The organism is Sunxiuqinia sp. A32 (assembly GCF_052690465.1).
Genome location: NZ_JBQYLI010000016.1, coordinates 57,672 through 115,342, shown reverse-complemented (window position 1 = coordinate 115,342; position 57,671 = coordinate 57,672). Strand labels below are relative to the sequence as shown.

The 57,671-nt window shown below is 36.6% G+C and carries 49 protein-coding genes (2 of these 49 cut by a window edge); 25 read left to right on the top strand and 24 right to left on the bottom strand.

Translation table 11 applies throughout. The annotated features are described in order from the left end of the window. A protein-coding gene (locus tag ACUNWD_RS15895; protein ID WP_445588824.1) for a PD-(D/E)XK nuclease family protein crosses the window boundary here: on the bottom strand, positions 1-863 show its start. 1,972 nt of this gene lie to the left of the window's left edge; 863 of the gene's 2,835 nt are visible here — the first part of the coding sequence; the start codon lies at positions 861-863; the stop codon falls past the left edge of the window. Positions 864-1,147: 284 nt separating this feature from the next. On the opposite strand from ACUNWD_RS15895, the gene ACUNWD_RS15890 reads away from it, so the two are divergent. Both ACUNWD_RS15890 and ACUNWD_RS15885 read left to right on the top strand, forming a co-directional pair. Then, positions 1,148-1,855, top strand: coding sequence for an SIMPL domain-containing protein (locus ACUNWD_RS15890; RefSeq protein WP_445588823.1), 708 nt, complete (start codon positions 1,148-1,150; stop codon positions 1,853-1,855). A gap of 167 nt (positions 1,856-2,022) precedes the next feature. After that, positions 2,023-4,341 carry a PAS domain S-box protein gene (locus tag ACUNWD_RS15885; protein ID WP_445588822.1) on the top strand — a complete coding sequence of 773 codons (2,319 nt, stop codon included), beginning with the start codon at positions 2,023-2,025 and terminating at the stop codon, positions 4,339-4,341. A 40-nt stretch (positions 4,342-4,381) separates the two neighbouring features. On the opposite strand, the gene ACUNWD_RS15880 is transcribed toward ACUNWD_RS15885, so the two are convergent. Together ACUNWD_RS15880 and ACUNWD_RS15875 are read right to left on the bottom strand one after the other, a co-directional pair. Continuing rightward, the gene (locus tag ACUNWD_RS15880; RefSeq protein ID WP_445588821.1) at positions 4,382-5,707 is read right to left on the bottom strand and encodes an MFS transporter; all 1,326 of its coding nucleotides are present in this window, start codon (positions 5,705-5,707) and stop codon (positions 4,382-4,384) included. Between the two features lie 14 nt (positions 5,708-5,721). Continuing rightward, a complete protein-coding gene (locus ACUNWD_RS15875) occupies positions 5,722-6,507 on the bottom strand; it encodes a ThuA domain-containing protein (RefSeq protein ID WP_445588820.1) in 786 nt (261 codons plus the stop codon). Positions 6,508-6,838: 331 nt separating this feature from the next. Here ACUNWD_RS15875 and ACUNWD_RS15870 point away from each other — a divergent pair, with 331 nt between their 5' ends. Both ACUNWD_RS15870 and ACUNWD_RS15865 read left to right on the top strand, forming a co-directional pair. Further along, a complete protein-coding gene (locus ACUNWD_RS15870; RefSeq protein WP_445588819.1) occupies positions 6,839-11,086 on the top strand; it encodes a hypothetical protein in 4,248 nt (1,415 codons plus the stop codon). Between the two features lie 116 nt (positions 11,087-11,202). Next, positions 11,203-13,455, top strand: a complete 2,253-nt coding sequence (locus ACUNWD_RS15865) for an ATP-binding protein (protein WP_445588818.1) — start codon at positions 11,203-11,205, stop codon at positions 13,453-13,455. Here ACUNWD_RS15865 and ACUNWD_RS15860 read toward each other — a convergent pair. From ACUNWD_RS15860 to ACUNWD_RS15835, 6 genes are all read right to left on the bottom strand, one after another. Continuing rightward, positions 13,452-14,399, bottom strand: a complete 948-nt coding sequence (locus ACUNWD_RS15860; protein WP_445588817.1) for a glycosyltransferase family 2 protein — start codon at positions 14,397-14,399, stop codon at positions 13,452-13,454. The genes ACUNWD_RS15865 and ACUNWD_RS15860 overlap by 4 nt on opposite strands. A 123-nt stretch (positions 14,400-14,522) precedes the next feature. Beyond that, positions 14,523-15,215, bottom strand: coding sequence for a phosphatase PAP2 family protein (locus tag ACUNWD_RS15855; RefSeq protein WP_445588837.1), 693 nt, complete (start codon positions 15,213-15,215; stop codon positions 14,523-14,525). Continuing rightward, positions 15,206-16,096, bottom strand: coding sequence for a hypothetical protein (locus ACUNWD_RS15850; RefSeq protein WP_445588816.1), 891 nt, complete (start codon positions 16,094-16,096; stop codon positions 15,206-15,208). The genes ACUNWD_RS15855 and ACUNWD_RS15850 overlap by 10 nt, the downstream gene beginning before the upstream one ends. 162 nt (positions 16,097-16,258) lie before the next feature. Beyond that, entirely contained in the window at positions 16,259-17,602 is a 1,344-nt protein-coding gene (locus ACUNWD_RS15845) for a Gfo/Idh/MocA family protein (RefSeq protein WP_445588815.1), read from the bottom strand. 19 nt (positions 17,603-17,621) lie between these two features. Further along, positions 17,622-18,437 carry a sugar phosphate isomerase/epimerase family protein gene (locus tag ACUNWD_RS15840; protein ID WP_445588814.1) on the bottom strand — a complete coding sequence of 272 codons (816 nt, stop codon included), beginning with the start codon at positions 18,435-18,437 and terminating at the stop codon, positions 17,622-17,624. After that, the gene (locus ACUNWD_RS15835) at positions 18,437-19,843 is read right to left on the bottom strand and encodes a 3-keto-disaccharide hydrolase (protein ID WP_445588813.1); all 1,407 of its coding nucleotides are present in this window, start codon (positions 19,841-19,843) and stop codon (positions 18,437-18,439) included. Before ACUNWD_RS15835 ends, ACUNWD_RS15840 begins: the two co-directional genes overlap by 1 nt. Before the next feature lie 138 nt (positions 19,844-19,981). Here ACUNWD_RS15835 and ACUNWD_RS15830 point away from each other — a divergent pair, with 138 nt between their 5' ends. Next, positions 19,982-21,151, top strand: a complete 1,170-nt coding sequence (locus ACUNWD_RS15830) for a helix-turn-helix domain-containing protein (protein WP_445588812.1) — start codon at positions 19,982-19,984, stop codon at positions 21,149-21,151. Between the two features lie 67 nt (positions 21,152-21,218). On the opposite strand, the gene ACUNWD_RS15825 is transcribed toward ACUNWD_RS15830, so the two are convergent. Further along, positions 21,219-23,237 (bottom strand): TonB-dependent receptor plug domain-containing protein, encoded by a 2,019-nt coding sequence (locus ACUNWD_RS15825; protein ID WP_445588811.1) that lies wholly within the window; start codon positions 23,235-23,237, stop codon positions 21,219-21,221. A 371-nt stretch (positions 23,238-23,608) separates the two neighbouring features. On the opposite strand from ACUNWD_RS15825, the gene ACUNWD_RS15820 reads away from it, so the two are divergent. Continuing rightward, on the top strand, positions 23,609-24,115 hold the full coding sequence (locus tag ACUNWD_RS15820; protein WP_445588810.1) for an RNA polymerase sigma factor: 507 nt from the start codon (positions 23,609-23,611) through the stop codon (positions 24,113-24,115). Positions 24,116-24,215: 100 nt separating this feature from the next. Next, positions 24,216-24,767: a DJ-1 family glyoxalase III gene (locus tag ACUNWD_RS15815; RefSeq protein WP_445588809.1), complete on the top strand. Its 552-nt coding sequence runs from the start codon at positions 24,216-24,218 to the stop codon at positions 24,765-24,767. Between the two features lie 7 nt (positions 24,768-24,774). Here ACUNWD_RS15815 and ACUNWD_RS15810 read toward each other — a convergent pair whose 3' ends face one another. From ACUNWD_RS15810 to purL, 3 genes are all read right to left on the bottom strand, one after another. Next, a complete protein-coding gene (locus ACUNWD_RS15810; protein WP_445588808.1) occupies positions 24,775-26,814 on the bottom strand; it encodes a tetratricopeptide repeat-containing sensor histidine kinase in 2,040 nt (679 codons plus the stop codon). Between the two features lie 87 nt (positions 26,815-26,901). Then, positions 26,902-28,518, bottom strand: a complete 1,617-nt coding sequence (locus ACUNWD_RS15805; RefSeq protein ID WP_445588807.1) for a PAS domain-containing sensor histidine kinase — start codon at positions 28,516-28,518, stop codon at positions 26,902-26,904. A 95-nt stretch (positions 28,519-28,613) separates the two neighbouring features. Beyond that, a complete protein-coding gene (gene purL / locus ACUNWD_RS15800; protein WP_445588806.1) occupies positions 28,614-32,300 on the bottom strand; it encodes a phosphoribosylformylglycinamidine synthase in 3,687 nt (1,228 codons plus the stop codon). 222 nt (positions 32,301-32,522) lie between these two features. Between purL and ACUNWD_RS15795 the strand changes: the two genes are divergently transcribed. Next, positions 32,523-33,020: a YkgJ family cysteine cluster protein gene (locus ACUNWD_RS15795; RefSeq protein WP_445588805.1), complete on the top strand. Its 498-nt coding sequence runs from the start codon at positions 32,523-32,525 to the stop codon at positions 33,018-33,020. A 3-nt stretch (positions 33,021-33,023) separates the two neighbouring features. Here ACUNWD_RS15795 and ACUNWD_RS15790 read toward each other — a convergent pair whose 3' ends face one another. Beyond that, positions 33,024-34,172 carry a hypothetical protein gene (locus ACUNWD_RS15790; protein WP_445588804.1) on the bottom strand — a complete coding sequence of 383 codons (1,149 nt, stop codon included), beginning with the start codon at positions 34,170-34,172 and terminating at the stop codon, positions 33,024-33,026. A gap of 176 nt (positions 34,173-34,348) precedes the next feature. Here ACUNWD_RS15790 and ACUNWD_RS15785 point away from each other — a divergent pair, with 176 nt between their 5' ends. The 7 genes from ACUNWD_RS15785 to ACUNWD_RS15755 all read left to right on the top strand — a co-directional run bounded on the left by ACUNWD_RS15785 (position 34,349) and on the right by ACUNWD_RS15755 (position 42,732). Then, positions 34,349-37,102: a glycoside hydrolase family 2 TIM barrel-domain containing protein gene (locus tag ACUNWD_RS15785; protein WP_445588803.1), complete on the top strand. Its 2,754-nt coding sequence runs from the start codon at positions 34,349-34,351 to the stop codon at positions 37,100-37,102. A gap of 128 nt (positions 37,103-37,230) precedes the next feature. After that, positions 37,231-37,653: a DsrE family protein gene (locus ACUNWD_RS15780; RefSeq protein WP_445588802.1), complete on the top strand. Its 423-nt coding sequence runs from the start codon at positions 37,231-37,233 to the stop codon at positions 37,651-37,653. 128 nt (positions 37,654-37,781) lie between these two features. Then, positions 37,782-38,540 carry a triose-phosphate isomerase gene (tpiA, locus tag ACUNWD_RS15775; protein WP_445588801.1) on the top strand — a complete coding sequence of 253 codons (759 nt, stop codon included), beginning with the start codon at positions 37,782-37,784 and terminating at the stop codon, positions 38,538-38,540. A 144-nt stretch (positions 38,541-38,684) separates the two neighbouring features. Continuing rightward, positions 38,685-39,149: a hypothetical protein gene (locus tag ACUNWD_RS15770; protein WP_445588800.1), complete on the top strand. Its 465-nt coding sequence runs from the start codon at positions 38,685-38,687 to the stop codon at positions 39,147-39,149. A gap of 273 nt (positions 39,150-39,422) precedes the next feature. After that, positions 39,423-40,502 carry a serine hydrolase domain-containing protein gene (locus tag ACUNWD_RS15765; RefSeq protein WP_445588799.1) on the top strand — a complete coding sequence of 360 codons (1,080 nt, stop codon included), beginning with the start codon at positions 39,423-39,425 and terminating at the stop codon, positions 40,500-40,502. Positions 40,503-40,577: 75 nt separating this feature from the next. Continuing rightward, positions 40,578-40,997, top strand: coding sequence for a hypothetical protein (locus ACUNWD_RS15760; RefSeq protein ID WP_445588798.1), 420 nt, complete (start codon positions 40,578-40,580; stop codon positions 40,995-40,997). Positions 40,998-41,187: 190 nt separating this feature from the next. Further along, on the top strand, positions 41,188-42,732 hold the full coding sequence (locus tag ACUNWD_RS15755; protein ID WP_445588797.1) for a hypothetical protein: 1,545 nt from the start codon (positions 41,188-41,190) through the stop codon (positions 42,730-42,732). Between the two features lie 116 nt (positions 42,733-42,848). Here the strand turns inward: ACUNWD_RS15755 and ACUNWD_RS15750 are convergent, their stop codons facing one another. Continuing rightward, entirely contained in the window at positions 42,849-43,238 is a 390-nt protein-coding gene (locus ACUNWD_RS15750) for a hypothetical protein (protein WP_445588796.1), read from the bottom strand. 184 nt (positions 43,239-43,422) lie between these two features. On the opposite strand from ACUNWD_RS15750, the gene ACUNWD_RS15745 reads away from it, so the two are divergent. Next, entirely contained in the window at positions 43,423-43,857 is a 435-nt protein-coding gene (locus ACUNWD_RS15745) for a hypothetical protein (RefSeq protein ID WP_445588795.1), read from the top strand. A gap of 160 nt (positions 43,858-44,017) precedes the next feature. Then, the gene (locus ACUNWD_RS15740; protein WP_445588794.1) at positions 44,018-44,584 is read left to right on the top strand and encodes a dihydrofolate reductase family protein; all 567 of its coding nucleotides are present in this window, start codon (positions 44,018-44,020) and stop codon (positions 44,582-44,584) included. Between the two features lie 121 nt (positions 44,585-44,705). Here ACUNWD_RS15740 and ACUNWD_RS15735 read toward each other — a convergent pair whose 3' ends face one another. Both ACUNWD_RS15735 and ACUNWD_RS15730 read right to left on the bottom strand, forming a co-directional pair. Further along, the gene (locus ACUNWD_RS15735; protein ID WP_445588793.1) at positions 44,706-45,260 is read right to left on the bottom strand and encodes an OsmC family protein; all 555 of its coding nucleotides are present in this window, start codon (positions 45,258-45,260) and stop codon (positions 44,706-44,708) included. Positions 45,261-45,418: 158 nt separating this feature from the next. Then, complete coding sequence (locus ACUNWD_RS15730) at positions 45,419-46,282, bottom strand: helix-turn-helix domain-containing protein (RefSeq protein WP_445588792.1); 864 nt, start codon at positions 46,280-46,282, stop codon at positions 45,419-45,421. Positions 46,283-46,631: 349 nt separating this feature from the next. Here ACUNWD_RS15730 and ACUNWD_RS15725 point away from each other — a divergent pair, with 349 nt between their 5' ends. The 5 genes from ACUNWD_RS15725 to ACUNWD_RS15705 all read left to right on the top strand — a co-directional run bounded on the left by ACUNWD_RS15725 (position 46,632) and on the right by ACUNWD_RS15705 (position 48,982). Further along, complete coding sequence (locus ACUNWD_RS15725; protein ID WP_445588791.1) at positions 46,632-46,823, top strand: DUF1059 domain-containing protein; 192 nt, start codon at positions 46,632-46,634, stop codon at positions 46,821-46,823. 24 nt (positions 46,824-46,847) lie between these two features. After that, positions 46,848-47,015 (top strand): hypothetical protein, encoded by a 168-nt coding sequence (locus tag ACUNWD_RS15720; RefSeq protein WP_445588790.1) that lies wholly within the window; start codon positions 46,848-46,850, stop codon positions 47,013-47,015. Between the two features lie 2 nt (positions 47,016-47,017). Further along, positions 47,018-47,290, top strand: coding sequence for an antibiotic biosynthesis monooxygenase (locus tag ACUNWD_RS15715; RefSeq protein ID WP_445588789.1), 273 nt, complete (start codon positions 47,018-47,020; stop codon positions 47,288-47,290). 192 nt (positions 47,291-47,482) lie between these two features. Further along, on the top strand, positions 47,483-48,313 hold the full coding sequence (gene prmA, locus ACUNWD_RS15710; RefSeq protein ID WP_445588788.1) for a 50S ribosomal protein L11 methyltransferase: 831 nt from the start codon (positions 47,483-47,485) through the stop codon (positions 48,311-48,313). Between the two features lie 3 nt (positions 48,314-48,316). Further along, entirely contained in the window at positions 48,317-48,982 is a 666-nt protein-coding gene (locus ACUNWD_RS15705; RefSeq protein ID WP_445588787.1) for a phospholipase D-like domain-containing protein, read from the top strand. Positions 48,983-49,149: 167 nt separating this feature from the next. Here the strand turns inward: ACUNWD_RS15705 and ACUNWD_RS15700 are convergent, their stop codons facing one another. Then, positions 49,150-49,707, bottom strand: a complete 558-nt coding sequence (locus tag ACUNWD_RS15700; RefSeq protein WP_445588786.1) for a ClpP family protease — start codon at positions 49,705-49,707, stop codon at positions 49,150-49,152. 265 nt (positions 49,708-49,972) lie between these two features. Between ACUNWD_RS15700 and ACUNWD_RS15695 the strand changes: the two genes are divergently transcribed. Next, positions 49,973-50,581 carry an acyloxyacyl hydrolase gene (locus ACUNWD_RS15695; RefSeq protein ID WP_445588785.1) on the top strand — a complete coding sequence of 203 codons (609 nt, stop codon included), beginning with the start codon at positions 49,973-49,975 and terminating at the stop codon, positions 50,579-50,581. A 3-nt stretch (positions 50,582-50,584) separates the two neighbouring features. Here the strand turns inward: ACUNWD_RS15695 and ACUNWD_RS15690 are convergent, their stop codons facing one another. From ACUNWD_RS15690 to ACUNWD_RS15665, 6 genes are all read right to left on the bottom strand, one after another. Continuing rightward, positions 50,585-51,130: a dihydrofolate reductase family protein gene (locus ACUNWD_RS15690; RefSeq protein ID WP_445588784.1), complete on the bottom strand. Its 546-nt coding sequence runs from the start codon at positions 51,128-51,130 to the stop codon at positions 50,585-50,587. Between the two features lie 32 nt (positions 51,131-51,162). After that, positions 51,163-51,636, bottom strand: coding sequence for a heme-binding domain-containing protein (locus tag ACUNWD_RS15685; protein ID WP_445588783.1), 474 nt, complete (start codon positions 51,634-51,636; stop codon positions 51,163-51,165). 69 nt (positions 51,637-51,705) lie between these two features. Continuing rightward, positions 51,706-52,098, bottom strand: a complete 393-nt coding sequence (locus tag ACUNWD_RS15680; protein ID WP_445588782.1) for a heme-binding domain-containing protein — start codon at positions 52,096-52,098, stop codon at positions 51,706-51,708. A 197-nt stretch (positions 52,099-52,295) separates the two neighbouring features. After that, the gene (gene ftcD, locus ACUNWD_RS15675) at positions 52,296-53,975 is read right to left on the bottom strand and encodes a glutamate formimidoyltransferase (RefSeq protein ID WP_445588781.1); all 1,680 of its coding nucleotides are present in this window, start codon (positions 53,973-53,975) and stop codon (positions 52,296-52,298) included. Between the two features lie 12 nt (positions 53,976-53,987). Continuing rightward, the gene (gene hutI, locus ACUNWD_RS15670; protein WP_445588780.1) at positions 53,988-55,235 is read right to left on the bottom strand and encodes an imidazolonepropionase; all 1,248 of its coding nucleotides are present in this window, start codon (positions 55,233-55,235) and stop codon (positions 53,988-53,990) included. Between the two features lie 155 nt (positions 55,236-55,390). Continuing rightward, a complete protein-coding gene (locus tag ACUNWD_RS15665; RefSeq protein ID WP_445588779.1) occupies positions 55,391-55,732 on the bottom strand; it encodes a T9SS type A sorting domain-containing protein in 342 nt (113 codons plus the stop codon). 393 nt (positions 55,733-56,125) lie between these two features. On the opposite strand from ACUNWD_RS15665, the gene ACUNWD_RS15660 reads away from it, so the two are divergent. Further along, positions 56,126-57,337: an outer membrane protein assembly factor BamB family protein gene (locus tag ACUNWD_RS15660; RefSeq protein WP_445588778.1), complete on the top strand. Its 1,212-nt coding sequence runs from the start codon at positions 56,126-56,128 to the stop codon at positions 57,335-57,337. Between the two features lie 40 nt (positions 57,338-57,377). After that, a protein-coding gene (locus ACUNWD_RS15655) for an outer membrane protein assembly factor BamB family protein (protein WP_445588777.1) crosses the window boundary here: on the top strand, positions 57,378-57,671 show its start. The gene runs 957 nt beyond the window's last position; the window shows 294 of its 1,251 coding nt (coding positions 1-294); it begins with the start codon at positions 57,378-57,380; its stop codon lies off the right edge, out of view.

Genomic DNA, 57,671 nt, shown 5'->3' with positions numbered 1-57,671 from the left:
GAAATCATTTTTATTTTTCGATTCTGATTTTCACCACTGACTAGATCAAAATCAGCAGGAGGCGGAAATTGAACCAGGTTTTCTCGAATAAACAAACTTGCCTCATGATCCTGATCGTTTAAAAACCATGGATCATAATCCCAATAAAAACCAACTTCTGATATAGAATTTACACTTTTTAATATTCTCTTCTCACAAGCATTTAGAGCATTAAAACCAATAAAGGCATATGATTTCTTCTTTAGCTCGTCTGCTAATTTGGGCAGTTTATTCACTACATCACGATAAATCAACCCGTTGTAAACAGCGCCATCCTGTTCTAACTCCTCTTTAAATACCTGATAAATATGAGGAAGCTTGTTCCAAATCTCCATGAATTTTTCTCTATTCACAGAATCGGCTGCTTTTCCTAAATTTCCCCAAAATGACTCAATTGCCTTTTTCTGTTCGGGAGTTAAATAATCAAAACGACTTTCAATTTCCTTTAGGTCTGCAATGTTTTGAAATAAATCCGCCGCATCCAGCAGATAATTATCAATATCATTGAAGTCATTCAATAAAATCTCGCCCCAAAAATAAAATTCATCCAATTCTTCCAAATGACCAGTTTCTCGTTTGTAGATTTCGTGCAACCGCATAATTAAAGCAATCTGATCTGATAATTGCAGGCCCGATAAACGTTTAATAAAATCATTTATCGTAATTACTTCAGGCCCCAATACAGGCTGATCAAGCAACTCATTTAGATATGCATTAAAAAAAACACATGAACGACGATTTGGAAATATAATTGAAACCTTATATAAATCCTGATTATATTTTCGATATAAATGTCTGGCAACTTGTTTTAGGAATGGATCCATGAACAATAAAGTTTGTGGGATATTAAATTTATTGAAGTTTCTTTTCAGGAAACTAAATTAAATAATTTATTGATGTGTTTACCACATTCATTAGTTGCAAATAAATAGAAACACAACAAGCTCCTGACTGGTTGCTGATTATACACTAAGCAATTTCAATGTATTATTAAAATTTTATGAGATATAATTCTAACTTAAAACAAATTTGATTGTTGCTTATTATACAAAGTAGCTATTTGAAAAATTCGATAAATAAAATTAAAGACCCATTAAAGGATTATATAATGAAAACGATTAAAACATTTGCCCTCATTTTGTTTCTCCCGATCATGGCATTTGCGCAACCGAACTCCAATTCACTTGATGCGATCCCATATATAGAAGTTACAGGAGAAGGAGAACTGGAAATTGTTCCTGATGAAATTTTTCTACAACTGACTTTAAAAGAAAAATATGATGGAAATAAAAAAACCAGCATCGATGTTCTTGAAAGAAATTTAAAGCAACAACTACAGGAAAAAGGTATAGATTTAACAAAACTCACATTGGCAGATGCTGATGCTGCATACGTAAAAATCAAAAGAAAGAATAAAGATGTATTGGCATCAAAAGACTATCTGCTTGAAGTTAATAACACCACAGCACTTGCTTTAGTATGGGAAATTCTCGATGAAATTGAAGTGCAGAATGCCTATATAAAAAGGGTTGATCACAGCAATATGAAACAACTGGAGAAAGATGTTAAAATTAATGCCATATTACATGCAAAAGAAAAAGCCAATTACTTATTGTCTGCAGTCAATAAAAAAGTCGGAAAAGTTCTGTTAATTCAGGAGCGAGAAAATTACAACCAAATTCCTCTCACCCGGGTAAAACTTGAAATGGCAACCCTTGATGAAAGAAACGACTCTCCGCCGGTAAAAGAATCTGAAATCACCTTTCAAAAAATTAAGATGAATTACAAGGTATTTGCCAGATTTGCCATTGAATAACAATGCCATATTCATCATCCTCAACAACAAACACATCAATTCAATATCTCAAAATCAGCTGTAAAACAGGTAAATATTAATTGTAAAAGATATTATTCGTTTGCTTTTGATCTGCTAAAATTTAATATTTACATGCTTATAGATTTAGTTGATACAAAATACCACTCGTGAACGGTACTATGAAAGATGATCAATTGCATGATGTTTCTCAATTGCAAAAGGAGAACCAGCAATTAAGGGAAGAGCTAGAAAGTATGAGGGAGAAGTTTGCTATTCGTAGTCACCTTCTTGAAAATTCGCCAGTTTTAGCCTGGATGGTTGACACGGATTTTAAGTTCATTTATCTCAGCAATTCTTTTTTAAAAGGCTACGGTGCACTGGCCAATGTTGAACTAAAAATCGGTCAAAACATTTTAGAAGTCATTAAGCCTAAATACGTGGCCGACTGGGAAATTCGTTTAAAAAAAGCTATTGGAGGTGAACACATAACATTTGAAGAAATAATTTCAAATGACAACACTACGAAGCATTTCCAAATGACCATTTCACCAATCATCATTGAAGGAAAAATTAGCGGCGTTCAAGTATTCATTAATGAAATAACCAGGCTTGTAGAGGCTGAAAAGAAAGAAGATTCAAGTCTTAAAAAGCTTCAACAAATATTTAATCAACTGCAAGATCTCTACTACGAAGTAGAACTAGATGGTACAATTACTGAATTAAGTCCAGCCGTAAAAAATATATCCGGTTACACCCGTGAAGAATTAATTGGGAAAGATGTTAGTAATCTATATTCCAATGCAGAAGAAAGAGAACGTTTCCTGGATAAAATCAGGCAGGACGGCAAAGTTCAAAACTACGTAATCAATTTTAATGACAAGGATAAACGAAGCAGGCGAATGGCGCTGAGTGCAACCTTAATATTATCAGATAACAAAGAGCCTCAAAAGATTGTTGGTATGATGAGGGACGTGACAGAACTTGAAGTTATCAATAAAAGTCTTAGCTGGTTTCGTCGTGCAATAGAACATAGCCCCATATCAATTATTATCACAGACAGAAACGGGAAAATTGAGTATACAAATCCATTTTTCAGTAAAACAACGGGCTACAAATACAGTGAAGTGGTTGGGAAAAATCCATCCATTTTTAAGACAAGTTTGCACCCAAGAAGTTATTATAAAGAACTTTGGAAAACGATATCCAACGGTGAAATTTGGCAAGGCGAATTTCGGAATAAGCAAAAAGATGGAGGTTTCTTTTGGGAAAAAGCGACAATAGCTCCCGTAAAAAACAGCAACGGAGATATCTCCAATTACATTGCAATTAAAGAAAACTTTACCGAAAAGAAACAAGCAACTGCCGAAATCAAAAGACTTAAATCCTTTAATGATCGTATCATTAATACCATGCAGGAAGGTATTTTAGTAGAAGATGGAAATGGAACCGTCTTATTTACAAACCCTGCATTCACTACTATAACGGGTTATAACACAGATGAATTAATCGGCAAAGAATGGAATTTTCTGATTAAGCCATCTCATCAAAAACTAGTAGACGAAGCCAATCAACGAAAGAAAAAAAACAAGAGTGATTCTATTGAAATTGAATTGATTACCAAAGAAGGGGAGAGTGTACCTGTTATCTTTGGAGGGTCTCCTATTTTTGAGGAAAACAAATACTCCGGACTTGTCGCTGTATTCACGGATATCAGCAAACAGAAAGAAAATCAGAAAAACTTAAAAAAAGCACTCAAACAAGCGCAACTATCGGATAAACTTAAGTCTTCTTTTCTGGCAAACATGTCTCATGAAATTAGAACACCGATGAATGCGATACTTGGCTTTGCAGGAATTCTTCGAGAAGAAAGAGAACTCGATGAAGATCTGCGTGAAGAGTATTTTAGCATTATTGAAGACAAGGGGAATGATCTATTGCAAATCATCTCTGACGTCATTGACATTTCAAAGATTGAGTCAAAAATAATCGACATTAAAAATGAAGAAATACAGCTCAACCAATTTTTGAAAGAACTCTTCTCCAATTTCGAAAAAGAAGCATCCATAAACAACTCCAAGGTAAAGCTGACGCTCAATACTCCTTTAAAGATCAGAACCGTAAAAGCCTACGCCGACAAACATCGATTAACACAGGTAATTAATAATTTACTTAATAATGCCATGAAATTCACCGATGAAGGTGAAATTGAATTAGGATATGAAATCACCAACAAAGACTACTTGTTTCATGTCCGCGATACTGGAATCGGTATTTCGTCAAAGAATACAAAAATTATTTTTGAACGTTTCAGGCAAGCTGATGACAATTACACCCGAAGCTTTGGTGGAACAGGGCTAGGTTTAAATATCTGTAAAAAACTACTTAAATTAATGGGAGGGAAAATATGGGTTGAATCTGTAGTCGGTAAAGGGTCGACATTTTACTTTACCCTCCCCATCACTCATAAAGATATCACCTCAACATAAATTGAGGTGATATCTTTATTATTTGACAGGTGACAAACTGCTATGCATTTACTTTTCTTCTTTTTACAATCAAGTGAAGTGCAATAAATGCAAACACCAATATAACCGGCAATACAGACATATTACGCAAAGTTATTTGTGCACCCGCTGTTTCTATTGATTTCCCCATAATTGGCAATACCATCGAAGTGGCTACGAATCCGGCTCCGCCAAGAATTGACATGCCCAGTGCTCCACTTTTGGGAATGTACTCAGAAGCAACACCAATCATTGTCGGCCAGAAATAACAAACCCCTACTGCAAATACTGCAGCAGACAATACAGTCATTAGCGGTCCACTGGCAATGCTCAACAACAATAACCCTGCAACAGAAAACGCTGCCGAACCAATTAACACTCCTGGTGGATTTAATCGATGTATTAAACCACCCGCAAAATAACGTCCCACTGCCATAATACCAGTCACAACCGCTAATATAACCATCGGATGAATTCCATTTTTAGCGAGCAATGCATTAATCCACTGGGTTGTACCAAGCTCAGTCGAAGCAGTTAAAAGCATGCAGAAAAATACAAATGGGAACAATAAACTAATCTTATTCACAGCTTTCCCTTCAACAACAATTAAGATTGCCACAGCCGCAACAATAACAAGCAACAGTGAATTATTCGATGTGATCGCTTCTGAAATAGCAGGAATAGTTGCCACTAAAATCATAAAAATAACGGCCAGCGTAATTGTATAAGGAGCTCCAATATTCCTCATCATTTCTTTATAGCTAACACCAGTAGATACTCGTTCAGTTTCTGGAATTTTCTGGCCAAAGAAAAGAAATCCATAAATAGCCAGCGGAATGAATAACATGCTAACCAATACTTGCCAAGGCAAATTTAGTTGGTCCATTATTAATGCCGCTAAAAGGCTACCAATTACAATTCCCCCAGGGAACCAAACATGGAACCGATTAAGCATCTTTGTTTTTCTATCTGGAAAAAGAGTAGCAACCAATGGATTACAAGCCGCTTCAACACTACCATTTCCCAATCCAATAAATACATTAGAAATAAATAATGATGTGTAATCTTTTGCAATTAACAACAGAATAATGCCAATAAAGTGCATGCAAAAAGCCATCCAAATAATTGTTTTAGTTTTTACAATGTCAATAAAATACCCCCCAGCAAACATCGCCACAGCAAAGCCCCAAAATGCTGGTCCGAAAGCTCTGCCAACCTGTTCTTTGGTGAGGCCATAATCATCAGTAAAAACTCCTTCAATTTTAGCTCGGATTGCAAAAGTGATTGCAGTTACCAGTAAAGCAAGGCAACTTGCAATAAAAAGTTTTTTTTGGTTTACATTCTCCATAATTCCGGTTTTAGTTAATTAGTATAGTTTGTGGTATTTAAATACATAATCGATTGCTTTAGGAGCTGCCTGTAATTGCTGTCCTGGTAAGTGTCCTTTGCATGGCCAGGCTGAAGATAAATAATGCTTGAATTCCCATATTTATTTTCCCATCCAATGTATTTTTTACTATCCCGATGATCCGTTTCAAGTAAGAGATGGACATTTGATAAAACCTCTGTATTTCCATAAACCTCATCATAAAGTTCGAATTCTGACAAGCTTTTTGTAACCGGATGTTTTTCATCAAGCAGTTTTATCGAAACATTTACATCATGCTTATAACTTGAGTATCCCGAATCAGGAATTCCTTTAAATAGCTGCTCTTCGTAATACTTTCCACCAACAACGTTCTTAAACTCTGGCCAATTCTGATAGGATACAATTGCATGATGTAAAAAAAGCATTGGCTTTCCTTTTTTTAGCAAATTAACAAATGCCTTCTTTTGCGTCTCAGTAATTGTTTGGTACATATCGTAAAACACCAAAACATCATACTGATCAGTCTCTCCTGCTTCAATCAACTGATTCGCAGCGGGCTGAACTGATTCATCCCAAGCAATTCCCAATGAATTAAACATCGCCTCAAAGGGTTGTCGATCAAACTCATGGCCACCAGTTACTACAAGCACATGGACATCCTGAGCAGTTATATTATTTGTAAACGCCAGAAAAAACATCAAAAATCCAGCAAGTACAACTGGCAACTTTGTGAATATACATAGTGAATTGTACCCAATTATTTTTAATTGAAAAAACACAGAAATAAATTTAGAAATAGGATTCATCATGACTTTTATAAAAAATAAGATATAAATAGATAATCAAACGCGAACCGAACAGAACATCCCAGAACACTTTGCAAGTGAGAGATTAACACTGAAATTGCTTGACAGAAGTTCATTAAGTTTGGTTTAGTTTTCTGTAAAAATAGAAAAAAATAGAAATATGCAATTCTTATTAGCTGATTATAAAGCCATTTGAAATGCTATTTTACAACACACCGATCTCATGAATCTTTTTCCTTTGAATAGGCAACTTTTTTCGCAAAATTGTGATCTTTATTGACAGTTACCTTAATAAAGTTGCACCATGCCCTTGTCAAAACAGACTATATGGAAATCTATCCGCTGGCTTTTTGCTGTCATTGCAATTGTATTGACTGCAATTATATTGTCGGTTTATTTCTGGGGTAATAGCTTTTCAAGGCAACAACTGGCTGATATATTGAAGAAAAAAACAAACGGTCAGTATACCGTATCATTTTCTGAGATATCTGTTAATCCAATAAAAAGAAACCTTTCGATTACAGATTTATCGATTCGTTCAACCAGCAAAGACACTACTGATCACAAGTTTGAATTTTCAACGAAAACTATCAATTTTGAATCCATAAGCTTACTTGATTATTTCAATAAAAATGAACTTCACATTAAAAGAATTAAAATCGAAGATCCATTTTTTCAAATAAGTAATAATCCAAATCAGAATATTAGTGATGAAAACATCGATGAATTAGTACAAGCCTTACGGCCTTTTATCAATCAATATTTCACTTCCATTTCAGTAAATGAAATTGTTTTACTCCATGCCGGATTATTAAGCAAAAAACCATCTCGCAATCTAATATCAACGAAAAGTGCTATCAACTTCAATATTGGAGTTATTGATTTTTATACTGATTCAACGATCCTTGCGACGCAAGACTATTTTAAAGCAAAGGATATTTTTCTGGGAATTGCAAACTATCAAAAACTTTTGAGCGACAGCATCCATTTGTTGCAAGTAGAAAAACTTAACTTCTCTATTAAAAACAAAGGCATCAACGCCGTGAATGTTAATTTACACCCTTCAGACTCTTCATCAAATGACAGAACATTATATTGGGTCGACTTTCCGGAACTCTATATAAAATCAAGAAACATTAACGAAATATTTCAGGAAGATACCATTCAAATAGATACGCTTGAGCTTAAGAGCGCGCAAATACGAGTCAGGCCGCCAACTAATGCACCAGGTGTGAATTTCAAGGAGATGAAAGAGTTTGATTTGTACCAATTAGTTAAAAATGAATTTACCCAGTTAAATATTGGATTGCTAAAACTCAATGCCGACAAGTTACAAATAGAACGAAAAAAGGATAAAACATCCAACAAACAAATTTTTGAAGAACTAGTCGTTGAGCTAAATCAGTTTCAACTAGACTCTCTTTCTTATTCCAATAGTGAAAAAATCCTGTATTCTGATCAAATTAATATTAATGTCGATCAATATTCCATTGAGTTAAATGATCATGTCCATAAATTTTCAGCCAATCAAATTATAGCTAATAGCAAAACTAATACGCTAAGTGCCGATCATTTAAAAATGTGGGCGAATGATTCCCAAAGTAAAATCACTAAGGTTTCCTTAAACTGCGACAGTATTCGCATGCACAATGTTGATATGACGAGATTGTATCATCACAGAGAAATGCCTTTGCAGGAAATAGCAGCCTATAAGCCGATCATAGATATTGACCGGGGTAAAAACAAAAGAAAAACGCGTTCAAACGAATCAAACAGCTTGCTGTACAATTTCATCAGTAACTATATTAAAGGAATATATTCCAACCTGATTACCATTGAGAATGGACAATTTAAAGTAGCGACACTCGAGAACAAACAAGACAGCTCTGTTATTGAAGCTAACTTCTCGTTTCGCTTAACAGACTTTTCATTGGATTCTATCAGCGCAAACAAAACGGACAAACTTTTTTTTGCCACCAATATTGAATTGGAGTTTGATGACTATCACATGAAGTTGCAAGATCAGCTGCACATATTAAACATGGATCGAATAGAAGTTTCCAGCATCCAAAAAAGAGCGAGCATTAAAAACCTACACTTGTTCCCCATCGCTAATGAAGATGGCCTGCAGCTTTTAAAAGAGCGCGACAGAACTGGATTATACGACATCCAAATTCCACTACTGCAACTTCGCAATACAAATATCCACCATGCTTTTTTCAATAAAAGACTAAATATCAACTACTTTTCAATTATAGAACCCAAAATACAATTTGAACTTAGAGCAAGAAATAAGAAAAACAGAGAAGAATTTGACTTAAATGATTTTTACAATTTGATAAAAACTTACATTCGTGACATTCAGATTGGACAACTGAAAATCCCGAATGGCCAGTTCCAGCTAGTCAATCATGATCGAAAAGGAAGAACTATTTCATTTGATAACAAATTCAATCTTGAATTGGAAGGATTCCGGTTTAATGACGATGAATTGGATAACAACAGGCTCCTTTTTTCGGATCAGTTTGAATTAACTTTAAAAGACCACCTGTTCAAGCTATCCGATAATGTGCACTACCTACAATTGAAAGAGATTGGATTTTCAACTAAAAGAAATGAAGTGCGGGTTAAAAATGCTATTCTTTATCCGGATATTACCAGTCGCACCTACGCCAAATCACCCCGTCACCTGCAAATCAACATCCCTGACTTTACTCTGGAAGGCGTTGATATTAAAAATGCCTATTTCAGCAAAGAACTGGTTGTTAAAAAACTAAATATCAATAGTCCTAACATAAAAATATATCAAACCGGAAATACAAAATCGAAATTATACCTTAAAGATTTCACCATTCCACTGCCGGAAGAAATAAAACTGCTGTCACTCGACGAACTTAATCTGAATAACGGACATCTATCCCTACTGAAAACGAACAACAAGCTGAATAGAGAAATTTCAAGTCTGGATATTGATCTTACCGGAACGCATGTTAGTTTAAAAAGTAATGGGAAAAATCAACCCGCTAAACTGACATCATCAACTATTAATAGTACGCTGCGAAATTTGACACTCATCCCGGACTTAGGAAATTACAATTTCAATATCGGACAGGTTAAATTTTCGCAAAACAAAAGTCAAATACAGGTGCAAGATTTCATGGTTTCTTTAAAAGATGGAATCCCGCAAAATGGTTTTACCGGAACAACTATAAAAAGGATGGATATTGAAGGATTGGAAATCAATGAAAATAACAGGAGGGATATCATTCATTCTAATAGTATTGTGGCAGAAGGGGCTGTTTTCAATTTCACGAAAAGAGAGCAAACAAAAAATTCGGCAAATCTATATGAGCTTAAACTCAATGATGACCTACTAACTTTAATGGATGAATTTTCCTCAAACTCGATTCATCTTAAAGACGCTGTTTTAAATATAAACGATGAAGCCCTAAACCGAAATATTAAAAACATCAATCTCGATTTAACCCAATTCAAAATAAATGCGCTCCCATCTGGAAAGTTACTGGGAGCGGAAAAGCTTGAATTATCACTCTCCAAACTTAATGGAACAGATAAAAACGATTGGTACGATTTATCATGCAACGAGTTTAAATACACCAGCTCTCCATCGACAATTTCATTTATGGGGATTAAAGTCAAGCCCAAATACTCCAAACATGAATTCCAACAAATAATTCCGTTTCAAACAGATCATTACAATGGGGAAATAGGATTGATTCAATTCACCGATTTTGATCTACAACGATATCTGGATAAGAAAGAACTAGCAGGTAACCAAATTCGTTTTGAAAATGCCCGATTTGATATTTATCGTGACATGCGAAAACCGTTTAATGAAAAACAGCGCCCACCAATGCCACAGGATATCATTGGCGATTACAAACTTCCATTTTATTTTGATTCGGTAAAAATTGTTTCTTCCGCCATCAGCTATTCTGAGCAGCTCGATGAAATACCAGATCCGGGAACGATTCATTTTCAAAACTTAAATGCATGCTTATACCCTTTTACAAATATATCTAGTCGACTTAATCAAAATCCAATTGTTAACCTTCGTGCAAGCACCGAATTGTTTGGAAAAATAAAGCTTAATTCTGAAATCCAATTTGACCAACTTTCTCCTGAAAACTATTTTATTGTTAAAGGGCAATTATCCCCTTTCGACATGAGCGTTCTAAATCCAATGACTCGAAATGCTGCATTGATAACGATTCGATCGGGGCAGCTAAATCGATTTGAATTCGATTTTCACGCAAATAATACTCACTCCAATGGGAAACTGAAATTTGCCTATGACGATTTAAAAGTAAATATTCTATCGATAAAAGATGGCGATACTAAAGAATCAAAATTTGCTAGCTTTTTGGCCAATAGCTTAATGATTAAATCAAAAAATCCACGATCCAAAATACTTTTGCCTGATCAAATCTATTATGAACGTGATGAAAAACGTTCTATTTTAAATTATTGGTGGAAATCTGTTTTCAGCGGAGTAAAGAATACTTTCGGCATCAAAGAAGAAGATAAATAAACTACCTTACACCTCACCAATTCAAATCTCCTTCCTCTTTACATAATTTCATCATTTGCCTTATTTCCATTTGAAAATAAATTGCTTTCTTTAATATCTTAAATAAATCTAACACTTTGGATAACCGAAAACATTCAAATTATATCCTGAGAATATCTGTAATTTGGGTATTCCTGCTCTTATCAATAAATCTGCTTGCAAACCAGCAGCAAAAGAAAATTCTTGCTTTATATTCGTATGACCCCACTTTCCCAGTATATATAAACTCGGTAAATACTTTGTATGACGTTTTCCCATCTTTGGAATATGAAATTGATATTGAATTTTTAGATTCGAAAAGATATTTTGCTGGGGAACTAAATCAAACTGTTTTCGACAGGATCAAAATAAAAATAAAAAATCAACAACCTTACGATGCAGTTATCAGCGCGAATGACAATGCGCTCCTATTTTGCGTTAAACATCAGGATGAATTATTCCCCCAAACACCAATTGTCTTTTGGGGTGTCAATGATCAGGAAATAGGGTATGCACAGGATTCAAATCCAGAGATTACAGGAATTATTGAAAATATTTCAATAAAAAGAAACTTGAATTTTATCAAATCCCTGCATCCAAACAGCAAGAACATAACCGTTATTACCGATGAAACAAAGACCGGAATTGCTGATTACGTAACATTCTCAATAGCAAAAGCTGATTTTCCCGAGATTAATTTTACAAAAATATCCATTGGTGATTATACGCTAAATCAATTTAAAGAAGTAGTCAATGCCATTCGTCCGGAGGAAATAGTATTGGTATTATCTGCTTTGCGATCGAAAGATGGCTACCACACACCCAATGAAATAAATACAATTCTTAAGTCGAGCGCTAATAAGAAAATATACAATCATTCTTTTTACCAACCGGGAATGAACCTTGCCGGAGGTATACGTCAGAGCTTTTATAAGCAGGCATTTCCCGCATGTTTGATTACCAAACAGATTTTAAACGGAACGCCTATTAGCCAAATTAAAGTGTCACTTGGAGATCATTCGAATATTTTCGTGCTTGATTATGCTCGAATGCATAGCCTGGGAATTAATATTGAGAATGTACCTGATTTTGTAGAAATTCAAAATCGCCCCAGCACAAATATAAATTTGGAAAAAGATTTGATCTTGAAAATTGTCCTTCTTCTGGTTGCCTTTTTCCTTCTACTTGCATTTGGTCTGTTCCGGATAAATAAAAAGCACAAGCTGGAAAAATCGCTCAGAATAAATGCAGAGAACTATTCAAGCATTTTCAAAGATAACCATTCAGTTATGTTGATTATTGACCCGTCAACTGGAAAGGTTGAAGATGCGAATGAAGCCGCCTGTGAATTCTATGGCTATCGCTACGAAGAATTTAAGGATTTAAAAGTAACTGACATCAATAAGACTCCCAATTTTGATCTGGATGGTACCTTGAAGGCAATTGCCAAGAAGAATTTAAGAGTGCAGGTAAAACACCAATTAAAAAATGGCACCATCAAAGATGTCGAAGTGAGCGCTGGTCGTATTGAGCTTAATGATGGTATTAATCTCTTTGCAATTATTCATGACATATCAGATAGAATTAAAAATCATAAACAATTAGTTGAAGCCCGCAAAAAAGCAGAAGAAAGTGATTATTTGAAGTCGGCATTTTTGGCTAATATGAGCCACGAAATAAGAACCCCAATGAATATTATACTTGGGTTTACTTCGTTATTAGACGATCCTGAACTTACCGATGCAACCAAAAAGAAATACCTGAACTTAATTCAAGATAGCGGTGAACATTTGTTAAATCTGATTAATGATATTATTGATCTTTCCAAAATAGAAGCCAATCAACTAAACATACGAATTCAAGAATGCAAGTTGAATCGATTAATGGAAGAAGTATTTGATTTATTCAACAATCAACTTTCCATCGAATCAAATAAAGAAATTAAGCTCATATTGAGTAAAGGCATCGAGAATCCGGATTTTACAATTAAAACAGATACATACCGCCTGAAGCAAATTCTGCTTAACCTATTAGGAAATGCTTTAAAATTCACGGAGTCTGGGGAAATCTCTTTTGGCTATATTTTCCGTGACGACAGTGTATTGCAATTTTTCATTAAGGATACAGGAATTGGTATTCCTGACGATAAAAAAGAAAGCATATTCTCCGCTTTTGAACAGGTTGAAGACGCCACCACCCGCAATTTCGGGGGGACAGGTCTTGGCCTATCCATCACCAAATCACTGGTCGAAAAATTAGGTGGACACATTTGGGTAATGTCTGAACTTGGTAAAGGATCTCGTTTCTACTTTACCATTTCAACCACCACCAATTTGCTATACCTTGATTAGTTTTTGGTATTCGTTTTGCTCACTTTTTTAACTCGGAAAGGCTTTTTCTGCTGAGCTTCAAAATAAGTTCTCATTTGCATCTCAGCTATAATACCAATGGTAATAAACTGAATTCCTCCCATAACTAAAAGCATCCCTAAAATTAAGATTGGTTTTCCCCAAATGTCATGTCCCAAAACTTTGAGAATAAGCAAATAGGCATTAATCAAAAATCCAATCCCAAAAGTGACGATTCCCAAACTACCAAAAAAGTGCATTGGGCGTTGCATATATTTCCTGAAAAACAACATGAGCAACAAGTCACTAAAAACCCGGGTGGTTCTGCTCAAATTGTATTTAGATTTTCCGAACTCACGTGCACGATGGTTTACATCAATTTGCGTCATCCTGGTTGAACCTTCCAATGCTAGTAAAGCAGGAATAAAACGATGGAGTTCCCCATAAATATTTATATTTTTAACAGCCTCTTTTGTGAAAATCTTCAAGGTACATCCTAAATCCTTCATCTTGATTCCAGTAGATTCCCGAATGATGTAATTCGCAATTTTACTAGGGATTTTTCTCAAAAAAGCACCATCTTTTCGATTTGCTCGTACTCCAGCAACTAAATCCCAATCCCCTTCTTTAGCCATTTTCAGCATCATTGGAATATCAGCAGGATCATTTTGCAAATCACCATCAATCAAAACAACATACTCTCCTTCTGCTTGATCAATACCAGCTTGCAAAGCTGAACTTTGCCCGTAATTTCGCTTTAATTCCAATAACAAAAAACGTTCATCATTGATTTCCCTGATTTTCTGGCGAGTCGTATCAGAAGAGCCATCATCTACAAAAATGGCTTCAAAATCGATTCCTTCAAGGGCAGATTTGATTTGTTCACTTAATGGAGTAATATTCAACTCTTCATTATAGACGCAAATAACGAGGCTTAATTGTTTCATGTTTCAAATTTTAAGAAAGCTGAGATAAATTGTTTCCACCTTTCTTTTGTTTGCGATGCGAAATTAAGAAAAAGCAGTTAATTATCAGCACTAAAATATGCATCAATCTCGATGCATAGAATGTCATTTGTTCTTTTTAAAAGAAATTTGAAAAATTGGTTTTTGAAAAATCTGATTTTGATGAAGATCCAATTTACAATCAGCTATCCAAATAACCAGGAGTGTAGATATGATTCCTAAAACGGAACCAACAAAAACATCTAAAAAGAAATGTTGCAATAGGTATATTCGGGTAAATCCTATCACCAATGCCACGAAAAACATTAATCCGCCAACTATCCGATTTCCAACAAAATAAGCGATAAGACTCATTGCCGCGAAAATAGTCATTGTATGTCCGGAAGGAAAACTTGAATGATAATTCAGTTCTGCCTGATACAGAAACCGGTGGAAATCATCATATAAAAAGTAATTCAAAGGCCTAATGCGATCAGGAAAAAGAACTTTCTTAAACAGGTTCGTGAAAATGCCTACAAAAGCAAGATTTACCAAACCCATCAAAGCGTATCGAACTCGAATGAAGGAAAGCAAAACCATCACGACTACAATAAAACTGCCAAGACCGAGATCAGTTAAAATATTAACAAAGCCATCTAATTCTTCTTTTGAATATCGATTAAGCCAAAGGACAACATCACCATGTTTTAGAATGATAAGTAAAACTGCACCAACAAGAAAAAACAGGCTATACATGGCAAGGAATCCAAGCAATCCTTTATTTTTTAGAATACTTCTATGCTGATCATTTAATTCCATTTCCAACTGTACGAAATTTTAAAGGTTTTATATTCCCAATCCCTTAACCCGTTAATAAACTGAATCCGAAGATCATTATTATTCAATTTTCGAACAATATCCAAGGTATAAACAAATGGTTTATCCCGCTCATTTTTATAGCCCGAATAACCACTCAAAGAATTGGTAATTTTCCATTTTTGATGATCGAGTTCAATACCGGCAGCGTACATGAAAGCATCATTCTGCAAATTCATGTCATCATTCGTTTGCCACGAATAAAAACCTCCTGATAAAAACGGCAACCATCGAATTGGACTGTCTGCATTTCCATATCGTTTTGAAAAACTCAGATCAAAGAAATAGCCAGGACTATCAGCATAACGAGCAGCATCAAGCCTCCCTCCAGAAGCCGTTTTACCCACCATGCGAAACAAGGTACTTGGAAATCTTTTATCCTTGGATAACTGAATCAAGGTAGAAAAGTACAAGTCGCCGATTGCAAGTCCTTTCCCATCGTAATCTCGCGCCCTGCGTTCATTTCGAACCTCTGCAGACATTGCATAGTGCTCTAACATTACTCCATAAAGTTCAATTGCTATTTTACCATCAGCAAACGGATAATACAAATTCCCCGAAATATTTTGAGTAGGGTCTCCATCTCTAAAATGAAAATCAGCACCAAACTCAACATGCTTTTGATTATCTAGTATTCCTTTTTTAACTTCAGGTACGGGCAAAGCGTTGGGGCCTAAATACCCCGGACTGATAATAACAAAACTTCTCCAACTTGGCATTCCTGGTTCCCATCCATGCAATTCATTCCACCATCCCCAGTCTTCCTGTGCCAGAAGCGAGATAGAAAAACTAATTCCGAGAAATAAAAGGAAAAATCGTTTCATAGGCTCAAAGATATAAAGGCTATCGTTTTTCTTGCAATATTTCTATCGATACTTAAAAATTGTTAAGTAAGATCAACTACATAAATAAGCCGAGACAAAGTTTTGTCCCGGCTTATATAGTTTTACGTGAAAGAATTAGCATCTTTCAAGCTTATTCTCAGACTATATTTTTGGCTCCCAGCCTGGCTCATATTCTCTACCCCACAATTTCATGGCTTCCTCATCTTTAATGCGACCGTCTTTCGTATTTACACCGAATGATTTATTGGTACGATAAGAAATATTGGCATAATGAGTCAACATCTGACTAATTGCTCCCATTTCTATTGGAGAGTTTAGTTCAGCATCTGTACCTCTAATAACCTTAAACAGGTTAGCCACATGAATATCTGTCATGGCACCGCCACCGCCTAATGCAGTACCAGCCTCTTTGGCTTTAGCGACACTGTCACTTACCAATTTTCCTCCGCGATCAAATAACTGATAACCGTTGCGATCAACAAATACAGATCCTTCACTTCCATAAATGATCGTTCCACGGTCGGCACCATAGGTTTTATACCCATTACGGCTTTTACCATCCCACTTGATCACTTTATTTCCTGGAAAACGGAAAGTAGCATCCATGGTATCGTACATTGACCATCCATCATTCTTAAAATGACGTTTAGCGGCCTCAACATCTACCCATTCAGGATAATCAACCTGTAATGCCCAACGCGCTACATCCAATTCATGTGTTGCATTATTTCCAGTTTCAGCAGTTCCGTAGTCCCAACCATACCAATGCCAGTTATAATCCCATGTATCATGCTCATAAGCTTTCCTTGGAGCAGGTCCCTGAAACAACTCCCAGTTCAATCCTTCAGGAACCGGTGCTACTTTGGGAACAACTACTTCACCACGGGTATTACTATAAAATGCAACTGCTTTGTAAACTTCTCCAATAACCCCATTATGAATTTGGGAAATAATATCAATTGACTCAGCTGATGAACGCTGTTGATTTCCCATTTGGACATGCTTTCCATATTTTTTCTGCAAAGTCACTAGTACTTCTCCCTCTCTGGGATTATGGCTACATGGTTTTTCCAAATAAACATGCTTCCCAGCCTCCATCGCCATCCATGCTGCCGGAGCATGCCAGTGGTCAGGAGCTGCTACAAAAACCACATCTACATCACTATCATCCAATACTTTGCGAATATCAACCTCCAGTTTTGCTTTGCCCGATACCTTCCCTGCTAAATCTTTCGCAACCTTTTCCCGTTGCTTTTTCATTACATCACAGATATAGGCCAAATCCACATTATTATCTGTATTTTTCAATGAATTATAGTAGGCTCCAACTCGACGCCCACATCCCATAACAGCTACAGCAAGACGGTCATTAGCTCCAATAATACGCGAGTAGCTTTTCGCAGACATTCCCAATGCAGTTCCACCAATAGCCACACCTGCAGCACCTAAAGTGGTCTTTTTGATAAAATTTCTTCTGTTTGTCATTCTATTAAGTTTAGTTTGATTATTTAGTTAATGTATCTAAAACGCCATTCAAATATCCAATTGATTCAGCCATACCAGGAAAAGGATTATCAGCATTTATCTCATACTCCAAAGACGCAATTCCTTTATATTCAAGTTTTATAAGATCTGACAGGAATGTTTGAAAATCGATCACTCCACGACCGATCTCACAGTTTTGTCCATCAGCATCATCACTTGTAACATCTTTGATATGGATATCAAAAACACGATCAAAAAATTCCTTCAAATCATCACTTGGACTTCTATGAATACGTTTTGTGTGACCAATATCGATACAAAGCCCCATTCGTGGATCCATTTCTTGAATTAAAGTATACGCACTTTCAGCACTCGGATAGAGTTTATCACCAGGTCCATGATTATGAATTGCCATCTTTATATCATATTCCTTCACCTTGCTTTCCACATAAGGTAATAATTCATGATTTGGCACCCCAATGATCATCTCCATCCCTGCTTTTTTAGCATATTCAAATGCCTGATCAACTTCGGCTTGTGTCTTCATATAAATCACGCCACCAGCATACAAATTAATGCCAGCGCCTTTACATTTTTGGAGAGTTTGGTTAATCACAGAATCCGGCGCATCCAATTTTAAATGGAAACTTTTAAATGCAATATTCTTTACTCCAAGTTGTTTCGTAAAAGAAATCGTTTCATCAACCGGAAATTTTCTTAATGAATAGGAAGCAATACCAAGTTGAAACTGAACTTCTTTCTTTTTACAGTTCGTGAACGAAAAAAGTACCACTACAACTAACAAAATTGTATTTAGTTTTAAGGGAAAACTCATTAGTCTAATTTTCTAATTTTGATGCTCCTAAAGTGAACTTCGTTACCATGGTCCTGCAATAATATATGACCAGACTGCCATGATCCAAAGTCTTCCCACACTGCATATTTACTTCGTGCAACCAATGCGTAAAAAGCCTGAGTTCCCCGCTCGTATTCAAGAACTTTCCGGTTATTCAGCCAGTGCTCCACATGTGCTCCAACAAAATCATTCGATTCTATATTATTTCCTCTCAACCATTCTTCATGTCGGGTACCTTCCACAATCAAACGCGCTTGATTCCATCTACCCGGTTTATTTACAATTTTGTTTTTATGAGCAGGAATCAAATCATACAATGACGCAACAGTCCGGTTACCAGCTGTTCCCATTTTCGCATCCGGGTGCAATTCATCATCCAGAATTTGGTACTCTAACCCGATTGCAGACATATCTGAGCCATACTTCTCCGTGATATAATATTTAATACCACTATTTGCTCCGTCTGTTATTTTAAAATCCAATTTCAATTCAAAAGTTGAGTACTCATCCATGGTAACAATATCCCCACCATTTCCTGATTCAGCACCGTCAGCAGGTTCAACAATCAATTCGCCATCAGAGACCTTCCATCCTTTTGAAGGAAATTCTTCTTTTCCAACACCTCTCCAACCTTCAGTCGTCTTTCCATCAAACAGCATTGTCCAACCTTGAGCTTTTTCCTGAGGTGAAAGGTAATTTGGAATAAGATTTACCACTGGAATATCGGTCCAAGAACTCTGCTCCAAATTCTCTGTTTTAATTCGAATGTTCCTCCATTTAATCTGGGATCCTGCCTCAGAAGAATCTCCAATACCATGAACCTGCAAGGCGATAAATCCTTCGGCAGTCATATCATCAATTAAATCGGCACAAGGGACACCATTCACCCAAGTGCGAAGCGAATTACCTATAGCTTCAATGCGGTAATGATTCCATTCTCCACGTTTAAAAGCTTTTCTTCCCTCAGGATTTTGTTCCAGTGGATACAACCAACCTCTGCGAGCTTCGTCATAAATACCGCCACTCCAAGCTCGCTCGGATGGATCAACCTCACATTGATAACCATGTACTCTACCATTTTGAAAGTCCTCTGAACTCAAACTACGAAACTGAATTCCAGAGTTCATCTCATTATCAACCAGCAACTCAACTTCGAATATAAAGTCACCATAAGTTTTTTCAGTTCTTAAAAAAGAATTTGGCGTATTAGCAACAGTCGTTCCAACAATTTCGCCATTAATTACTTCATATTTTGCTTTTCCATTTAGTTGCGTCCATCCGGTCAAATCTTTCCCGTTAAAAAGTTCCTCCCAATCAGACGATTTCTGACAGGAAACTAGAAGTACTGAAAAAGCAACAAGAATAATAAATGTAAGTGATTTCATTTCTGTTTAGATTTAATTGGTAAATTTTCACCTTATCTTCGGTAACGCAAACGAAATTATAAATTTAAGAAAAATCAGGTATATTTGTTGACCTTAAACTTGTTTTATAACCGTTATTTTTGACTTACACAAGAATAAATGAACCACGACAAAGACTTAATATACAACCAATTAGAAAACATCAAAAAATCCACTCATTTTAATAAGTCAAAAATTAGTTGTGATTTACTCGATTACCTGGTGCAAACGACGTTGGAAGGCAATAATCCAAAAGAATATACCATCGGGATCGAACTTTTTGGGAAAAAATATGCTGATGACTACAAACAAGATTCAAAAATACGGGTATACATTCATAATCTCAGAAAGAAACTGAACGACTATTATGAATCTGATGGAATAAAAGATTCACTGATTTTTGAAGTTGAAAAAGGAAAATATAATGTCAAGTTTCATTCAAGAAAGCAGCTTAAACCGAAATTAGGATTTAATTATAAAATTGCATTTTCTTTGCTTTGTCTAATCTGCATTTTCCTGGGCACGATAATTTATGTCGATAGAAAAACACCGGATACCCCCTGGCAAAAGTTACCAGTATGGCAAGACTTTGCAAACAGTGATAAAAAAACACTCCTTGTATTTGGTGATTATTTTGTTTTCAGTGGGATGTTGCCAACAGGAAGAATGGGCATATTCAGAGATTATACCATAAACTCAGAAGTGGAATATGAGCATTTACTCGACAAACAGCCAGATCTTGTACAAATTATTAGTAAGACACAACTGACCTACCTTTCCAAAATGTCTGTATTTTGTCAGAACGATATTCAACGTGTATTTAGTCAAATTGGGAAAAACATTGAAGTCAAACTTGCATCTGACATGCAACCTGAAGATTTAAAATCATACAATATCATTTACATTGGGAATTATAAAAACATGGGGATGTTTGAAAATGTTGTCAATGAATTAGAGTTCAATTTTGGAATTCGAAGTGGAGATAGACAATATATTAAAAGTAAAGATCCAAAAGCAACAGTATATTCAGCCAACAATACAGACCTGAAGCAAAATGACTATTCACTTGTAATTTCATTAGATGGCTATTCGGATAATTATTATCTATTCTTTCTCTCCACTCAGGATATTGGTAATATCTCGACTGTTGGACAGTTTACGAATCCAGATTACCTGAAACAATTTCAAGAAAGCCACCCCAAAGCAAGCAACAATTTCAAGGCTTTATTCAAAGTCGAAGGTATTGATAAAACAGATCTTGGGTCCGAGTTAATTCGGGTAGAAAAATAGAAAAACAAAAAGAGGCCTGCTTAATAAACAGACCCCTACAATTACACGTATATATTTAATTTATTTTTTAATTCAGATTCAAGTTGTAGGAAAATCCAAAGCTAATCCAGCGCCCGGGTTGAATCACATTCCCCAGATCAACGTATTGCTTATCAAACAAATTGGATGCATTCATATACAACTGGTAATTTTTTGCCTTCCAATAAAGTTTTGCATCTACTAACCAAAATGGTTCGTATTCAGCTTCATCCACGTAAACTTTATCCTCAAACCTGGAATAACTCCCATTTCGATCCTGATAACGCAATTTCCAATTTGCACCTAGCTTTTTCCAGATAGAGTGGTCAATTCCCAATACCAGTTTATGATTTAAATTGTCCATCACATAATTTGAAATATAGGCACTCTCTCCTTTGTCAAGCTTGGCATATGAATAATTCAAATTGAATTTCTTTAAGAAAAACGATTTGCTTACCAATTTTCTAAAATCAATTTCAGAAGTTATTTCAACACCATTAGTTATTATTTCAGTGAGGTTTTGAGGCGTCCATTCAAACTCCTCGCTTTCTTTAACCCAGTCGATGAGGTTTTTTCCTTTTCGATGATAATACCCTACATGCGATCTAATGAATTGATTCCGATATTTTATTCCACCTTCAATTGTGGTTGATTCTTCTGGCTTGAGATCTGGATTTCCCTTATTCGTAGGTCCATCATAATACAGATCAGTAAATGTTGGCATTCGTAAAGATTGATTTACAGAAGCAAATACTTTCCAATTTTCAGTAAAATCATACGCAATATCAAGCCCTGGATAAACATTCCATTCAAAATTCAAATCGGAAATCCAGTTAGCCATTGCTCCTGCAGAAACAGTCAAGTCACCAACATAAAATGTGTGCTCTGCGAAATAAGAGATACTTGTTCTCGAGTGCGACTTGGTGAATTGCTTTCCTTCTTCACCAGGCACATCTATCGGCTTGTCAAGCGATTCTCCCAGAACATTACTCCATATATTCTCTGAACGAAACTCTGCTCCAAATGCAGTTTTTCCTAAATCGCTGCTAAACCAACTATTTATACTGGCTCCCAGCACATCCGTCAAGTGATAGTTATGACCAGCGTACCAAGAAGCTGGATTGTCTCTGAAAAGTTCAAAACGATCTTGATGCCTACGCCAATAAACAGCTGGCATTAAATGCAATTTTGTATCCGATTCAAATTTTACGGATGAGAAAATGGTCTTGGTTGCTTCAAATTGGTTTGGGTATGCAGGTGTGTAAAAACTATTAGCGCCAAATTCCTTATTGGATACTCCTGCCTGAAAATCAAGTTTTCCTTCTTCAACTGAAAGATTCCCGTGATAGAAAAGATTATAATTATCAAAGTCAGTATTCTCTATATACCCATCTGACGATTTATAATCAAACGCAAAATAGTTGTTCAATTGTCCTTTCTGAACGTTCCCCGAAATATTAATATCCTGCAATTGGTATTCACCAAACAATACATCAGCAGTGAAACTATTCCCAGTTCCGGCGTCTGTTATGATATTAATAGCTCCTGAAAATGCGTTAGGCCCGTAAACTCTGGCTCCGGGACCTTCAAGAATTTCGATACGTTTGATGTTTTTTAAACTAACCGGTAAGTTAAGATTGTGGTGACCGGTTTGGGGATCGGAAAGATTAATTCCATTGAGTAAGATAAGTGTTTGGTCGAATGATCCGCCTCGAATGCTAACATCAGCCTGCACGCCGTTGGTGCCTCTTTGTCTGACATCTACGCTTAAAGCATATTCCAGCAGATCTTGTATACTACCGACCGGAGCCGACTCAATTTGTTCGCGGTTTATCACGGAAACAATCCGTGCCACCTGAGAATAACTCACAGGTGCCCGCTGGGCGCTGACCTCAATCTCATCAAGATCATACTCTACATTCACATTCAAACTATCTGTTTGAGCAATAACTTCATTAACCAGAACAGTTGAAAAATAAGTAAGTGCCAGCACACCTATTTTTACATGCATTTTCAATGCCTGAAATAACGAATAGTTTTTACCCCCCCAGTGCTTGAAAATAAACATTTCAGCCCTTTTGTGGTTTTTACTAAAATTTATCATTGATAGAATTACTAGTGTAATTGTGCGGCAAATCTACAAATAATCTTCAAACAGGAAAGTTGTATTGATTTTATTTAAAATACAAAATTTAAACAACAATTCATACACAATCTAAGTATAAATAAGTTGTTTGATAACACAATTAAAAAGGTAAACAAATTTATGTAAAACTCGTAAATTTCCTTAGTTGCTTTATTTTCAGCATATATCAATTTTATTTATGGAGATTAAATAAAATCGAATAATAAAAGACTTCGAATTCCTTTTTTAAACGCCTCGTGTTATTTATATTTGTTCTAAACAATATTTCAAAAAAACAATTTAAAACCGCTGCCATGACACAAATTCAATTTAATAACGCGCTACTCGGGCTACAAGATAAGTTATTGTATTATGCTTTGAGTTTAACATCGGATCAGGAAAAGGCTCAAGACCTACTCCAAGAAACTTTTTTGAAAGCATTAACCTATCGTGATAAATTTACACAAAACACGAATTTCAAAGCATGGATTTACACCATCATGAAAAACACGTTTATCAACAATTACCGGAGAAACGTGAAGGCTAAAAATACTTTTGATGGTTCAAACAATGATTTCCATCTAAAGTTCTCCAAAGACAAAATTTATCCGTCACCAGATTCTTTTTTCAGCTCAAAAGAAATTTTGAAAAGCATTAATGCGCTGGAGAATGAGTACAAAGTACCATTTAAAATGTTTCTGGATGGATATAAATATAAAGAGATTGCAGAAAAGCTCGACTTACCTTTAGGTACTGTAAAAAGTCGTATTTTCTTCACTCGCAAGAAATTAGAAAAATCTTTGAAAGAATACGCAAACTAGTTTAATAAATTAGATCTTATCGGGTAAATGGTCTGCAGATGCAGGCCATTTTTTTGCCTCGTAAAGAAATATTAATTTTGAAGAAAAAGATAAAAACCAGATGAAAAAAGTAGCAATACAATTAGCAGCAGGCTTTGAGGAAATAGAGGCAATTACAATTATTGATGTACTAAGGAGAGCTAAATTCGATGTGACAACAATTAGCATGACAGAGGATCTCAAGGTAGTCGGGTCGCATCAAATACCGGTAATTGCAGATAATATTTTCACAGAGGTTGATTATTCTGACATGGACATGCTAGTCTTACCAGGAGGAATGCCTGGTGCAAAGAACCTTGACGAACATGAAGGTTTAAAAGCTCAAATTATTGACTTCAACAAGGAAAAAAAACTTCTGGGTGCAATTTGTGCTGCGCCATTGGTGTTTGGCCATTTAAATCTTCTTGAAGGAAAAGATGCAGTTTGCTATCCGGGTTTTGAAAAAGAACTTACGGGTGCAAAGCTTAGTTTTCAGCCTACCATGGTATCTGAAAATATTATTACAGGCCGTGGAGTCGGAGCTGCACTAAAATTTGCTTTACAAATTGTAGAGATACTGGCAGATAAGGAAAAAGCTGATCAACTAGGGAAGGCAATGTTAGTTGAGAACTAAACTGATATTAAGAAGTTGGCAAATTGGACGATGGTATTGTAAACCAAAATTTACTTCCCTCCCCTAACTTACTTTCTACCCAAATGCTACCTCCATTCTTTTCAACAAATTCCTTACAAAGAATTAATCCCAAACCAGATCCATCTTCATTATTAGTACCCTTGCTCTTTATCTTGGAATCGATTTTAAATAGTTTCTTTAGATCATTGGGTTTAATTCCAATACCATTATCTTCAACACATATTAATAATTTTTCATTTTGAGATAATGCCACTGTTTTAACCCAACCATCTTCTCGGGTAAATTTTATGGCATTACTAATCAGGTTACGAAGAATCGTTTCAATCATCATCGGATCCGCAAATGCAATTAATCCCTGATCAATTTTCGAGACTAACTTAATATTCTTAGAATCAGCAGTTGGTTTTATCAGGCCACTGGTACTTTCATACAAATCAGCTAACACAAATTGCCTTGGCTCAAAATTTAACCGACCAGTCTGCGATCTCGACCAGTCTAATAAGTTTTGTAATAGTCTGAAAATACTATGGGTTGATCGATAAATGTCCGCTGCATATTTTTCCCGCTCATCGTCCTTGAAACGCTTATATTCCTTATGCATCAAATAAGAATACCCCATTACTGTATGAAACGGATTCTTCAAATCATGTGCTATAATTGAGAAAAATTTATTCTTGGAAGCATTTATCTTTTCAAGTTCCTTTCGTTGCTTTTCAATGTGTGAATTCTTTATACTTAACAGCTGATTTGTTTTGCGTTTGTCCAAATATCCGATTGATACAATAAAAGTAATTACCAACAGCAGAATAATCATGATTATTCCAAAGCCCCGAACTTGCTTATCTCGCGAGATTTGTAACTCATGAACCTGCTGCAACGCATTTAAGCGATCAATTTCTGCTTCCTTCTTTTCAATTTCATACTTCTTGCCAAGTTCAGCAACTTGATCCATTCTTTCTTCCTGCAAAAGACTGTCATTATACAAATTATATAATTTATAGGCGTTATAGGCATCTGTAATTCGTCCCATTTTTTCGTAGGTTAGCGCAATATCACTGTAAACCAACTGAGACAAATAATACCCAAACTTATGCGCATTCACCAAATAAAGACATTCCTGGAAAACGGAAAGTGCAGAATTATAATCTCCCAACTCCCTATAAACACTCCCTAACCCTTCCATTACAAAAGCTACGTTTCGTGTATCTTTCAAATCACGAAAAACATGAAGTGCCTCTTCATAATAGCTTAACGCTTGATTTAAGCTATCACCTGAATTCACATAAATATTAGCAATATTATTCAATGCTATCGCCTGTCTCTGCTGATTCCCGAGCTCTTTAAATAATTGAAGAGCCTTATTATAATACACTTTTGAAGAATCGTATTTTTCAAGGTTATAATAAGTAACTCCCAAACCGTTATAATTTACAGATAAACTCCCCTTATCTTCAATCGACATGTTTATCAAGGAGGCCATTCGGTAATTCTCAGCAGCCAAACTATAATCCTTTATCCTGGAATACACCATTGCAATATTGGAATATACATGTGCCTCTTCGTCCTTATTTCCAATCTTGTTAAAAGTCTTGAGTGCTTTATATAAATTCTCAATCGCAATATTGTACTCGCCCGTATAATAATAAACCAATCCTATGGAGTTATAACACTCGGCAATATTCGATGAATCATTATCAGCGACATAATAATTCATTGCTCTTTGATAAGATTCCAATGCGCCAGAATAATTATCAAAATAATAATACGTTTCACCAATCTGATAATAGGAAGACGCAATAATATCTTTATTGAAAAGCTCTGTAGATTCAGCTATTGCAGCAGATGAATATTGAACACATAAAAAGCTATCTGTCTTGGAGTAAAATTTGGCAAGCTCTAAAAGAATTTCAGCATGCTCTTGCCCAGTAGCTTCCAACAGTTTACTCTTTAGACTATCGGCTGAGTTTTGTGCATGTATAATATTTCCCAGAAAGAAAATACACGTTAAAAGAAATAGTTTTTTCATACCACCAGCTTGCACTTACAAAGATGTTGATTTTTTGTTAAAGAAACGAACAACAGCTTTGTTTTTAAACAAGGGAAAAAGATCCCCTCAGTCAAGTGGAATGAACACATAAAATATTGTACCTCTCCCTTCTTCTGATTCAAACCATAGTTTTCCATTCAAAATCTCTGTCATGCTAAAAGCTATTGCTAATCCCAAGCCAGCACCACCATATTCCCTTTTGAAACTCTCAGACAACTGTCTAAATGGTTGAAAAATAACTTTCTCGTATTTTGGATTGATACCAATACCGGAATCTTTTACATAGATAAACAATCGATGCTCATCAACCAACTCATAACCAAGCTCAACCTCTCCCTCGTGAGTAAATTTGATCGCATTTGACAACAAACTAGTAAGTATATGCTCCAACACTCCGTTGTCGGTATAAATCATTAATTCATTTTCAGGGTCAGGAGAAAAACTTAAAGTTACTTTATCTGAGTATCGATATTGTTTATTGAGGTTTTCAAGCACTTCCTCGCAAAGTTCATGCAAATCAAACATCGCTTTATTGATTGTGAATACCCCACTTTCAATTTTAGACATATCAATAATATTATTGATAATCTGCAAGAAATTCTCCGAACTCTCTTCAACAATCTCCATGTACTCTTTTCGGATCTCCATAGGCAGATCTTCTTCAAAAACCAAGAATTTTGTGAATCCAAGAATACTATTTAGCGGAGTTCTTATTTCATGCGATAGATTTGCCAAGAAAGCAGTTTTTAAACGTTCACTCTCCTCGGCATGCAACATGGCTTGTTTCAATTTATTTTCATACTCAACACTCTCTGTAACATCCTGATGAACACCAACCATGCGAATAGGTTCCTCTTGTGAATTTCTCTCAATTATGGTGCCGACTGATTTTAGCCAGTAATATTGATTTGCATCTTTATGTAAGAGTCTGAAAGTACATTCAAAACGAGGTGTTTCATTCATGAAATGAGCATTCATCTTTTGCTCATAGGTGTCAATATCATCCTCATGAATTAGATTCTTAAAAAAATCCAGATCATTATTAAATTCCTCCGAAGTATAACCAAAGTAGCTTACCCATTTACGATCAACAAGCAACTTCCCTGTACTAATTTGCCAATCCCAAATTCCTAAATTTGCACCATCCATGGCTAACTGCAGCCGTTCTTCACTTAATCGCAGATTTTTCTCAATTACTTTTCGTTTAGTAACATCCCGTCCAGCACCAACCAACCCGATAAAACTGCCATCTTCGCCAATAAACGGGGCTTTTGTCAACTCAATCTCCACAAATTTCCCCCGAATAAAACCGCTTATGACAACCTGAATAGGTTTATGAAACTGATAAACAAAATCGTCACTATGATCCGATAAATCACCTAATGTATACCATTCTTTATCGTCTGGCTTTTCATTTTTAATACGGTTATAAAAGTAAGCAGAGGTTTTCCCTATTGGCTCTTCAATGTCATTGGTCAGTAAAATAGATCTACAAAGCTCCTTATTAGCAAATGTATAACACCGATTAAGATCTTTCGACCAAATAAGATCTGGCACATTATCACACATTAACCTCATCATTTTATACAAGTACTTATACTTTTTTTGTGAGGTAGAATGAATTGTCTCCCAACCTTTGGGATTGGTATTCATTGGTTGATCTTTGCCAAATTCGTTACTCATAATAATCCCAACTATGCTAAGCAAGTTAGAGTAATTTTTGTTAAATACAAAGATTCAGAAAATAAAAAACCCCCGAATCATCGAGGGCTTTCATATTACTTATTCTTTTTAATCCATTCTCGTGCATTAACAAATGCCTCCATCCATGGGGCAATTTCTTCATTCTTTCGATCAGCCGGATAATAAGGCCAATGCCAAGGTTTAAAAGCTCTTTCAAGGTGAGGCATCATTGCAAGATGACGACCGTCTTTTGATGAAATAGCTGCTGTATTGAAATCTGAACCATTTGGATTGCCAGGGTAGAAATCGTATGAATACTTCACTGGAATGGTATAATTTTCCTCATCATATGGCATACTAAATTTTCCTTCACCATGAGCCACCCAAACACCTAATTTCATTCCTTCCATCGACTCAAGCAAGACAGAATTGTTTTTGGCAATCTCAACATTTACAAAGGCAGATTCAAATTTATGAGATTCGTTATGTAGCATTTTCGGCATTTTATCGTGTTCCGGATAAACCAATCCAAGCTCAACCATCAATTGGCAACCATTACAAATACCTAAACTAAGTGTATCTTTTCTTTTGTAGAAATTATCGAGTGCTGTTTTAGCCTTTTCGTTGTATTTAAATGCTCCAGCCCAACCTTTGGCAGATCCCAAAACATCGGAATTAGAGAACCCTCCTACAAAGACAATCATATTCACATCTTCCAATGTTTCACGTCCTGCAATCAGATCCGTCATATGAACATCCTTAACATCCATTCCAGCTAAGTAAAGCATGTAAGCCATCTCGCGATCGCCATTTACACCTTTTTCACGAATGATAGCTGCTTTAATTCCACTTGGCTCCCTACGATTTAGATCAATACCATAATCAGCCGCTTTTCCAGTGAAATTTTTAAAATCATATACTTGTTCGTTCTTTTTATAATTTTTGAAACGCTCCAAGGCAAGTTCTTCACCACTTTGCTTACGATCCATTAAATATGAAGATTTAAACCACAATTCACGTAATGAATCAACATCAAGATCCAGTGTTTGATCAAAGTTCTTCACTGCAAATTTTCGATCGGCGGAAGGTTGACCAATTTTCACATACTTCACGCCTGCTTCAGTAAGCTTTGCCTCCAGTTTTTCTGCATCTGCAGCTTGAATAACAATTGATGGATTTTCATTGAATAAAACTTTTACAACGTCTTTTTCATTCAAACCGGTCAAATCCAACTCAAGGCCAGTCTCATTGTCACTGAAGCACATTTCAAGCAAACTTGTAATCAAACCTCCGGAAGCGACATCATGCCCAGCCACAATCAACTCTTCTTCAATTAAATCCTGAACAGCGTTAAACGTTTTCAAGAAATAAGCAGGATCAGAAACTGTTGGTGCATCTTGCCCCAATTTATTAATGATTTGTCCAAAAGCACTACCACCTAAAACAAGCGGCGTTGAAGAAAAATCAATATAATAAAGAGGTTTTGATGGATCATTAACAGCTACTGGCTCAACTACCTTTTTCACATCAGTAACTTCACCAGAAGCAGAAATAATTACCGTCCCCGGAGAATAAACCACATCATCTTTATATTTCTGAGTCATCGACATGGAATCCTTACCGGTTGGTATATTGATTCCCAACGCACAGGCAAAATCACTAGCTGCTTTTACTGCTTTATAAATACGGGCATTTTCTCCAGGATTTTTAGCGGGCCACATCCAGTTTGCACTCAACGAAATGCTTTTCATCTTATCAGGCATTGGCGCCCAAATAATGTTGGTCAAGGATTCAGCAATAGCAAGGATTGATCCACTCTCAGGATTGACCATTCCTGCTACAGGAGCATGTCCTATAGAAGTTGCAAAACCACTTTTCCCTTGATAATCCAGAGTAATAACACCCACATTATTTAATGGAAGATGCAACTTACCTGCTCCCTGCTGTTTCGCAATGCGTCCGGTTACTGATCGGTCGACTTTATTTGTCAGCCAGTCTTTACATGCAACAGATTCCAGCTGGAGAACATCTTCCAGGTAATCTTCAATTTTATCTTGTTGATAAGCCAACTCTTCGAAATTGGCTACTTCTGTAGTATCAGTCAATACAGTTTTTGGCGGATTTCCAAACATATAAGCCAACTGCCAGTCGATTGATTTCTCACCTGTCTTCGAATTTTCAAAGGTAAACTGCATATCACCAGTTGTTTCACCGATCACATACATTGGCGAACGTTCACGATCAGCAATTTTCTTCAAAAGTTCGATATGCTTTTCTCTCATCACCAATCCCATTCGCTCCTGAGATTCATTACCAATGATCTCTTTTTGCGATAGTGTAGGATCACCAACAGGCAACTTACTTGTATCTATTTTTCCACCGGTTTCTTCTACTAATTCTGAAAGACAATTTAAATGACCACCAGCACCATGATCGTGAATTGAAACGATTGGATTGTCATCCGATTCCGCCAAGGCACGAATCGCATTATACGCTCGTTTTTGCATTTCAGGATTGGCACGCTGCACCGCATTTAACTCAATAGCATTTTCAAACTCCCCGGTTGCAACGGACGATACAGCACCTCCACCCATTCCAATGCGATAATTATCTCCACCTAGCAGAACTACTTTATCGCCAACTTCAGGTTTATCTTTCAAGCTATCCTTTTTAGCTCCAAAGCCAATACCTCCAGCCAACATGATCACTTTATCGAAACCATATTTTTTATAGTTCTCAAAATGCTCAAACGTCAAAACTGATCCGGTAATTAATGGCTGACCAAATTTGTTTCCAAAATCGCTGGCACCATTGGATGCTTTAATCAAAATTTCCTCTGGGGTTTGATACAACCACGGACGTTCTTCAGTTGCTTGTTCCCAGCTTCTTGCATCTTCGGTTCGTGGATATGAAGTCATATAAACTGCAGTACCTGCAATCGGCAAACTTCCTTTTCCACCAGCAATACGATCACGAATTTCTCCTCCCGTTCCGGTTGCAGCACCATTAAATGGCTCTACTGTAGTTGGGAAGTTATGTGTTTCAGCTTTCAGCGAAAGAACTGTTTCTATATCTTTTACCTCAAAATAATCCGGTTTATCCTGTGTTTTAGGAGCAAACTGCTCAACAACCGGCCCTTGTACAAACGAACAGTTATCTTTATATGCTGAAATAATTTTATTTGGATTTTCTTTCGAAGTCTTCTTAATCAATTGGAATAGTGACATCTCTTGCTCTACCCCATCAATAACAAATGCACCATTAAATATTTTATGACGACAATGCTCCGAATTCACTTGAGAAAAGCCAAACACTTCACCATCGGTTAACTTTCGCCCCATCTTATCAGAAACGGAATTCAAATACGTGATTTCATCATCACTCAAAGCCAATCCTTCCTGTTCATTATAAGAAGCAATATCCTCTATCTCAATAATTGGCTCAGGTTTTTTATTGATAGTGAAAATTTCCTGATTCAGATTTTGATACAATCTGCTTAACATTGGATCAAAGCCTGCCGACTCATCCGGAACTTCAACAAACTCTTCCATTCTTGAAATCCCTTCAATTCCCATATTTTGGGTGATTTCAACCGCATTGGTACTCCAAGGGGTGATCATTTCTTTTCGAGGTCCAACAAACCAACCTGTTAATACATCGTGGTTAATTGCTTCTGCGTCCCCAAATAACCAGCATAGTTTTTCCAAATCATTCGATGAAAAAGATATCGCTGTTTCAACAGCAATGATGGTTTCCCCGGGGGTCTTGAAAAATAAAATCATGTTGAATCGGTTTATGAGTAAATGATATGTTGTAAAACACGCCACAAAGATAAAAATTACTTTACAAGAATCATTCTAAAGACCTATAAAACCATTTTCGTGGAAACGAGATATTAACATTGGGAAGTAATTGTATTCCAATCAAATGTCACAAAAGCCTTCGTCATTCGTTCATAAAATCACAAGTTTGTATATTTGCAATTCTGATTTGAGAAGAAAGATATGAGTGAAATGCGCAAAAGATACAGTGAGCTGAGATCCGCTATAGATGAACTTTCCAACAAGCTTTTTAAAATGCATCATTCGCACGTTGAATGCAAAAAAGGATGCGACCTGTGTTGTATGGACTATCAAATTTTCCCGGTTGAGTTTGATTCAATTAAGGAGGCAATAAAAAATGAAGAAATACAAACAGGAACCAAAGAAAATGGATCTTGTATCTTTCTAAAAGATCACGAGTGTCAGATTTATGAACATCGTCCAATCATTTGCCGAACACATGGCTTGCCTCTACTTTTTATGAATGATGAACAATGGGAACTATCAGCTTGTGAGCTTAATTTTACAAACTTTGACGACGAGGAATTTACCGCTGAAAACACCTTCCCTCAGGATAAATTTAACAGCCTGCTTTTTGTTCTGAATAAAAACTATCTGAATGAAATAAAATCAGATCACGGGGAATTTGACTTGATTCCTATCCACAAATTAATAGATTGAAAATCATTTTTTGTCAATCATTACAAGCTCCATTGAATAACCGGTGCGCTCCCATCCACTCACTTTAAAAAGCGCAACAAAATCCTTTCCGATTAATTGATAGCGATCGTAAAAAGCAGATAACGAATCTTTCTTCGTAAAATATTCAACGGTCTGAATCACTCCAATATCATTGCCCGACATAAACATGGCAATTTCATTCCCAACAGAACCATGAATTTTTGTAACAACTGTATAGTCAACCGTTTGATCTTCGAGTATTGATTGAAACCGCTGTATTTGGCCTGTCAATGAATCCTTTCTAATTATATGATTATCACCGAATTCATAATTTGAGAAATATTCCGCAAACACATTTCTTAAAAACCTTAAAGTTTTAAATTGTCCTACATAAACAATATTTTCTGAAGTAATTTTTGATTTTTCCCATTCAGAATTAAGCGCCAAGTCAAACGAGATTCCATGATCAACAAAAAACATACTTAGTGCTTTCGTGCTGTAAGGCCCCATTTTGGTTATATAAGGATAACTATTTGGAATCATCGCAGAGGCTTGCTCTGGATGTTCATGGATATACTGTGAAAAATCTTGTTCAGAGTTGATGGAAAAGTCTCTAAAGACGCCAGTCCCACCGGTCGGAACATTGGAACCAATTGTAAAATGGTCGCCAATTATTAAGGTAGTTGGAAAATCATTACTGGAAAAACCATCCCAAAAATCAAATTTGCTTTCATTTTCAATAAGCACAGAAGCAATAATTCCTCCACCGACAATTAGTAGCAACAGGATAAAAAATACAATCCCAATAGAAAACTTCGATTTTCCGACAGTTCTATTTTTAAAAGAAACCCGATAATCCCCCTTTTCAATTTCAAAAATAACTTCATCTAAACGTCCTTCCTCTTCATAATAAGCAGAAAGCTTTTTCCTTAGATTATGAATATATACCCGAACCTTATTGTCATTTTTTACAGGATCATACTTTTTTCCAAAAATTTCGGTTCCAATTGTTGCCTCTTTCAGCTTCCGCCCCTCTATCGTTGCATAAAACAATAGCTTAAGTAGTACCTTGTTTGCATTAGATCGAGAGAACTGATCACTTTCAAGAATTTTTGATAATTGACTATTGAGTTTTTCAGTATCAGGTGCCATAATATTAATTGAAGCTCAAATATAATTAAAAAGTGCTTCCATTACATTGATCCACTGATTGATTCCACTTTCAACACATAGAACTTTTAACGGTTAAAAAAACGTGATTTCCTCTTGAAATCAATTCGATTGAGTTCACCTTACTGTATCTTAGTCTTCAAATCAATTCTGAAAAAATGAAACTGATCTCACTAAACATCTTACTCCTTTTGAGTATTTCTTTGCTTGCTCAAAAAACGGAAACAATTTACTTATCTGGCACTGATGCTGAAAATACTGTTGAATGGGAATTTTACTGTTCTGATGGAAGAAAATCGGGAGAGTGGACTACCATCGACGTCCCCTCATGCTGGGAGCAGGGAGGTTTTGGGGCCTACAACTACGGTCATGATCCATTCGAGAAGCGTATAAATGAAACTGGAACCTATCGATACAACTTTGAAGTTCCGCAAGACTGGGTAAATAAAGAAATCACCATTGTTTTTGATGGAGTGATGACCGATGCAGAAGTCAAAATAAATGGGAAAATTGCAGGACCTGTTCACCAAGGTGCGTTTTATCAATTTCGATACAACATAAGCAAACTTGTCAATTTTGGCAAAAAGAATGAATTGGAAGTTTTCGTAAAAAAACACTCCGATAATCTTTCGGTGAGCCAGGCTGAACGAAAAGCAGATTACTGGATTTTTGGTGGCATTTTTCGTCCTGTATATCTGGAGATCAAACCAACAACAAATATTCAACGGGTCGCCATCGATGCAAAAGCCGATGGCAGCTTTATATCCGATGCTTATATAAAGAACTCGAGTGATGCAACCGTTGTAAAAGTTGAAATTCAATCATTAAATGGAAAAACTGAAGCGAGGTTTACGCAACCAATAGCTGCTGATATAACCAGAATTCATGGAGAATTTAAAAATCCAAAACTTTGGAATCCAGAATTTCCGAATTTGTACTATGCAGTTTTCTCAATTCTTGACAAGGAGGGTAAAACCATTCATCAACATCGTGAGCGATTTGGTTTCAGGACCATTGAAGTGCGTGAAAGTGATGGGATTTACGTAAATGATGTTCGCATCAAAATGAAGGGTGTGAACCGACATACTTTCCACCCCAAGTATGCACGAACGTCATCAAAGGAATTAAGCATTACAGCCGTCAATCTAATGAAAGACATGAACATGAATGCCGTTCGCATGTCGCATTATCCACCAGACAAGCACTTTTTGGATGTATGTGACTCGTTGGGAATGTTTGTGTTGGATGAATTGACCGCGTGGCAAAGGCCTTCGTATGATGATGTGGTAGGACGAAAACTACTGGAAGAAATGATTGCCCACGATGTGAACCACCCTAGTATCATCATTTGGGATAATGGGAATGAAGGAGGTGAAAACAACAACCTGAATGATGACTTTGCAGAACTGGATATTCAAAAACGAATTGTCATTCACCCCTGGCAAACGTATGAAAAAACCAATACACTCCACTACATTGATTACAATTACCTTTCGCATGATGGATTTAGTCAACGGAAAATTTATTTTCCAACTGAATTCATTCATGGGTTGTACGATGGTGGTCATGGCGCCGGACTGGATGACTATTGGTTGAAAATGTGGAACGATCCACTTTGTGCCGGTGGTTTTCTCTGGGTTTTTGCTGATGAGGCGATTGAGCGTACCGATCTCAACAACAAGCTTGACTCGGATGGAAACCACGCCCCAGATGGTATAGTTGGTCCCTACAATGAAAAAGAAGGTAGCTTCTTTACAATTAAGGAAATCTGGTCGCCAATTTATTTTGAGAAGCGTTACATTACGCCCGAATTCAATGGTACTTTTAACATCGAAAACCGGTATTTGTATACCAATTTAAATCGATGCTCCATTAAAGCCGAGTGGATCAATTATTCTACACCAGCAGAAAATATCAGAGAAAAAACGGGCATAATTGAAATCATACATCTTAATCTTCATCCAGGACAAAAAGGGCAATTGAAAGTTACTCTTCCTGAAAACTGGCAAAAATTCGATGCTTTAAAAATAACAGCCACCGATAAGTATGGAAGGCTTTTAAACATGTGGAGCTGGGCAGTAAAAGATCCTTCGGTCCAAACCAAAGAATTGCTGGTTAATAAATCAAATGTAAAACCGACTTTGAAGGACACTGAAAACGAATTAAAAATTAAAGCCGGTAAAATTAAAATATCGCTGAACAAAAGTGACGGCACAATTGCCTCGATTCAAAAAAACAACCAACTGATTCCGCTTTCAAACGGTCCGGTGTTCGTTAGTAGAGAGAAAACTGTTAAAGAGTTAAACCATTCATTCAAAAACGACGAATTGATTGTGCAGGTGATTTATGACAATAGTGATCAACTAACCTGGACAATTGATGGAAATGGCCAGGTTGAATTGGATGTTGCTTATCAGCCCCAAAATAATTGTCAGTTTGCAGGTATCACCTTTAATTTCCCTGAAGAAAATGTGGCAGGTATGAAATGGATGGGTAACGGCCCCTACAGGGTTTATAAAAACCGACTTAAAGGAGTAAATTTTGGATTATGGGAAAAAGCATACAACAACACCATCACTGGAGAGTCTGGCTTCATTTACCCTGAATTTAAAGGGTATCATTCAAACATTTACTGGGCCGAAATACAAGGCAAAGATACTCCCGGCTTTAAAGTGTATGTACAGTCTAAGGACATCTTTTTGCGCATGCTTACACCTGAGGATCCGCAATCGCCTTCCAATACTAAAATTGAATACCCATCGGGTGATATTTCATTTTTACATGGGATAAATGCAATCGGTTCAAAATTCAAACGAGCATCCAATTTTGGTCCTCAATCTCAACCATATTTTTTCGACTCCGGAAAAATTCATGGAGGGAAATTACATATGAAATTGACTTTTGAGTTTTAACTTACAAAAGTAGGAATTACATAAGGGGTGTTTATCATTTACGATTGGGAAGCACCCTTTTTATTTTTCAGGAATTTTGTTTTCAACTGGATTGGATTTAACTTGTTACAATCAATAAACACAAAATCATGAAACAGGTAATATTTATTCTTCTGGCTGTGATCTTTCTTAACGTCTCCAGCCAGGCATCAAAAAATTCAACAATGAACGATAATAGCAACAAACTCGCTGTTCTTTGGACCAGTGGTGATCCCGATGTGGCAGAGAAAGTCTGCTTTATGTACACCAATAATGCAAAAAAACAAGGATGGTTTGACGAAGTCGTTCTAATTGTATGGGGCCCCTCGTCCAAACTACTAACGGAAAACAAAATGCTGCAAGAATACATTAAAACCATGCAGCAAAACGGAGTAAAAATTGAAGCTTGCTATTACTGTGCAGAGATGTATGGAGTGGTGGATAATCTGAAAGCCATGGATATTGATGTAAAAGGGATGGGAGTTCCTTTAACAAACTATCTCAAAGACGGTTGGCACACCCTCACATTTTAAAATGGGTTTAACCAAAAGTTAAATCCTTGGAAAGATATTTTTAGAAGTTAGGTGGTTTTACCGCCTTTTTCTATTTTTGGTGCGAAATTTTTTGAATCAATAATCACTATTCCTCAAAATAAAAAAAGATGAGAAAAAAAGTTGTTGCCGGTAACTGGAAATGTAACACCACTGTTCAGGAAGGTGTTGAACTAGCTAAAGCTGTTAACGAATTAGTTGCTAAAGAAGGCGCTGAAGACGTTGTTGTAGTTCTTGGAACTCCATTCACACATATTACAAGTGTTGTTAACGCAGTTGATACAAAACGTATTGGTGTATCCTCTCAAAACTGTGCTGCTGAAGCTAAAGGTGCATTTACCGGTGAAGTTTCTGCAACTATGGTAAAATCAACAGGTGCTGAATACGTAATCTTAGGTCACTCTGAAAGACGTGAGTACTATGGTGAAACCAGCGAAATCTTAAACAAAAAAGTAGCTTTGACTTTAGAAAACGGATTAACTCCTATCTACTGTTGTGGTGAAGCGTTGGAAATTCGCGAAGCTGGAACTCAAAACGATTTTGTAAAAACACAATTGGAAGAGACTGTTTTCAACCTTTCTGCTGAAGATTTCTCAAAAATTATCATTGCATACGAACCAATTTGGGCAATTGGAACTGGTGTAACTGCCAGCTCTGAACAAGCTCAGGAAATGTTGGCTTTCATCCGTGGATTGATTGCTGATAAATTCGGTGCTGAAGTAGCTGAAGAAACTTCTATTCTTTATGGTGGTAGCTGTAGTCCAAAAAATGCTAACGAATTGTTTGCTAACCCAGACATCGACGGTGGTTTAATTGGTGGAGCTTCATTGAAAGCTGAAGACTTCCTTGCAATCATCAACGCATACTAGTCAAGTAATAAGACTTTATATAGTAAAAGGCCATCTGTCGTTTGACAGATGGCTTTTTTTTGCCTGTCCCTGATACATGATGCTCTATAATATATCCATTAATCTTTTTATGTATTAAAAATGTTATAAATTAAAAAGGTCTTTATGAAGCTTAACAGGGAGGGATATATGAACGAGCTATTTGAGGATTTCAAGAAGATTGATGAGTTTCGAAACCATTTTAAAAATGACTTTTTCGAGACATTCAGCTATGTTATCCCAATACTGTATCATATTGAAATAACTGAATCAATTAAAGAGTTATTAAATATGATGGCAGATGAAGCCATTAGCTTTACCGAAGCTGTCATTGATAAAGACCGCAACTATCCGGAATACCGTAAGGACGAAGAGCTAAAACTAATGTCATCTTTAATTGCAAAACAAAAACTTGTTCCGGAGCTGGCTGAAGAAATGAAACAAGTAAAATATGAGCTTAATTCATTGATATTAAAATATTACCCCGACATTTATGAGCTTTCTGCTTTTGGCTATCGCCTACTCGATCGTAATGTCCAATTTTATACTCAACAGTTCGTTTCCGGTATCAACTACGAACTGAAGAAATAAGGGTGAATAATCCGAATTTTCCTCCCAAATAGAATATGAATATCCATTGTTGAAACAAGTTAGTTCTCTATTCTTTCTTTCCATTATAAATGTCTACTTCTTTATAATTCATATCTGATTCGAAACTGCAGCGAAAAAATCAGCCCTTATTTGTTCAAATCACAATCAACATAAGAGTTGCATATTCTTATTTTTCATAACTTGCTGAACATTGAAATTGAATAATAGCAAAAATATTTCTCAACATTTAGAATCTAAGTAACACTCCATACCATGTCAAATTTTCTTGCAACAGTTTTAGCCATTACAATTGGATTCAATATAAATTGTGAAGCACAAGAGCCAAGCATCCCCGCAGAGGTTAGAGAAAACATTAATTCCCGGGTTGACAATGGCATGAACACCGGAATAGTTGTTGGAATAATTACCAGCAATGGCGTGAACTTTTATAGTTACGGCGTCAAATCATTAAAGAGCAAAGTTACTGTGGACGAAAATACTATTTTTGAAATCGGCTCCATCTCAAAAACATTCACCGGAATTTTATTAGCAGATATGGCTGTAAAGGGTGAATTGAAATTAGATGATCCAATACAAACTCTCTTACCTGCCGGAATATCTGCACCAACAAGAAATGGTGAATCCATCAAGTTATTCAACTTAGCCAATCACACTTCGTCCCTGCCAAGGCTTCCCACCAATATGAATCCGGCAAATCCGGCAAATCCATACGCCGATTACTCAGAAAAGCAACTGTACGATTTTCTCAATAACTATGAACTTCCAAGGGATATCGGTTCCGAATACGAATACTCCAATTATGCAGTTGGGTTACTGGGACATCTGCTAGCCGCGAAACACCAACTGACCTACGAAGAATTGATGGTAAAAACGATTTGCACCCCACTTGGATTAACAAATACACGAATCTCTCTAACTCCATCGATGAAAAAGAATCTGGCTATGGGACATAGTGGTGGAATTGAAGTCGAGAACTGGGATATCCCAAGTTTGGCTGGTGCCGGGGCAATTCGTTCTACAGCTGCTGATATGCTCAAATATTTGGCTGCAAATATGGGAATAGAGAAAAGCAGTTTATTCCCCGCTATGCAATTGGCACATAAAAATTCAAGAGTAGAAGGCAATTTTCCAATTGTAGGCTTGGGATGGCATACAATGGTGTTTGATGACTCTGCTATTATTTGGCACAACGGAGGTACCGGGGGATATCGAACCTTTGCTGGCTTTGTCAAAGATGGTGACAAGGGGGTTGTGGTCCTATCGAATTCAAATACCAGCGTTGATGATATTGGAATCCACATCCTACATGAAGCGTCGCCTTTATCTCAGTAAAATCAATCAATCAATCAATCAATCAATCAATCAATCAATCAATCAATCAAATATAGCCTCACTAAAAATTAGCTGATGAAAAAAAAGAAAAAACGTTCCCCAATCGGTAAAATAATAATTGGTACCGCAGCCCTGATATTTATTCTTTACGGCTGTTTTCTCAGTGCTTTATGGGTTGCCGGAAATACCACTCAGGCACAAGTTCTTAACTTTCGCAGGGAAATGGGTGAACGAAACGAGACAATTCGTAACTCGTATACGTATTCGTACGATTATGAATTTACAGTTGAAGGAAAGAAGTATTCCGGAAACTCAAAAAAAGTGCAGGGTCCTGTTTTCCTGAAAAATCAAGGAAATAGTTTCATCACTGTCCACTACATGGAGTTTTGCCCATCCCTGAATTGTCCGGTTGACGATTTTAAACCTTGGTATAAAATCCTGATCTATTTCGGAGTTGGAGCAGTGCTTGGGTATTTTATGCTCAAGATGAAATAGAAATTCCAATCAATGCAACCTTCACTCCCCACAACCCAGTAATCTCATAATCATTTAGTTTACGACAATTTACTGATTAGATTATAACGAATACATTAAAACAAAAAATTAGACAAAACGTATAGTCACATTGAAATGCTGACAAGTGAGTTAAAATAGCGAATATGGGTTTGAAACTGTCATTTATTTCATGGAGGATTTGAATAATTTATCAAATGCTGTTTCTGAAATGAAAACCTATGCCACCAATAATTTCAAGTATAAATCACCCGGAATTCCAAAGAAGGTTGTAATCATACTTTTTCTGATTTCATTATCCCTTTCCAGCATTTCACAAACCAATCAAAAAAGTATTGTAGTTTTAGTTGATTCTCAAATATCCAACGGTATCGCCGAAGATCTAAACATTTTTAAGACTGACCTGGAATCAGAAAACTATCATGTTATCCTTAAAACAAATACTTTTCAATCTCCGGAGGAAATTAGAGAATATTTTCAATTTCTATACACATCAACATCTCCATCCTTAGTAGGAGCAATCTTAATGGGGAAAATCCCGCTCGCTCGACAACACTTTGTTGTTACCTATTTAAATCCCGATCTATCGCCTACAACTCACAATTGTTTGTCAACCCAGTTCTACTCTGATTTAAATGGTAATTTCTACAAAAATAATCCACAGTACCCTGAATCATATTCCAAGCATGATGGCGATACAATTTCCGAGATTTGGGTAAGTGTTCTCCCTTATTATAAAAGTATCCATAATACAATCACGCAAATCAATCAATATTTGAAGAAAAATCACGCGTATCGACATGGAAACATTGACATTCAAGATGGGTTCATAGAAGTGAATGAACATTACAACGCAGATAATGCAAATGAATATGAATACCTGTTTAGCTCAATGAGTTCAGGTCAATTCTCGTGGACCCCTTTTACAGAATGGGGTAATGTAGGTTTGTATTTTTACAACAGCATTGGAGAACCGGATGTAGCATTTGCATATGAGGAAGAACTAAAATCAAATAAATATACATTTGCAGCCCTTACGGCACATGGTTCATACTATACCAATGGGGAATTATCTATTCCGGAAATTCAAAATATGACCATTAAGCCAATTTTTGTTTGGCTTGGCGGCTGCAATACAGGAAATCTTGATTACGAAGAAAACATTGCAATAGAGATTACTTACAGCAGTTTAAGTAATGCCCTTGTTACCAAGGGAGGGACAAGCAATGTAGGGGGTTTAGGTAACAATGAAAATGGCTTTTTCGGTAAAAACATTGCAACTGCAATGCTTGAGGGAAAAAGTATTGGAGAAGCTTATCTCTACCACAACCATACGCCTCTTATTTATCCCTGGTCGATTGAATTTGAAATGCATTATGCAACACCTATCTTTTTCGGTGATCTGAGTTTGACACTGAACCAAATTGCATCGACTAGTGAAATCCTGCAGAAAAATGCATACTTAGATAACGTATGCGTACCTAATCCATTAACCAACTATACAACAATTTATTATAGTGTTCCTAAAAGTGAGTTAGTCGAATTTATTATTACAGATGAAACTGGAAGACGAATTCTTCACAAAGAAATCAATAGTCAGGCAGGCAGCCATTCTTTTCAAATAAATACCGGCAAATGGCAAAATGGCATTCACTTTTTGACAATGAGAATAGGTAGTACCTATTTAAAAACCATTAAACTGCTAAAAATAAAATAACTAAAAGCCACCGATACCTAAGCTACTTTTACAGATAACACATTGTCATACATTCTTGCTCTGTGGATTGGGGTGGTTTTGCTAATCATTCAAGACAACCGAATAATAATCTTCCTTTATGATGGTCGTTTCCGTCCTTTGAGAAATAAAATAAACCCAACTGCAGATAACAGAACAAATAACCACATCGCTATAACTCCAATGAAAAAAAAGAGAGCTTCTTCTGTTCCTAACGCGCGCGACCTCATATTGTGCATAATGATGCCAACGGTAGCAACAGGAAATAATATTCCGGCTGCTATCATTAATGTTTTCAATCTCTTCCAGTGCATTTCTGCTAATTCTGGATCCATTTCATTCCGGTAAACAGGCTTCTTTCTCAAAACAAGCACCCCCAAATATATCCAAAACGCCAGCGCAAAAATCATCCCAAATGGAAATGCCATCCACATCATTACCAGTACCCCAAACACAACCAAAATTCTATTTAGCACCTTCTTTTTCATGTTCTCCTGCATTTTCATTATAGATACTAAACCCATCTATTATTGATGTTCCACAAACTTTGCCGTCCCAGAATATATTCTCCTATTATTCCTGAATTCACCCAATAACAAACCCAATCTTAAAATTTCCGTAATTTCATATACGTCTACTATTTATTTAGAGTTTAGAATACCTGAACGAACGATGCGAACCATATTACTACTTTTATTAGGATTCCTCGGATCGGGAGCCATTGGTGGAGGTGGAGCTATAATTATTTCGCCAATAGGTGAGCTGCTTGGAATGCCGCTATCTACGTTAGCGGAGTCACCTTTCAATAGTTTTCTTATCCCGGGAATCATTCTATTTTTAGTACTCGGACTTGCTCCAACTTTACTGGTATTTGCCTTACTTAAGAAACCAACATCCAGGCTGGCCGAGCAAATCAATCTATTTAAAGACATGCACTGGTCATGGACATTCACCATTTATATTGCTTTGGCGCTAATTTGTTGGATACAAATTCAAATGGTCTTTCTTCAATCGGTTCATTGGCTGCATACCTTTTACATGTTTTATGCAGTCGCGCTTATTGTCGTTACTTTATTGCCGCAGGTAAGAAATATATATAAAAAGTAAAATTCATATTCTCCCACTTCCTTTTTTTACTTAATCCGTCAGTTAACGCTCTTTGCAATATGGAATAGACTCAATGTGTATCTATTTATTGCCCACATTAAAATTCGCCAACCAAACAATAAGTATTGGATTATTGTTTTAAGTCAAAATTGATAGTAATATGAGAAGTTTAGTATATTTTATGCATGCGTCACTTGATAGTTTCGTTGGTGGCACAAATGGTGAAATGAATTGGATAACTGTTGATGATGAAATATTTGATTTTGTTTCAACAATGACAGATCAAACCGACACGGCGCTATATGGACGAGTAACCTATCAAATGATGGAAGCATATTGGCCAACAGCCGCTGAAAAGCCTAATGCAAGCAAACACGACAAAGAACATTCAGTTTGGTATAAAAATGTGTCAAAGGTTGTTTTATCAAAAACTCTTAATGAAACCGGATTATTGAACACTACAGTCATAAGCGACAATCTCGTAGAGAATATCAATAAACTAAAACAACAACCAGGTAAAAACATATTAATTTTTGGTAGCCCAAGAGCTTCTTATTCTCTTTTAAATGCAGGGCTGGTCGACGAATTTTGGATTTTTGTAAATCCTGTTTTACTAGGGCAAGGTATTCCGTTATTTAAAAATGTTCCCGAACTAATAAACCTAAGACTGATAGGCACTAAAACATTTACTTCGGGTGTTGTTGCACTTCATTATAAGAAAAAATAGAAGGCCCACCGCCTACATTCCTAAACCGCTGCAACGGACTGATGAAAAGCAAAAAACCCTGCCACAACCAGCAAGGTTTTAAACCATCTAAAAATCATCATCTTGAAAACCTTAAATACTTTTACTGAATTGAAACCTGAACATCGGTTGGTTTAATCAGGGTATTAAATACCGGCGACTGTTTGGCAAAAGCCAATAACTGTTCCTTTTCATCTTCAGAAGCGCCTTCGATTTCGAATTTTACGCGGATCTGGCTAAATTCTTTCGGGATATCAGGGTTCATTCCCAAAAATCCCTGAAGGTCAACATCGCCTTCAATACTGGAAGATACTCCCGAAACGTCAATTCCTTTTCCTGCAGCCAGCAAAACCATTGCTGTAGTCATGCAAGCCAGCAAACCATGCAGTAATATCTCTCCGGGATTGGCACCTTTGTTTCCTCCGAATAAAACAGGTGGTTCATCGTTATCGAATACAAATGGTGTTTCTCGCGAAGTGTCTTCCTGGCACGCGCCATAAAATCCTTGCACAAAGCTTCGGTTGTGTCCGCCCGAAATCCAGGTGTTAGTGGCACGAAGTTCGAATTTTGCTATTTCAGGATTACCCTGAATTGCTGCTACTGTGTTCATAATTCCTTCAGTACTGAAGCCGTTAATTGTTTTTACTGTTGTTTCCATCTTTAAATTGTTTTAATAGTTAATAATCAAGTACAATGCAAAGATAGAGCAGGACAACAGGCAGGTGATAGACACTTCGGTTCACAAAATCTGCAAAAAAGCCCAAATGCAATTTTTATTGCATTTTGCGAGAAATTCCCGAAGAAAAAACAATGTAATCAGCCTTTTATCGTGCGGTATTGAAGCGGGGTGCAGTTGAGGTTTTGTTTAAATACACGAATAAAGCTTGACGGTTCTTCAAATCCGCATTCAAAAGAAATCTCGCTAATCGTTTTCTCGGAAGTTTTAATAAGATGTGCAGCAAAATCGAGTCTTTTCCGGGTGAGCCATTTCCCGGGCGATGTATTGTAAACCGAGTTGAAGGTTCTTTTAAACGAACTCAGGCTCATGTTGCAAAGTTGGGCAAACTCCTCTAATTTCAGGTTGTATGCAAAATTTTCTTCCATGATCTGCCTCAATTGCGTGCTTTGGTCTTTATTGAGCGAATTCAGGTATTTGGCAACTTCTTTATGCAAGGGACGCGTAAAAATATTAAGCAGCAATTCCTCGAATTTATGAACGAGCAAATTCTTGCCGGGAAGCACCTGCGCGCCCAAAAAGGTAGCCAGCGAATTAACATAGGCCTCGAGGTACTCGTCGAGCTGAATGCGAATTACCGAATCAGGATCGGTCGCATTTTCCGGAAGGTCACGTATAACACTCGAAAAGCGGCTGGTGAAGTTTTTGATGAACTCGTCGGGAATAAATACCATTAAAGCACAGTATTGCTCGTCGAAATACTGGTGTACCAGGTTGGCACCTTTTCGAACAAACAACGAGTCGCCCGTTTGTACCACATAATCGTTGTAAATGCTTCGCCACATTTTTTTGCCACTGGTAACAAAAACAAAATAATTGGTGTCCGACCAAATACCTGCCTTGGTTTCCTCGGCCATGCATTTATACTCTACAAACAACAGATCATCAATAACCAGCTTTTTATAAAAATTGGCATCCCTGATAAACGAATAAAGATCGAGCATTTTCTTTAATTTATTGTTTGCAGTTAAGTTAGGATAAAAAATTAACTCAAAAAAGTTGATATACTGATTTACAATAGGATAATTAACTTATCCCCTCGCATAGCCCAATAAATTAATCATTCGGATAGAATATATCCCAAGGCTTTATCATAAGGAAAATTTCACCAAAACCATATCAGACAAAAACATCTTAAATACTTGTAAATGACTTAAATATTCCGTAATTTGAATAGTTCTTATACTTCTCTACAAAATAAAAAAGCCATTAATTACTTGCCAAATAAGCAATCAATTTTGATTGTTACTACTTAAATTTTAAACGTTAATTTAAATTTTGGAGGATTAGTTTATGTCTATTGTAAAAGTAATTAGCTGTAGAGATGGTGGCTACGATTGTGATTTTGTTGGCAGGTCTGAATCAGAGGAAGACTTGTTAACGCAAGTTCTCGAACATTCAAGAAAAGTTCACAACATGACGGATGTTAACGATGAAATGCTTGACAAAATCAAATCACTCATCCACGAAGAAGTAGTTCAGTAAAAGAGTCCTGCTTCTGTCAAATTCATGAAAAAACAAGCGGAAAAATTCTTTGTAAATACCGACAAGTTGAAGTTAGATATCTGGCAACTTTTAAGGATAAGGATGAATCCACGAAAAACAGTTTCAACAAAACTCCAACAAACTAACCTGATTCTGGATGATATGCAATTAGAATTTAATTGGAGGAAGTAATTATGGTAGAAACATTTGTAAAACACAAAGTAGAAGACTTCGCAAAATGGAAGGCAGTCTATGACGAGTTTGCTCCCACGGCAAAAGCAAGAGGCGTTACTGCAGACCATGTTTATCGTGATCCGGATGCTCCGGATAATGTAATTGTTACACACGAGTTTAACACGTTGAAAGCAGCAAGAGACTTTTTTGGATCTGAAGATTTAAAATCAGCCATGACAAAAGCAGGGGTCAGCAGTGCTCCTGAGATCTGGTTTGGTGAGGAAATTAATTAAGGATTTTCGTTTAGTTAGTTCTGGAATTAGCAAACAAAAAAAGAATCCCATGTAATGAATGTTCATTTATATGGGATTCTTTTTTATTATTCCTCTACCAACTTCCAGTTTGCTTTTTTCATGCATCAATTACTCACCTCGCTCCTCGCACCACAATCTTTTCTATCTTTGCATAAAGATGAAAATTACACCATGAAATATACAAAAACTGCTTTTGCACTGAATCCGGATAACGAGACTAATCGGGAGATTCTAATCGCTTATTTATCAGCCTTGAACTTTGAAAGTTTTGATGACTCGGGCGATCAATTAACGGCCTTCTACCCAATTGGAAAAGTAAATTCAGAAGATATCCAGTCCGTTTTAAGTGAAATACCATTCTCGGTTGAATTTAATGAGGAAGAAATGCCCGATATTAACTGGAATGAAGAATGGGAAAAGAACTATTTTCAACCCTTAATGATTAATGACCAGGTATTGATTAGAGCTCCCTTTCATAAAGATTTTCCAAAAGCTGAATACGAAATCATCATTGAGCCAAACATGGCTTTTGGAACTGGAAATCACGAGACTACATCCATGATGATGCAGCATATACTGGAACTAGACCTACAAGACAAAACTGTTTTGGATATGGGATGCGGAACCGGGATTTTAGGAATTATGGCGTCCATGCTGGGAGCGAAAAGCATCACTGCCATCGACATTGATGAATGGTCTTATACTGGAACAAAAGAAAATGCAGCACTCAACCATATTTCCAATCTAACAGCTATACAAGGTGACGCCAGCTTACTCCATGAGCAGAAATTCGATATTGTTTTAGCGAATATTCATAAGAATGTCATTTTACAAGACATGGAAAAATATGTGTCCGTGTTAAATGATGATGGTTTATTGATAGTGAGTGGTTTTTACAAAGAGGATATGGAGGATATCATTGGGCATGCTTCGGAATTAATGCTTTCCAAAATTATCATTAAAGAGGCCAATAAATGGACTTCATGTGCCTTTAAGAAATAATTCATGGATAATCTGGTTGATCATTTCAAACAATACCTAGGAACTACTTTTTCAAAAGAAGTAGATTCCACTATCGTTGATCAAATAAAAAAATTGAACCGGAGCGAACGCGAGGAACTAAGGAGCAAATTATTTCATGAAGCCCGAATACTTGAAAATGAACACAATGGTGGACAGGCTATCTTTTGGCTGGAGTTTTGCCTTGCACAATTAGAAAAATACACCTTTCGATTTCACAAGGTGTATTTCAGCCCGGGAACTGATATTCGGGAAATTATTTCCAGCTTGATTGATGAAGCAAAAACCAGTATTAACCTGTGTATATTCACCATCACTGATTCGTCTTTGGCTGATCGAATATTGCGGGCACATAAAAGAGGAGTTAAAATCCAAATCATTTCCGATGACCGAAAAACGTTTGATAAAGGCTCTGATATTTACCCACTTCATTTGGCCGGAATTCCTATAAAGATTGACCATTCACAGTATCACATGCACCATAAGTTTGGCATTATCGATCAGCGAATTTGCTTTACGGGAAGCTTCAACTGGACCTATACAGCAACCAAACACAATCAGGAAAACTTGTTGGTTACTTCAAAATATGATTTAGTTATTCAATACGAAGAAGAGTTTGAAAAGCTTTGGAAACAGTTTTATAAATTGTAAAATCCATTCTTTTATATTCTTTAAATTCCCTGTTGACAAGAATAATATCTCCTTATGCCTTATCAGGCAGATTTTTTAACTACTGTCAAAACCCAATCAACTATTACGCACAAAAAATGCAGACCCAAAAGTCTGCATTCTTCAAATAGTATATTTTTATAATTGATCTACAAAAGGCTGGTTTGAATCCCATCCACAATTCCGTATTCCAGAGATTCATCTGCGGACATCCAGTAATCGCGATTAAAATCTTTCATGATTCGCTCTATCGACTGACCACAATTCTCTGCAAGAATTTCAGCACCAAGTTTCTTGGTTTTGATAATCTCTTCCATTTGAATTTCAATATCAGAAGCAGCACCGCGAGCACCACCGCTCGGCTGGTGTATCATCACCCGTGCATGTGGAAGAATAAACCTTCTACCCTTTTCACCGGCAGAAAGCAAGATCGATCCCATAGAAGCTGCCAAGCCGGTACAAACTGTTGCAACTGGGCTGCTTAAACTTTTCATCGCATCGTAAATAGCAAAACCGGAAGTAACAAATCCACCAGGACTGTTAATAATCAGCTGAATTTCCTTGCCAGGTTCTTCCAATTCTAAATAAAGCAAACGATCAATTACGTGTTTAGCTGACTTATCATCAACCTGCCCCCACAAAAATACTTTACGTTCTTTCAGTATTCTGGAATCTATTAAATTTTGAAGTTTTTCTGTCTTTTCCATGGTATGTTATTTCAAATATTATCGAATTAAATAGTTTCGGCAAGTTAGCAAATGCCGCTCAAAATTGATACATACCGCAATAGAAACTTCATAAAATACCCAATATTTATTTCCTTCATTTTGTATAAACCAAGAATTGTAAAATTCCAATTCTATCAACTGGCATACGACAACTGTTTGAAAACATAGCAATATTTATCATATTCAATTATCAGGAAATAATCATTTTGTATATTGCTACGGCAAAAGAATAAGGATAAGACGAATGAAAAAAAATAGACTTCTACTAAAAATAGCGTTGACCTTCAGCGCTATTTTTAGTTTTTCAAATATGCTTTGGAGTCAAAAAGCCCCAGATATAGAAATTTCAAAACATCGCTTTGAAATCATCTCCGGTATCGGAGATCAAGTAATCTTTGATGCCAGTTATGATTATGAAGTTCATCTTTTTCAATTGGAGTACTCCTATACCTTCGCCCAAAAGGAAAAATGGAATTGGGAAGCCGTTTTGCAACCACAATACAATCTTTCCCGTTTTACAAAAGTCGGTGAAGATTTCTCAGAATTGATTGATGCCAAAGAATTTGGCTTAAGTGGAGGCTTGTTGGCCCGGACGAGATTATTAAAAGACATTATAGGCTTTTACAGTGTGATTGGCGCAGGACCTCATTACATTTCTGACTCCCCAAGAAGACAAGCGAAAGGTTTTATCTTTTCGACCTTCCTGAATTTTGGCTTTACTTTAAAACTGATTAATAACGCCTATTTTGACCTAAGGCCAGGATTCAGGCATATTAGTAATGCCGGAACAAAAAAGCCAAACATGGGATTGAATACCTTTACGCTTAGTGCTGGTCTGATGATTGGTATATAGAACCTAACTTGTGGTTTTATTCAGATTTAAAACCAATTGCACCATCCCATTTTTAAAAGTTTTTGTTTCTTCAAGATGAAAGAAATGTTCTGTTGAATGTTTTTGAAAAAGAGGAATTCCATCTCCCAGTGTAATGGGTAAAATAGTCAGGATTATTTGATCAATCAGCTCATTCTGCAGTAGCAAAGTATTGATCTGACCACCTCCAACCAGCCAAATATCTTTCCCCTTCTGTCCTTTCAGATTTCTCACAAAATCAGATACATTTTTAGATACAAATCGAGTGTATTCATTCACTTCCCTGTCAATGGTGCGGCTGAAAACATAATTCATTCGATCTGCGTGTGGGTATGGAATATCAAAACCGGTTATCACCTTGTAAGTTTCATGTCCCATCAAAATCGTATCAATATTTTGGTAAAAATCACCAAAGCCGAAATCCTCTCCCGGAATCTGGAATTGTGGCAAATTTAACCAATCAATGTTCCCATCTGGTTTCGCGATACAATTATCAAGACTTGTTGCAATGTACAAAATTACTTTTCTCACTACAGAAACGTTATTATTTGAATCAGATAACCTTAGTCATCCGTCGTTGGGGTAAGCAAACCTAAGGCTGTTTCATCGACCCAGTCAATTAATGCTTTGGACTGCTCTTCCGAAAGTTTGGCTTTCTTATGCATGAATGTGTATGATTTTAATGGCATTTGTTTACGTTCAACTTCCTCACTGATTTTTGTAAGAATCCCAACCTGATCAATACTCGACATTTCCCCCCACTTGGAAAAGTTGAGTTCTCCTTTTCCTTCTTTGATATGGCTATTTATCATCCACGAAACAGGGCTTATTTTATGATACCACAAATAGTTAGTTTGGTCAGAATGACAATCAAGACAAGCATTTTTTATAGTCAGCATAACCTCACTTGGTATCTTTTCTAGCGCAAACAAATGGTCAGGTCCCATATCGTCCAGATTCTTTTCTGGTTGAATGAACTGTGCACCCACAAAAATTAAGGCGAGAATAATAACGAATAATCGAATTTTTTTCTTCATATCGAATTTAATTGATCAGCAAAAAGGAGAACACCGTTTGGTAATTCCCACAACATTCACAGATACAAATCATTCTTTGATCAACGACGAGATTCCTTTTTCAACCCAATTCGTCAAAATCTTCATCTCTTTTTCTGTCAAAGCTTGCTCTGGTTTTCTTTCAATTAATTTTTTAGGAGGCATTGTACCTTCCTCTAGCACTTTTGTTATGTGATTGAATGCTCCAACTTTTTTGACTTTCGATAATCCGTCTAGTGTTTTAAAATCAAGCTCTTTTTTTGCATCCTCATTACGCGAATCAGTGTTATGGCAACCAAAGCACTTATTATCAATTACCGTTTTCACCTTAGCCGGCATTTTATAATCTGCGTTCGCAGGGACTTTTTTCTCTTCGGCTCGCACTACAATGAATGAGAACAGGAAGGCTAAAAACAACCCGGTAAAAACATTCAATTTCTTCATACCACTTATTTTAAAAGTTAAACAAATTAGTATTCATCACTAAAAACAATGAAAAAACTTCATTATCGTGATGCACTGAATGATAGACATCAAAAAATCAGATTAAGTTCAATTTTGCCAGATTATTTTTTTTACAAATAATTATGATTATTAAAATAATAACGAATTCGAATATCCGCCAATCTAGTAATCCAGAACTAAATTTTATCCTCAACAATTTTCAAAATAAGCTGCTCTTTGGTTTCAGCCTGATAAAGGATTTCACCTGCTTCGTGTTTAAGCTGTTTTGCCTTTTCATCGTCCTTCAAACTGCCCAAATTAATAAGTACATTTAGATAAGCACCATGAACTGCAGTCCTGGCACAAAGTGCACCAACCCCGGCGTCTGACACCGAATTGGGGTTGCCGAATTCAGCCATCGTCTGCATCACTTCCATTGAAGCGAATGCGGTTTTCATCACTTCCAATGGGGTGAGAATTGCACTTAACGTCGCATCCTGAATAGCCTTCCCACGGGCAGCTTTTTCTTCGTCTGTTGATTTAGGCAAACCAAAAGCTTCCATAATCCGATTGAATGCAGCAGTGTCTTCATCAACCGACTTCAACAGTTTTTCCTGGTAATTCTTTCCCTTTTCTGCCCAATCCGAAAATTCTTCCCAACGGCCATCCCAACCTCTTTTATGTGCTGAAAGGTTCGCTACCATACTTCCTAAAGCGGCTCCCAACGACCCCACATAAGCAGCAATTGAGCCTCCACCCGGAGCTGGAGATTCGGATGCTGTTTCATTTATAAAAGCTTCCAGGGATAAATCTTTCAACTTGGCAGAATCACTCTCCAATAAATACTCAATAATCCTTTCTTTTGGATTAAATGGGCCTAACTCATCCAATCCCATTGACTTAATGGCAATTTTGATAATCTCCTCATCAGATACTCCAGTCGATCGCCGTTGTTTTCTCAAAAAATACTTGCCAGCATCCAGCATTGCCTGCAACGGAATTAAACCAACCAGCTCAGAACCGGTTACTCGCAAGCCGCGCTTTTCTGCACTTTTACAAACCTCTTCAAACGCAATGTGAATAGGAGTTACAGTAATATCAGTCAGGTTCATCGAAATTTGAGCTACTCCATATTCTTCAATATACCAGCCAATTGCCCGAACCTTTTTCAATACTCCAGGAATTCGAACCGGTTCACCATATTCATTCGTGACAATTTTTCCAGTCACCGGATCACCTTCTCGCTGAACTCTTCCAGCTTCCCTTACATCAAAAGCAATCGCATTTGCCCGACGAGTAGAAGTTGTGTTTAGATTGACATTATATGCGATTAGAAAATTTCGGGCACTTACTGCTGTTGCGCCGGCTTTTGCATTAAATTCAACAGGCCCAAAATCGGGTTTCCAATTAGGGTCTTTTAATTTTTTGGGAAGTCCTTCATATTCGCCTGAGCGACAATTTGCCAGACTTTTTCGCTCTTCATTTTGTGCAGCAAACTCATAACAATAAATTGGAATCAACAGTTCTTCCCCAATCCGCTTGGCTAGTTGATGGGCATATTTTACGGTCTCTTCCATGCTAATATTCGCAACAGGTACCAACGGGCAAACATCAGTAGCACCAAAACGAGGATGTTCCCCTTGATGTTTGCTCATATCGATTACTTCTGACGCTTTTTTAACTCCACGAAAAGCAGCCTCCACAACATCTTCTGGTGCCCCCACAAAAGTAACTACTGTTCGGTTGGTTGCTTTTCCCGGATCTACATTTAGCAATTTCACGCCATCCACACTTTCTATGGCATCTGTAATCTGTTTTATTACATGTGGATTTCTTCCCTCACTAAAATTGGGTACACATTCAATGATCTGATTCATATCTGACTAGTTCTATAAAATTTGTCCGTTTAAGATGATTGTTTCAACCGGATTGCTTCCAAAATAATATGGAATAGCAGCATAACCGGAAAGTTCTTTGGTAATAAAAACATTGGCTTGTTTTCCTGGGCAGATACTACCACACACATGTTCCAAGCCCATGGCATAAGCGGAGTTAATGGTCACTGCATTGATTGCCTCTTCAGGTGTCATTTTGTATTTTAAGCATGCGAGAGACTGGATAAAATTCATATTTCCTGAAGGAGACGATCCAGGATTAAAATCAGAAGCCAAAGCTACTGGCAAACCAGCATCCATCATCTTTCTGACCGGTGAAAATGGCATGTCCAAAAAGAATGCCGCACCAGGCAAAATTGTCGGCATAGTTTCCGATCCCAATAACGACTGAATCTCTGCATCACCTACGTATTCCAAATGGTCAACAGACAAAGCACCCTGCTCAACGCCAACTTGAATTCCACCTGTCAGGCCAAGCTCATTGGCGTGAATTTTAGCTTGTAGGCCATATTTTGCACCTGCTTCCAATAACTGTTTTGTTTCGTCAACGGTAAAAAATCCCTGATCACAAAAAACATCCATGTAATCAGCCAGCTCCTCCGCTGCAACCACAGGAAGCATTTCATTTATAATAATATCAATATATTTCTGTCTGTTATCCTGATATCCTTTTGGAATTGCATGTGCTCCTAAAAAAGTAGCTTTTATCAATAAAGGGCTATTTTCTTTTAAATGGCGAATAACCCGAAGCATCTTTAATTCAGATTCAGTTGTCAATCCATATCCACTTTTAATCTCCACAGCACCAGTTCCCATCATACTGAGTTCGTGCAATCGCTGCACAGCAGTATAAAACAATTCATTTTCGGTTGCCTTTTCCAGCATCATGGCAGAGTTGAGAATACCTCCTCCGTTTTGTGCAATCTCCTCGTACGTCAGTCCTTTAATTCGATCAACAAATTCTTGTTCCCGACTACATGGATAAACCAAATGCGTATGAGAATCACAATAAGATGGCATGACCAACCTATCGGTACAGTCAATTTCCATTACAATATCTTCATTCCGAAAATTAGGTGGAAACTCGTTCATCAAACCAAATGAATCAATTTGATCCCCGTCAATAACCAGATATGCGTCTTTTAAAACCGGCAATTTTGCCATCTCCTTTCCATTAACCCATGATTTGGCTTTCTGCTCTACCTGAATCAACTCTTTAATGTTCTCAAGAATCAGTTTCATTACCGGCCTCCTTTCATTAAACTTAAACGATTATACAAGTTAATAAAAGAAGTCGTACAAATAAACTGTTAAAAATCATACGAGATTAAATAAATCGGCAACACCACCAATTGGTGATTCAAAAAAAAAGTTTGAATGATTGAAGTTTTTAGGAGTTATTCCTTTCGTATCCGCTTTACAAACTCTTGTTCGTCAATCCTAATTCTCAATAAATATATCCCGGATCTTAAATTTTGAAAATCAATACGCAGTTTTTGATCGCCAGGAAATAAAGCTTTAGGTTGCCACTTTTGAACTTGATTTCCTAAAATATCGATCAACTCAATTTTTGCATACGTATAATTTTCTTGATGAATTTCAATAAAAACGAAGTTATTAACGGGATTAGGATACACCTTTTCGACTCGACAAGTCTCTTCTTTCTCAGCAGTTGTCTGAGCTTTCGAAAAGCTAAAAGACAGTATAAAAATAATTGTAAATAAGATGTATTTTTTCATGGCATTCAATTTAAACACACCTTTATTGACAAGAATTATTCCAAAAAGCTGCAATTTCCATGTCAAAATAAAAGGTCAATTCGTCTTTTATACCCGAAACACCTGCATAAACCCTACCCTTTTCATCAAAAAATTCTGCATAAGATTGTTGAAATACGTCATCCCTACTTCATATTATGTAATATTGACATATGTCAAAATAGTAAATAACAGAAAAACCCACAAAGACATCAAATCTAATAAAAGCCTGTAATACTACCACTTAAACAATACAACTTTTCATAATACTTGTTAACAAATCTAACTATTTAGACCCCAATTAAATTAAATAATCGATTGTTTAATATGTTCCTGTTAGATAAATTTGGTCTCAATATCTTTAACTATTAAACTATGTATAAGCAATTAACTGTTCTGATTCTAGTGGTTACATCATTTATCAATGTAAATGCCCAGGAAGCCACACACTGGAGAGGTGTAAATTTGGATGCAAAATACGATGTTCCCAACTTGCTAACCCAATGGCCTGAATCAGGTCCCGAGGTTTTGTGGAGTTTTGAAGAGCTTGGAGAAGGACATGCATCGCCAGTATTTGCAAATGGCAAAATTTATTGCACCGGCATGGTTGACAACCAGGGAACTTTATTCATCTTCAATGAGAATGGTGATCTTGAGAAAAAATATATCTACGCTAAAGAATGGGAAGTTAATTACCCGGGAACTCGCTCAGCTCCAACTATTGTAGGAGATCTAGCGTATTTTTATACTGGACATGGTCAGGTTGTTTGCATGAGCCTTAACGATGGCAGCCAGCTTTGGTCAAAAAATCTGGGAGATTTTGAAGCAAAAAACTTGATGTTTGGAGTTAATGAATCGTTAGTTGTGGATGGTGAAAAAATCTACTTTACAGCAGGTGGACCAGAACAAAATATGGTCGCACTAAACCGATTTAATGGTGAGATAATTTGGTCAGCACAGGCAAAAGGTCAACCATCTGCATATTGTACTCCACTTCTGGTAAATTTACCAACACGAAAATTATTGGTTACACATACTGGTGATCAAATCGTTGGTATTGATGCTGATCAAGGTAAAATGCTATGGAGTTATCCACATCCTAACCAGTACAACATTCATCCCAATACACCACTCTATGAAGATCAAGCAGTCTTTTGTTTCAGCGGGTATGGCCAAGGAGGTGTTCGCCTTAATTTGAATGCTGATGGTTCGGCCATTGAAAAGGCATGGAGTACGGAATTGTTAGATAACCAAATGGGAGGAGCAATGATCGTGGATGGTTACTTATACGGCTCGGGACACAACAACCGGGGCTGGCACTGCCTTGATTGGAAAACCGGTGAGGAGAAATTTAAAAGTACGGAATTAGCTAATGGTGTCATTATAATGGCTGCAGATAAATTCATCATCTATTCTGACCGTGGAGAATTAGCCTTGGTTAATCCTAATCCTGAAAAACTCGACATTATATCAGAAACAAAAGTGAAATTCGGTTCTGCCCAGCATTGGTCGCATCCCATTATTGCAAATGGTGTTCTTTATTTACGACACGGAAACGCTTTAGTAGCCTATAAAATTTCTGCATAAAAACACCTGTTAATTGAAAATTACCTAAATCAACTTTTATATGAAAATAAAAATTCTGTTACTAATAATCCTCATTTTACCGTCGATGATGCAGGCTCAAATTGCTCAATTCAGAGGGCCTAATCGAGATGGTAAATTTCCGTCTACAAACTTACTAAAAGAATGGCCAGCTGAGGGACCTGAACTTTTAATTCAGGTAGACAGCTTAGGTAAAGGCTTTTCCTCAGTAATTGGTACTGAAAAATATATCTATGTAACCGGAATGATCGACACATTAGATTACATCACTTGTATTGATTACTCAGGTAATAAAAAATGGCAAGTGCCATATGGC

What these genes read in the sequence shown, in the direction of transcription:
- ACUNWD_RS15890 (WP_445588823.1), top strand. Translation starts at nt 1,148, where the DNA reads ATGAAAACGATTAAAACATTTGCCCTCATTTTGTTTCTCCCGATCATG.
- ACUNWD_RS15880 (WP_445588821.1), bottom strand. Translation starts at nt 5,707, where the DNA reads ATGGAGAATGTAAACCAAAAAAAACTTTTTATTGCAAGTTGCCTTGCT.
- ACUNWD_RS15870 (WP_445588819.1), top strand. Translation starts at nt 6,839, where the DNA reads ATGCCCTTGTCAAAACAGACTATATGGAAATCTATCCGCTGGCTTTTT.
- ACUNWD_RS15860 (WP_445588817.1), bottom strand. Translation starts at nt 14,399, where the DNA reads ATGAAACAATTAAGCCTCGTTATTTGCGTCTATAATGAAGAGTTGAAT.
- ACUNWD_RS15855 (WP_445588837.1), bottom strand. Translation starts at nt 15,215, where the DNA reads ATGGAATTAAATGATCAGCATAGAAGTATTCTAAAAAATAAAGGATTG.
- ACUNWD_RS15850 (WP_445588816.1), bottom strand. Translation starts at nt 16,096, where the DNA reads ATGAAACGATTTTTCCTTTTATTTCTCGGAATTAGTTTTTCTATCTCG.
- ACUNWD_RS15845 (WP_445588815.1), bottom strand. Translation starts at nt 17,602, where the DNA reads ATGACAAACAGAAGAAATTTTATCAAAAAGACCACTTTAGGTGCTGCA.
- ACUNWD_RS15840 (WP_445588814.1), bottom strand. Translation starts at nt 18,437, where the DNA reads ATGAGTTTTCCCTTAAAACTAAATACAATTTTGTTAGTTGTAGTGGTA.
- ACUNWD_RS15835 (WP_445588813.1), bottom strand. Translation starts at nt 19,843, where the DNA reads ATGAAATCACTTACATTTATTATTCTTGTTGCTTTTTCAGTACTTCTA.
- ACUNWD_RS15830 (WP_445588812.1), top strand. Translation starts at nt 19,982, where the DNA reads ATGAACCACGACAAAGACTTAATATACAACCAATTAGAAAACATCAAA.
- ACUNWD_RS15825 (WP_445588811.1), bottom strand. Translation starts at nt 23,237, where the DNA reads ATGTTTATTTTCAAGCACTGGGGGGGTAAAAACTATTCGTTATTTCAG.
- ACUNWD_RS15820 (WP_445588810.1), top strand. Translation starts at nt 23,609, where the DNA reads ATGACACAAATTCAATTTAATAACGCGCTACTCGGGCTACAAGATAAG.
- ACUNWD_RS15815 (WP_445588809.1), top strand. Translation starts at nt 24,216, where the DNA reads ATGAAAAAAGTAGCAATACAATTAGCAGCAGGCTTTGAGGAAATAGAG.
- ACUNWD_RS15810 (WP_445588808.1), bottom strand. Translation starts at nt 26,814, where the DNA reads ATGAAAAAACTATTTCTTTTAACGTGTATTTTCTTTCTGGGAAATATT.
- ACUNWD_RS15805 (WP_445588807.1), bottom strand. Translation starts at nt 28,518, where the DNA reads ATGAGTAACGAATTTGGCAAAGATCAACCAATGAATACCAATCCCAAA.
- purL (WP_445588806.1), bottom strand. Translation starts at nt 32,300, where the DNA reads ATGATTTTATTTTTCAAGACCCCCGGGGAAACCATCATTGCTGTTGAA.
- ACUNWD_RS15795 (WP_445588805.1), top strand. Translation starts at nt 32,523, where the DNA reads ATGAGTGAAATGCGCAAAAGATACAGTGAGCTGAGATCCGCTATAGAT.
- ACUNWD_RS15790 (WP_445588804.1), bottom strand. Translation starts at nt 34,172, where the DNA reads ATGGCACCTGATACTGAAAAACTCAATAGTCAATTATCAAAAATTCTT.
- ACUNWD_RS15785 (WP_445588803.1), top strand. Translation starts at nt 34,349, where the DNA reads ATGAAACTGATCTCACTAAACATCTTACTCCTTTTGAGTATTTCTTTG.
- ACUNWD_RS15780 (WP_445588802.1), top strand. Translation starts at nt 37,231, where the DNA reads ATGAAACAGGTAATATTTATTCTTCTGGCTGTGATCTTTCTTAACGTC.
- tpiA (WP_445588801.1), top strand. Translation starts at nt 37,782, where the DNA reads ATGAGAAAAAAAGTTGTTGCCGGTAACTGGAAATGTAACACCACTGTT.
- ACUNWD_RS15770 (WP_445588800.1), top strand. Translation starts at nt 38,685, where the DNA reads ATGAAGCTTAACAGGGAGGGATATATGAACGAGCTATTTGAGGATTTC.
- ACUNWD_RS15765 (WP_445588799.1), top strand. Translation starts at nt 39,423, where the DNA reads ATGTCAAATTTTCTTGCAACAGTTTTAGCCATTACAATTGGATTCAAT.
- ACUNWD_RS15760 (WP_445588798.1), top strand. Translation starts at nt 40,578, where the DNA reads ATGAAAAAAAAGAAAAAACGTTCCCCAATCGGTAAAATAATAATTGGT.
- ACUNWD_RS15755 (WP_445588797.1), top strand. Translation starts at nt 41,188, where the DNA reads ATGGAGGATTTGAATAATTTATCAAATGCTGTTTCTGAAATGAAAACC.
- ACUNWD_RS15750 (WP_445588796.1), bottom strand. Translation starts at nt 43,238, where the DNA reads ATGAAAAAGAAGGTGCTAAATAGAATTTTGGTTGTGTTTGGGGTACTG.
- ACUNWD_RS15745 (WP_445588795.1), top strand. Translation starts at nt 43,423, where the DNA reads ATGCGAACCATATTACTACTTTTATTAGGATTCCTCGGATCGGGAGCC.
- ACUNWD_RS15740 (WP_445588794.1), top strand. Translation starts at nt 44,018, where the DNA reads ATGAGAAGTTTAGTATATTTTATGCATGCGTCACTTGATAGTTTCGTT.
- ACUNWD_RS15735 (WP_445588793.1), bottom strand. Translation starts at nt 45,260, where the DNA reads ATGGAAACAACAGTAAAAACAATTAACGGCTTCAGTACTGAAGGAATT.
- ACUNWD_RS15730 (WP_445588792.1), bottom strand. Translation starts at nt 46,282, where the DNA reads ATGCTCGATCTTTATTCGTTTATCAGGGATGCCAATTTTTATAAAAAG.
- ACUNWD_RS15725 (WP_445588791.1), top strand. Translation starts at nt 46,632, where the DNA reads ATGTCTATTGTAAAAGTAATTAGCTGTAGAGATGGTGGCTACGATTGT.
- ACUNWD_RS15720 (WP_445588790.1), top strand. Translation starts at nt 46,848, where the DNA reads ATGAAAAAACAAGCGGAAAAATTCTTTGTAAATACCGACAAGTTGAAG.
- ACUNWD_RS15715 (WP_445588789.1), top strand. Translation starts at nt 47,018, where the DNA reads ATGGTAGAAACATTTGTAAAACACAAAGTAGAAGACTTCGCAAAATGG.
- prmA (WP_445588788.1), top strand. Translation starts at nt 47,483, where the DNA reads ATGAAATATACAAAAACTGCTTTTGCACTGAATCCGGATAACGAGACT.
- ACUNWD_RS15705 (WP_445588787.1), top strand. Translation starts at nt 48,317, where the DNA reads ATGGATAATCTGGTTGATCATTTCAAACAATACCTAGGAACTACTTTT.
- ACUNWD_RS15700 (WP_445588786.1), bottom strand. Translation starts at nt 49,707, where the DNA reads ATGGAAAAGACAGAAAAACTTCAAAATTTAATAGATTCCAGAATACTG.
- ACUNWD_RS15695 (WP_445588785.1), top strand. Translation starts at nt 49,973, where the DNA reads ATGAAAAAAAATAGACTTCTACTAAAAATAGCGTTGACCTTCAGCGCT.
- ACUNWD_RS15685 (WP_445588783.1), bottom strand. Translation starts at nt 51,636, where the DNA reads ATGAAGAAAAAAATTCGATTATTCGTTATTATTCTCGCCTTAATTTTT.
- ACUNWD_RS15680 (WP_445588782.1), bottom strand. Translation starts at nt 52,098, where the DNA reads ATGAAGAAATTGAATGTTTTTACCGGGTTGTTTTTAGCCTTCCTGTTC.
- ftcD (WP_445588781.1), bottom strand. Translation starts at nt 53,975, where the DNA reads ATGAATCAGATCATTGAATGTGTACCCAATTTTAGTGAGGGAAGAAAT.
- hutI (WP_445588780.1), bottom strand. Translation starts at nt 55,235, where the DNA reads ATGAAACTGATTCTTGAGAACATTAAAGAGTTGATTCAGGTAGAGCAG.
- ACUNWD_RS15665 (WP_445588779.1), bottom strand. Translation starts at nt 55,732, where the DNA reads ATGAAAAAATACATCTTATTTACAATTATTTTTATACTGTCTTTTAGC.
- ACUNWD_RS15660 (WP_445588778.1), top strand. Translation starts at nt 56,126, where the DNA reads ATGTATAAGCAATTAACTGTTCTGATTCTAGTGGTTACATCATTTATC.